The sequence below is a fragment of the Mycobacterium sp. 050272 genome, assembly GCF_039023525.1.
Classification (GTDB): Bacteria; Actinomycetota; Actinomycetes; order Mycobacteriales; family Mycobacteriaceae; genus Mycobacterium.
On sequence record NZ_JBCHKV010000002.1, the window covers coordinates 171,364 to 227,285 of the forward strand.

Annotated in this window: 57 protein-coding genes and 1 riboswitch (2 of these 58 only partly in view); of the genes, 26 read left to right on the forward strand and 31 right to left on the reverse strand. The window is 65.3% G+C overall.

Features of this window, described 5'->3' with window-relative positions:
• A protein-coding gene (locus AAHS21_RS05560) for an SDR family oxidoreductase (RefSeq protein WP_342926710.1) crosses the window boundary here: on the forward strand, positions 1–593 show its 3' portion. It extends 250 nt beyond the left edge of the window; only the last 593 of its 843 coding nucleotides appear in the window; its start codon lies beyond the left edge, outside the window; its stop codon occupies positions 591–593.
• On the opposite strand, the gene AAHS21_RS05565 is transcribed toward AAHS21_RS05560, so the two are convergent.
• The 3 genes from AAHS21_RS05565 to AAHS21_RS05575 all read right to left on the reverse strand — a co-directional run bounded on the left by AAHS21_RS05565 (position 590) and on the right by AAHS21_RS05575 (position 4,573).
• Positions 590–1,795: a cytochrome P450 gene (locus AAHS21_RS05565; RefSeq protein ID WP_342926711.1), complete on the reverse strand. Its 1,206-nt coding sequence runs from the start codon at positions 1,793–1,795 to the stop codon at positions 590–592. The genes AAHS21_RS05560 and AAHS21_RS05565 overlap by 4 nt on opposite strands.
• 22 nt (positions 1,796–1,817) lie before the next feature.
• Positions 1,818–3,446 carry a GMC family oxidoreductase gene (locus tag AAHS21_RS05570; RefSeq protein ID WP_342926712.1) on the reverse strand — a complete coding sequence of 543 codons (1,629 nt, stop codon included), beginning with the start codon at positions 3,444–3,446 and terminating at the stop codon, positions 1,818–1,820.
• Between the two features lie 116 nt (positions 3,447–3,562).
• Positions 3,563–4,573, reverse strand: coding sequence for an AraC family transcriptional regulator (locus AAHS21_RS05575; RefSeq protein ID WP_342926713.1), 1,011 nt, complete (start codon positions 4,571–4,573; stop codon positions 3,563–3,565).
• 474 nt (positions 4,574–5,047) lie between these two features.
• On the opposite strand from AAHS21_RS05575, the gene AAHS21_RS05580 reads away from it, so the two are divergent.
• The 3 genes from AAHS21_RS05580 to metE all read left to right on the forward strand — a co-directional run bounded on the left by AAHS21_RS05580 (position 5,048) and on the right by metE (position 9,807).
• Positions 5,048–6,346: a TrpB-like pyridoxal phosphate-dependent enzyme gene (locus AAHS21_RS05580; RefSeq protein WP_342926714.1), complete on the forward strand. Its 1,299-nt coding sequence runs from the start codon at positions 5,048–5,050 to the stop codon at positions 6,344–6,346.
• 148 nt (positions 6,347–6,494) lie between these two features.
• Positions 6,495–7,139 (forward strand): SDR family oxidoreductase, encoded by a 645-nt coding sequence (locus tag AAHS21_RS05585; RefSeq protein WP_342926715.1) that lies wholly within the window; start codon positions 6,495–6,497, stop codon positions 7,137–7,139.
• 47 nt (positions 7,140–7,186) lie between these two features.
• A riboswitch (cobalamin riboswitch) is annotated at positions 7,187–7,380 on the forward strand.
• A gap of 147 nt (positions 7,381–7,527) precedes the next feature.
• On the forward strand, positions 7,528–9,807 hold the full coding sequence (metE, locus tag AAHS21_RS05590) for a 5-methyltetrahydropteroyltriglutamate--homocysteine S-methyltransferase (RefSeq protein WP_342926716.1): 2,280 nt from the start codon (positions 7,528–7,530) through the stop codon (positions 9,805–9,807).
• Positions 9,808–9,859: 52 nt separating this feature from the next.
• Here the strand turns inward: metE and AAHS21_RS05595 are convergent, their stop codons facing one another.
• Positions 9,860–11,659, reverse strand: coding sequence for a DUF3556 domain-containing protein (locus AAHS21_RS05595; RefSeq protein ID WP_342926717.1), 1,800 nt, complete (start codon positions 11,657–11,659; stop codon positions 9,860–9,862).
• A 121-nt stretch (positions 11,660–11,780) separates the two neighbouring features.
• Between AAHS21_RS05595 and AAHS21_RS05600 the strand changes: the two genes are divergently transcribed.
• Entirely contained in the window at positions 11,781–12,002 is a 222-nt protein-coding gene (locus tag AAHS21_RS05600) for a hypothetical protein (protein ID WP_342926718.1), read from the forward strand.
• A gap of 4 nt (positions 12,003–12,006) precedes the next feature.
• On the opposite strand, the gene AAHS21_RS05605 is transcribed toward AAHS21_RS05600, so the two are convergent.
• From AAHS21_RS05605 to prpD, 3 genes are read right to left on the reverse strand one after another with little or no spacing between them, the layout of a single operon-like run.
• Positions 12,007–13,134 (reverse strand): bifunctional 2-methylcitrate synthase/citrate synthase, encoded by a 1,128-nt coding sequence (locus AAHS21_RS05605; RefSeq protein WP_342926719.1) that lies wholly within the window; start codon positions 13,132–13,134, stop codon positions 12,007–12,009.
• Entirely contained in the window at positions 13,131–14,045 is a 915-nt protein-coding gene (gene prpB / locus AAHS21_RS05610) for a methylisocitrate lyase (RefSeq protein WP_342926720.1), read from the reverse strand. The genes AAHS21_RS05605 and prpB overlap by 4 nt, the downstream gene beginning before the upstream one ends.
• Complete coding sequence (gene prpD, locus AAHS21_RS05615; RefSeq protein WP_342926721.1) at positions 14,042–15,547, reverse strand: 2-methylcitrate dehydratase PrpD; 1,506 nt, start codon at positions 15,545–15,547, stop codon at positions 14,042–14,044. Before prpD ends, prpB begins: the two co-directional genes overlap by 4 nt.
• 119 nt (positions 15,548–15,666) lie before the next feature.
• On the opposite strand from prpD, the gene AAHS21_RS05620 reads away from it, so the two are divergent.
• From AAHS21_RS05620 to AAHS21_RS05630, 3 genes are all read left to right on the forward strand, one after another.
• The gene (locus tag AAHS21_RS05620) at positions 15,667–17,085 is read left to right on the forward strand and encodes a short-chain fatty acyl-CoA regulator family protein (protein WP_342926722.1); all 1,419 of its coding nucleotides are present in this window, start codon (positions 15,667–15,669) and stop codon (positions 17,083–17,085) included.
• An 87-nt stretch (positions 17,086–17,172) separates the two neighbouring features.
• Positions 17,173–18,540 (forward strand): FAD-dependent oxidoreductase, encoded by a 1,368-nt coding sequence (locus tag AAHS21_RS05625; RefSeq protein ID WP_342926723.1) that lies wholly within the window; start codon positions 17,173–17,175, stop codon positions 18,538–18,540.
• A 159-nt stretch (positions 18,541–18,699) separates the two neighbouring features.
• On the forward strand, positions 18,700–19,677 hold the full coding sequence (locus tag AAHS21_RS05630) for a GGDEF domain-containing protein (protein ID WP_342927089.1): 978 nt from the start codon (positions 18,700–18,702) through the stop codon (positions 19,675–19,677).
• Here the strand turns inward: AAHS21_RS05630 and AAHS21_RS05635 are convergent.
• Positions 19,674–20,186, reverse strand: coding sequence for a DoxX family protein (locus AAHS21_RS05635; RefSeq protein WP_342926724.1), 513 nt, complete (start codon positions 20,184–20,186; stop codon positions 19,674–19,676). The genes AAHS21_RS05630 and AAHS21_RS05635 overlap by 4 nt on opposite strands.
• Before the next feature lie 171 nt (positions 20,187–20,357).
• Here AAHS21_RS05635 and AAHS21_RS05640 point away from each other — a divergent pair, with 171 nt between their 5' ends.
• Together AAHS21_RS05640 and AAHS21_RS05645 are read left to right on the forward strand one after the other, a co-directional pair.
• Positions 20,358–21,959: a pyruvate, phosphate dikinase gene (locus tag AAHS21_RS05640; RefSeq protein ID WP_342927090.1), complete on the forward strand. Its 1,602-nt coding sequence runs from the start codon at positions 20,358–20,360 to the stop codon at positions 21,957–21,959.
• Positions 21,956–22,561 carry a MarR family transcriptional regulator gene (locus tag AAHS21_RS05645; RefSeq protein ID WP_342926725.1) on the forward strand — a complete coding sequence of 202 codons (606 nt, stop codon included), beginning with the start codon at positions 21,956–21,958 and terminating at the stop codon, positions 22,559–22,561. Before AAHS21_RS05640 ends, AAHS21_RS05645 begins: the two co-directional genes overlap by 4 nt.
• Positions 22,562–22,564: 3 nt before the next feature.
• Here the strand turns inward: AAHS21_RS05645 and AAHS21_RS05650 are convergent, their stop codons facing one another.
• The 5 genes from AAHS21_RS05650 to AAHS21_RS05670 all read right to left on the reverse strand — a co-directional run bounded on the left by AAHS21_RS05650 (position 22,565) and on the right by AAHS21_RS05670 (position 26,889).
• A complete protein-coding gene (locus tag AAHS21_RS05650; protein WP_342926726.1) occupies positions 22,565–23,818 on the reverse strand; it encodes a DUF1298 domain-containing protein in 1,254 nt (417 codons plus the stop codon).
• Between the two features lie 4 nt (positions 23,819–23,822).
• A complete protein-coding gene (locus tag AAHS21_RS05655) occupies positions 23,823–24,725 on the reverse strand; it encodes an alpha/beta fold hydrolase (protein ID WP_342926727.1) in 903 nt (300 codons plus the stop codon).
• 173 nt (positions 24,726–24,898) lie between these two features.
• On the reverse strand, positions 24,899–25,693 hold the full coding sequence (locus AAHS21_RS05660; protein WP_342926728.1) for a sigma 54 modulation/S30EA ribosomal C-terminal domain-containing protein: 795 nt from the start codon (positions 25,691–25,693) through the stop codon (positions 24,899–24,901).
• Between the two features lie 105 nt (positions 25,694–25,798).
• Positions 25,799–26,233, reverse strand: a complete 435-nt coding sequence (locus AAHS21_RS05665; RefSeq protein WP_342927091.1) for an Hsp20/alpha crystallin family protein — start codon at positions 26,231–26,233, stop codon at positions 25,799–25,801.
• A gap of 152 nt (positions 26,234–26,385) precedes the next feature.
• A complete protein-coding gene (locus AAHS21_RS05670; RefSeq protein ID WP_342926729.1) occupies positions 26,386–26,889 on the reverse strand; it encodes a VOC family protein in 504 nt (167 codons plus the stop codon).
• A 99-nt stretch (positions 26,890–26,988) separates the two neighbouring features.
• Here AAHS21_RS05670 and AAHS21_RS05675 point away from each other — a divergent pair, with 99 nt between their 5' ends.
• On the forward strand, positions 26,989–27,858 hold the full coding sequence (locus AAHS21_RS05675) for an alpha/beta hydrolase (protein ID WP_342926730.1): 870 nt from the start codon (positions 26,989–26,991) through the stop codon (positions 27,856–27,858).
• A gap of 33 nt (positions 27,859–27,891) precedes the next feature.
• Here AAHS21_RS05675 and gnd read toward each other — a convergent pair whose 3' ends face one another.
• Positions 27,892–28,920, reverse strand: a complete 1,029-nt coding sequence (gene gnd, locus AAHS21_RS05680; RefSeq protein ID WP_342926731.1) for a phosphogluconate dehydrogenase (NAD(+)-dependent, decarboxylating) — start codon at positions 28,918–28,920, stop codon at positions 27,892–27,894.
• Positions 28,921–28,931: 11 nt separating this feature from the next.
• Positions 28,932–30,341 (reverse strand): glucose-6-phosphate dehydrogenase, encoded by a 1,410-nt coding sequence (locus AAHS21_RS05685; RefSeq protein ID WP_342926732.1) that lies wholly within the window; start codon positions 30,339–30,341, stop codon positions 28,932–28,934.
• Between the two features lie 124 nt (positions 30,342–30,465).
• Here AAHS21_RS05685 and AAHS21_RS05690 point away from each other — a divergent pair, with 124 nt between their 5' ends.
• Positions 30,466–31,284: an adenylate/guanylate cyclase domain-containing protein gene (locus AAHS21_RS05690; RefSeq protein WP_342926733.1), complete on the forward strand. Its 819-nt coding sequence runs from the start codon at positions 30,466–30,468 to the stop codon at positions 31,282–31,284.
• Here AAHS21_RS05690 and AAHS21_RS05695 read toward each other — a convergent pair.
• Entirely contained in the window at positions 31,251–31,436 is a 186-nt protein-coding gene (locus tag AAHS21_RS05695; protein ID WP_342926734.1) for a hypothetical protein, read from the reverse strand. The genes AAHS21_RS05690 and AAHS21_RS05695 overlap by 34 nt on opposite strands.
• Positions 31,437–31,585: 149 nt before the next feature.
• On the opposite strand from AAHS21_RS05695, the gene AAHS21_RS05700 reads away from it, so the two are divergent.
• Positions 31,586–32,266, forward strand: coding sequence for a guanylate cyclase (locus AAHS21_RS05700; RefSeq protein ID WP_342926735.1), 681 nt, complete (start codon positions 31,586–31,588; stop codon positions 32,264–32,266).
• Here the strand turns inward: AAHS21_RS05700 and AAHS21_RS05705 are convergent.
• The 5 genes from AAHS21_RS05705 to AAHS21_RS05725 all read right to left on the reverse strand — a co-directional run bounded on the left by AAHS21_RS05705 (position 32,263) and on the right by AAHS21_RS05725 (position 35,136).
• Entirely contained in the window at positions 32,263–32,586 is a 324-nt protein-coding gene (locus tag AAHS21_RS05705; protein ID WP_342926736.1) for a putative quinol monooxygenase, read from the reverse strand. The genes AAHS21_RS05700 and AAHS21_RS05705 overlap by 4 nt on opposite strands.
• A 374-nt stretch (positions 32,587–32,960) precedes the next feature.
• On the reverse strand, positions 32,961–33,503 hold the full coding sequence (locus AAHS21_RS05710) for a peptidoglycan endopeptidase (RefSeq protein ID WP_342926737.1): 543 nt from the start codon (positions 33,501–33,503) through the stop codon (positions 32,961–32,963).
• A 160-nt stretch (positions 33,504–33,663) separates the two neighbouring features.
• A complete protein-coding gene (locus AAHS21_RS05715) occupies positions 33,664–34,179 on the reverse strand; it encodes a nitroreductase/quinone reductase family protein (RefSeq protein WP_342926738.1) in 516 nt (171 codons plus the stop codon).
• A 13-nt stretch (positions 34,180–34,192) separates the two neighbouring features.
• Entirely contained in the window at positions 34,193–34,753 is a 561-nt protein-coding gene (locus AAHS21_RS05720; RefSeq protein WP_342927092.1) for a VOC family protein, read from the reverse strand.
• A gap of 20 nt (positions 34,754–34,773) precedes the next feature.
• Complete coding sequence (locus AAHS21_RS05725) at positions 34,774–35,136, reverse strand: hypothetical protein (RefSeq protein WP_342926739.1); 363 nt, start codon at positions 35,134–35,136, stop codon at positions 34,774–34,776.
• Between the two features lie 273 nt (positions 35,137–35,409).
• Here AAHS21_RS05725 and arr point away from each other — a divergent pair, with 273 nt between their 5' ends.
• Positions 35,410–35,820 carry an NAD(+)--rifampin ADP-ribosyltransferase gene (gene arr / locus AAHS21_RS05730; RefSeq protein ID WP_342926740.1) on the forward strand — a complete coding sequence of 137 codons (411 nt, stop codon included), beginning with the start codon at positions 35,410–35,412 and terminating at the stop codon, positions 35,818–35,820.
• Positions 35,821–35,860: 40 nt separating this feature from the next.
• On the opposite strand, the gene AAHS21_RS05735 is transcribed toward arr, so the two are convergent.
• Positions 35,861–36,259, reverse strand: coding sequence for a VOC family protein (locus AAHS21_RS05735; RefSeq protein WP_342926741.1), 399 nt, complete (start codon positions 36,257–36,259; stop codon positions 35,861–35,863).
• Positions 36,260–37,032: 773 nt separating this feature from the next.
• Here AAHS21_RS05735 and AAHS21_RS05740 point away from each other — a divergent pair.
• Positions 37,033–37,515, forward strand: coding sequence for an SRPBCC family protein (locus AAHS21_RS05740; protein WP_342926742.1), 483 nt, complete (start codon positions 37,033–37,035; stop codon positions 37,513–37,515).
• Positions 37,516–37,639: 124 nt separating this feature from the next.
• Here AAHS21_RS05740 and AAHS21_RS05745 read toward each other — a convergent pair whose 3' ends face one another.
• The 5 genes from AAHS21_RS05745 to AAHS21_RS05765 all read right to left on the reverse strand — a co-directional run bounded on the left by AAHS21_RS05745 (position 37,640) and on the right by AAHS21_RS05765 (position 40,522).
• A complete protein-coding gene (locus AAHS21_RS05745) occupies positions 37,640–38,464 on the reverse strand; it encodes a MerR family transcriptional regulator (protein WP_342926743.1) in 825 nt (274 codons plus the stop codon).
• Between the two features lie 54 nt (positions 38,465–38,518).
• Complete coding sequence (locus AAHS21_RS05750) at positions 38,519–38,884, reverse strand: nuclear transport factor 2 family protein (protein ID WP_342926744.1); 366 nt, start codon at positions 38,882–38,884, stop codon at positions 38,519–38,521.
• Positions 38,885–39,051: 167 nt separating this feature from the next.
• Positions 39,052–39,303, reverse strand: a complete 252-nt coding sequence (locus AAHS21_RS05755) for a type II toxin-antitoxin system RelE/ParE family toxin (RefSeq protein ID WP_342927093.1) — start codon at positions 39,301–39,303, stop codon at positions 39,052–39,054.
• Between the two features lie 8 nt (positions 39,304–39,311).
• Entirely contained in the window at positions 39,312–39,587 is a 276-nt protein-coding gene (locus AAHS21_RS05760; protein ID WP_342926745.1) for a type II toxin-antitoxin system Phd/YefM family antitoxin, read from the reverse strand.
• A 251-nt stretch (positions 39,588–39,838) separates the two neighbouring features.
• Positions 39,839–40,522, reverse strand: a complete 684-nt coding sequence (locus AAHS21_RS05765; RefSeq protein WP_342926746.1) for a TetR family transcriptional regulator — start codon at positions 40,520–40,522, stop codon at positions 39,839–39,841.
• Between the two features lie 299 nt (positions 40,523–40,821).
• Between AAHS21_RS05765 and AAHS21_RS05770 the strand changes: the two genes are divergently transcribed.
• On the forward strand, positions 40,822–42,021 hold the full coding sequence (locus tag AAHS21_RS05770; protein WP_342926747.1) for a cytochrome P450: 1,200 nt from the start codon (positions 40,822–40,824) through the stop codon (positions 42,019–42,021).
• 228 nt (positions 42,022–42,249) lie between these two features.
• Here AAHS21_RS05770 and ychF read toward each other — a convergent pair whose 3' ends face one another.
• Positions 42,250–43,323, reverse strand: a complete 1,074-nt coding sequence (ychF, locus tag AAHS21_RS05775; protein ID WP_342926748.1) for a redox-regulated ATPase YchF — start codon at positions 43,321–43,323, stop codon at positions 42,250–42,252.
• A gap of 133 nt (positions 43,324–43,456) precedes the next feature.
• On the opposite strand from ychF, the gene AAHS21_RS05780 reads away from it, so the two are divergent.
• Positions 43,457–44,635, forward strand: coding sequence for a DUF6542 domain-containing protein (locus AAHS21_RS05780; RefSeq protein WP_342926749.1), 1,179 nt, complete (start codon positions 43,457–43,459; stop codon positions 44,633–44,635).
• Positions 44,636–44,657: 22 nt separating this feature from the next.
• Here the strand turns inward: AAHS21_RS05780 and AAHS21_RS05785 are convergent, their stop codons facing one another.
• Positions 44,658–45,656 (reverse strand): 4-hydroxy-3-methylbut-2-enyl diphosphate reductase, encoded by a 999-nt coding sequence (locus AAHS21_RS05785; protein ID WP_342926750.1) that lies wholly within the window; start codon positions 45,654–45,656, stop codon positions 44,658–44,660.
• An 89-nt stretch (positions 45,657–45,745) separates the two neighbouring features.
• On the opposite strand from AAHS21_RS05785, the gene AAHS21_RS05790 reads away from it, so the two are divergent.
• From AAHS21_RS05790 to AAHS21_RS05815, 6 genes are all read left to right on the forward strand, one after another.
• Positions 45,746–46,354: a lipid droplet-associated protein gene (locus AAHS21_RS05790; protein ID WP_342926751.1), complete on the forward strand. Its 609-nt coding sequence runs from the start codon at positions 45,746–45,748 to the stop codon at positions 46,352–46,354.
• Positions 46,351–47,610 carry an exodeoxyribonuclease VII large subunit gene (gene xseA / locus AAHS21_RS05795; RefSeq protein ID WP_342926752.1) on the forward strand — a complete coding sequence of 420 codons (1,260 nt, stop codon included), beginning with the start codon at positions 46,351–46,353 and terminating at the stop codon, positions 47,608–47,610. The genes AAHS21_RS05790 and xseA overlap by 4 nt, the downstream gene beginning before the upstream one ends.
• Positions 47,600–47,860 (forward strand): exodeoxyribonuclease VII small subunit, encoded by a 261-nt coding sequence (locus AAHS21_RS05800; protein WP_342926753.1) that lies wholly within the window; start codon positions 47,600–47,602, stop codon positions 47,858–47,860. The genes xseA and AAHS21_RS05800 overlap by 11 nt, the downstream gene beginning before the upstream one ends.
• Positions 47,861–47,921: 61 nt before the next feature.
• Complete coding sequence (locus AAHS21_RS05805) at positions 47,922–49,016, forward strand: NAD-dependent epimerase/dehydratase family protein (protein ID WP_342927094.1); 1,095 nt, start codon at positions 47,922–47,924, stop codon at positions 49,014–49,016.
• 124 nt (positions 49,017–49,140) lie between these two features.
• Complete coding sequence (locus AAHS21_RS05810; protein ID WP_342926754.1) at positions 49,141–50,385, forward strand: HNH endonuclease signature motif containing protein; 1,245 nt, start codon at positions 49,141–49,143, stop codon at positions 50,383–50,385.
• Positions 50,386–50,597: 212 nt separating this feature from the next.
• The gene (locus AAHS21_RS05815) at positions 50,598–51,749 is read left to right on the forward strand and encodes an AI-2E family transporter (protein WP_342926755.1); all 1,152 of its coding nucleotides are present in this window, start codon (positions 50,598–50,600) and stop codon (positions 51,747–51,749) included.
• Here the strand turns inward: AAHS21_RS05815 and AAHS21_RS05820 are convergent.
• Both AAHS21_RS05820 and AAHS21_RS05825 read right to left on the reverse strand, forming a co-directional pair.
• Positions 51,730–52,527 carry a dienelactone hydrolase family protein gene (locus AAHS21_RS05820; protein WP_096289779.1) on the reverse strand — a complete coding sequence of 266 codons (798 nt, stop codon included), beginning with the start codon at positions 52,525–52,527 and terminating at the stop codon, positions 51,730–51,732. The genes AAHS21_RS05815 and AAHS21_RS05820 overlap by 20 nt on opposite strands.
• An 11-nt stretch (positions 52,528–52,538) precedes the next feature.
• Positions 52,539–53,207 (reverse strand): DUF4245 domain-containing protein, encoded by a 669-nt coding sequence (locus AAHS21_RS05825; protein ID WP_342927095.1) that lies wholly within the window; start codon positions 53,205–53,207, stop codon positions 52,539–52,541.
• 83 nt (positions 53,208–53,290) lie between these two features.
• Between AAHS21_RS05825 and glpX the strand changes: the two genes are divergently transcribed.
• The 3 genes in view from glpX to AAHS21_RS05840 are tightly spaced (at most 37 nt apart) and all read left to right on the forward strand, a layout consistent with a single transcriptional unit that may run on beyond the window.
• Complete coding sequence (glpX, locus tag AAHS21_RS05830) at positions 53,291–54,376, forward strand: class II fructose-bisphosphatase (protein WP_342926756.1); 1,086 nt, start codon at positions 53,291–53,293, stop codon at positions 54,374–54,376.
• 37 nt (positions 54,377–54,413) lie between these two features.
• Positions 54,414–55,817: a class II fumarate hydratase gene (locus AAHS21_RS05835; protein ID WP_342926757.1), complete on the forward strand. Its 1,404-nt coding sequence runs from the start codon at positions 54,414–54,416 to the stop codon at positions 55,815–55,817.
• 18 nt (positions 55,818–55,835) lie between these two features.
• Positions 55,836–55,922, forward strand: partial view of a hypothetical protein gene (locus tag AAHS21_RS05840; protein ID WP_342926758.1) — the 5' portion only. It continues 951 nt past the right edge of the window; only the first 87 of its 1,038 coding nucleotides appear in the window; it begins with the start codon at positions 55,836–55,838; its stop codon lies off the right edge, out of view.

The window sequence follows — 55,922 nt, forward strand, 5'->3', positions numbered from 1 at the left end:
TCGCCGACGGCACGATCGAGCTGATGAAGATCAACTTCATCGGCCATCGCCACCTGATCGACCGCCTGCTGGAAAAGGACCAACTTCCCAACGGTTCGGCCATCTGCTTCATCTCCTCAGTCGCCGGCATGGGCTGGGAGAACGACCTGGACATGATGCTGGAATTCCTCGAGACCCCGGACTTCGCGGCGGCCGAGGCGTGGTGCCAGGCGCACGAGGCCGAAGGGATCAACCACTACGGAACCAGCAAGAAGGTGATCAACACCTACGTGGCCACCCAGGGCTACCCGCTGGCGAAGAAGGGAATTCGCATCAACGCGATCTGTCCCGGGCCGACCGACACGCCACTGGCCCAGGCCAACGCGGACCTGTGGCTGTCCTTCGCCCAGGACTACCGCGACGAGACCGGCTCCAAGGTGCACACGCCCGAGCAGATGGGCGACGTGATGGCGTTCCTCAACAGCGAGGCCGCCTGCGGCGTCAGCGGTATCACCCTGCTGGTCGACTCCGGACACACGATGGCCTCGATGACCGGCGCCTACGCCCCGGGCAAGCCGATCATCGACATCATCATGGGCAAGATCAAGCTCTAGCTCGCATCGACACCGATGAGGAGGCGCTGCGGGCTGCGGCCCAGGACGCGGCGCCACGCAATGTGGGCGGGGTCCTGGCCCAAGTGCAGGGCGGGCCGTGCGGCAAGCGCGGCGCGCACGCACTCCTCCACCGCTACCTTCGCCAGCGAGGTACCCAGGCAGTAGTGCGCTCCGGCCCCGAAACTCATGAGCCGGGGCGTCCCCGGCCGGGTGAACCGCTCGGGATCGAAGTGGTCCGGCGCCGGCCATGCCGAGGCGTCCCGACACGCCGAGGCGATGCAGAGCAGAACCGTCGAGCCGGCCCGGATGGTCGTGCCGTGCAGGTCAATCGGCGCGACGGCAGTGCGCGGGATGAGGGGGATGCTGGGCTCGAGGCGCATGGTCTCGGCCACCGCGCTCGCCAGCCGGGCGTCATCGGCCACCACCCCGGCAAGCCGGTCGCGGTGCTGCAGTGCAACCAGGAGGCTGCACGGTATCTGACTGCCCGTCGTGTCATGGCCGGCAACAAGAAGATTCGCGATCATCGCCACGGTCTCGTCGCGCGTGAGCCGCTCGCCATCGGCCTCCGCAGCGAGCAATCCGGTGATGAGATCGGGACCGGGATCTTCGGTTCGGCGACGCGCCAAAGCATCGACGTAATCGCGCATTTCGACGATCGCGCGCGTCGCCTCCGCGATCTGATCGGGAGTCATCACATAGAACACCGGGCTGAGGGCGTCGGCCCACCGCGAGAATGCGTCGACGTCGACGTCCGGGACGCCGAGGAGAGGGCAAATCAACCGGGTTGCCAATCCGGCGAAAGCAGCCACCAGATCCCCGCCGTCCCGGGTCGCCGACGCGATGGCGACGGCGGCCATCTCGGCGGCGGTCGACCTCAGCGCCCCGACGGAGCGGGGGGTGAAGGCGCGGGAAACGAGCGACCGAAGACGACGGTGATAGTCGCCGTCGTTGGTGAACATCAACTGGCTGTACCAGTCGCGCAATGGACCGTCGCTGATGCCCATGGCGTCAAACAGGGCCAGCCCGGTCCCGTTCAGCCGCTCGTCGCGGGCCAGCGCTTCGACATCGGGTTGCCGCAACACCACGGTGGCGCCGGTGATCTCGTCGGTGGCCAGCGGTCCGCGTCGCGCGGCCTCGCCGAGTACGTCGTGCATCCGTGCGGTGAAGCTACCGGTCAGGTTCACCAACGATTTCGTTCCCATTCCCGGATTTCCTCCAGTCGACTCACAGGGCGTATTGGTGGCGCAGAATCTGCCCGGCGCGCTCACCGATGATGACGCAGGGCGCCATAGTGTTGCCGGTGGTGACCCGCGGCATGACGGACCCATCGGCGATGCGAAGACCCTCTACCCCATAGACTTTCAGCGATCCGTCGACCACCGACATGCTGTCGTGGCCCATCTTCGCCGCGCACGTCTGGTGGTGGTAGGTGGTGACCTCGTTGCGTAGGAAAGTCACCAGATCGGCGTGGTCGAGCTTGCCCGGCATGACTTCTCGCTTGCTGAAACGACGAAGGGCCGGTGCATTGCCGATTTCACGACACAGTTCGATGCACGCGATTGCGGCCTTGAGGTCGTCTGGGTGCGACATAAGACCGTCATGGATCTTCACGGGGTCGGAGGGCTTTGGCCCGGTAAGAGTGATGTGCCCGCGGCTCTTCGGCCGCACCACCGCGCCATACATGGCCCAGCCCGCCTCGGGCACGCCGAACCTCTGCGCGTTCTCCGCGCTCGAGAACGGGAACTCCAGCTGATAAGCCTGCAGGTCCGGGGCATCCAAAGTCGGATCGCTTTTGCAGAAAAACGTCACTTCACCGCCGCTGTTGCGCCAGGGCAGGGGTTCGCGATATTCCCAGACGCACGAGAAGCCGGGGTGGTCCTGCAGGTTTCGACCGACGCCGGGCAAATGCTGCACCACCCCGATGCCGTGTGACCGCAGGTGAGTCCGATCGCCGATACCCGATTGCATGAGCACCTTCGGGGTGTGGATCGCGCCGAGCGACAGCACGACCTCGGATCCCGCTCCGGCACAGTGCAACTCGTGGTCGTGCAGGAATTCCACTCCGGTTGCCCGCGACCCGTCGAACGTCACGCGAGTCACCATCGCGCCCGTCAGCACGGTCAGGTTGGGCCGGTCCATCAACGGGAACAGGTAAGAGCGGAAGACCGATTCGCGGCGTCCATTGCGGATGCGCAGATCGACGATCGACGCGCCACCGGCGGCCTCCATCAGGGTGCCGTTCGGGCTTGCGAACGCTGGAATGCCAAGCGATTTACCGGCTTCGAGCCCCGCGTGCGCGATCGGGCTCGGTTCGGCGGCAGGTCCGACGTAAACGGGTCCGCCGACCCCACGATGCCCAGGGTCGGGAGCCCCATGCCAGTCCTCGATGGCCCGGTAGATCGCGAGCACCGAATCATAGCTCCACCGTTGGTCTTTGGCTTCGGAAGCGAAGTAATCCCAGTCGCTTTTGTGACCGCGTGCCCACACCATGACGTTGATGCTCGAGCCCCCGCCGAGGACCTTGGCCATCGCGTACGGGATCGCTCGTCCGTTCAGGTGGCAATTACGCTCGGTGGTGAAGTTCCAGTCGCGCTCGCTGCCGAGGTTCGCGAGCCACATTCCCGGTTCGCTGATCTCGGGTCCTTCGTCGGGGCCGCCGGCCTCGAGCACCAGCACGCTCACGTTCGGGTTTTCGGCGAGGCGCCGGGCCACCACCGAGCCGCTCGATCCCGATCCGCACACGATGAAGTCGTATTGCGGCTTCAACTCCGCACCAAGCCGTCGCTGGTTGCGGCGGACCCGTTCGGCGAATTCCACTGTGGGACGACCGATCTCCAGGGAGGTTGATGTCATCTAACTTCTCGCTTCCAGGGCTGGGCGGCGTCTCGGATGGCCGGCCGCGGATACTTCAGGGTGACGCCGCCGGCACCGCTCGAGCGACCTCCTGAGCTCTGGAGTGCGGTTTTCGGCTATCGGTCCGCGTTGCCCGGACAACCTTTGCGATTACGCGTACCGCGCAGGGTCTGCAGCGGCGGCTCTCCGTACATCGCCTGGTAAGCGGCCGCGAAACGGCCGAGGTGCCCGAATCCCCAGCGATGCGCGATGACGGCGACGCCGGCGTTGGCAGAGTGGGCCGATCGCAGCTCACCGTGCGCGCGACGGAGCCTGACCACGCGCAGGTATGCCATGGGCGACATCCCTACGTGCCGGCGAAAACCTTCCTGCAATGCGCGGACGCTGACGTGGCACTCGAGCGCCAACCGCGACGTCGTCAGAGCTGATTGCGGGGTGCTCTCGATGATGTCCATCGCCGCGCGAACGGCCGTCGGCCGGACGGGTCGGACGGGCGATGAAAGAGCCTCACGATGGGGATGGTCGGCCACCAGCAGCAGGCCGTGCACCAGGCTTTCCACCAGCGGGTCCAACACGGCCGGATGCCACATCGGGCTGTCTGAACGGGCCAGCTCCCGATTGAGCCAATGCACCTGGGTCACCCAGCTCCGGACGGCATGGTCGGCCAGAGGCAGCGTGACGGCGAAGGGAACGGACGATGCTGCCGGGTTCCCCAAAAGCGTTTCGAGGGCCGCATCGACAACGAGTTGGTCGATCTTGACCCCCAGGTGCCGGCTGGCCGCGGGCCACCGCGTCACGCTCATCTCGGCGTCGGGGCCGTAGATCGTCGCCGTGGCGGGAGTCGAAACCCACCGTTGTCCGCGGTATTGCGACTCAAGCCGGCCGTCGACCGGGAGGTGTACGTAGTAACTGTCGCGACCGGCCGAGAAACGAAGCGACACGTCGGTGTCATAGCTCAGATCGGCCAGCGTGACCGGCCCGGCGTGTATCAAGCGCTGGCTGAAGCCGAACCGGTCGGCGGGGCCGAGCAGCGCGAGCTTGTGCGAGTGAAAAGCCGATTCGCAAAGGTGAATCGCGTGCTCGGGCGATCGGGTGCGAAACCAGTTGTCCGTAGGCGTGCCGGGCATGTCGTGACACCTTTCATTTTTTTCACCGACCAGCAGAGGCTTGAAGCCGACCCGCGCGACTGGCTACCACCCTCAGGTCCATGGCGACCGCATGCCGTGTCCTCACCGACGAAGCCATTACCGGTATCGGGCAGTGAACTGAGGTCACACATGGTGTACGTCGAGAACGCTGATCCGGTTCGACTCGCCTTCCGTGTTGATAACCGGAGAACTCTCCGCGATCTTTGCTTCACCCCCCAAACCCGCGGTGACAGCGCCGATTGTCGCAGCGAGCAGTATCGACAAAATCGACGAGGCGATAGCGTCCCTTGACGTCAAATCAAACGATGCCGAATTGCAGGCGCTGGAGGCACTCGGATACCCCAACTGTCCATCGCCGGATAATGTTTCGCGCAAGCGGGCGCCGGGGAGCCAACGCTTGCCCGGACATGCCGGTGTGCGATACCTCAAGCGTTTCACCGGATAGGAGTCGCCTTGCGCTATGTACTGAAGCCCGACGATATCCCGGCGGCATGGTTCAACGCAGCGTCTAGCCTCCCCTCGCCACTGCAGCCACCGCGGCACCCGGTCCTCGATCGAGGGGCCGAGGGCGACGATCTACGCGCCCTCTTTCCCCAGGCTCTGATCGAACAGGAGATGTCCGCCGCGCCCTGGGTCGACGTGCCGGGCCAAGTGCTTGACGTCTTAAGACGCTGGCGTCCAACGCCTTTGGTGCGAGCGGTACGTCTCGAACAACTCCTGGGCACGCCGGCCCGGATTTACTTCAAGGACGAGTCGGTGTCACCGGCTGGTTCACACAAGGCCAATACCGCTGTCGCCCAGGTGTATTACAATAAAGCCGAAGGTGTTCGTCGAATCACCACCGAGACCGGTGCTGGACAATGGGGCAGCGCGGTGTCGATGGCCTGCCAATTGTTCGACCTGAAGTGCCATGTCTTCATGGTGGCCGCATCGCACCGGCAGAAGCCGTACCGCCGCATCTTGATGGAGACGTGGGGCGCCGAGGTGATTGCAAGTCCGTCCAGCACCACCGAGGCGGGACAGTCAGTCCTGCACAACGATCCCGACAGTCCCGGTTCACTCGGGATCGCCATCAGCGAAGCAGTCGAAGAGGCACTGGGCAGGCCGGATACCCACTATGCGCTCGGCTCTGTGTTGAATCATGTCCTGCTTCATCAGACGGTGATCGGACTGGAAGCCAAAGAACAACTGCGGCTTGCGGGCGAGGGCGCTCCCGATGTCGTCATCGGCGCATGCGGCGGCGGATCGAACTTCGCGGGTCTGGCGCTGCCGTTTCTGCAATCGCGCACCGCGGCTGGGAGCCGGCCTCGTCTGGTAGCCGTCGAACCGCAGTCCTGCCCGTCACTGACAGCAGGCCTGCTGCGATACGAGTCCGGTGACGCCGCAGGCCTGACCCCGCGGATGTGGATGTACACGATCGGACGCGACTTCGTCCCGCCGGCGACGCACGCCGGCGGACTGCGCTATCACGGCGTGGCGCCGATTGTGTCAAACCTCCTGCAAAACAGGTGGATCGAGGCCGTAGCGTACTCACAGCGATCCGTGCTGGAGGCCGCCATCCGATTCGCACGCAGCGAGGGCGTCATCCCCGCGCCGGAGACCGCGCACGCAATCCGAGGCGTAATGGACGAGGCGCTGGCCGCCCGCCGGACGCAGCGGGAAACCGTGATCTTGTTCAACTACTCGGGTCACGGCCTCCTCGACCTGGCGGCCTACGACGATTATTTCCATGACCGGCTGTCCGACGGCTAATTGCCCAGAGTCGTAACGGAGATCGACTCCACTTATGCTCGGTACCGCAGCGACGATGTGCCTGACGACGAATTTATGGAGCTCGGTATCGACGGACTGCGAAGTAGCTGACAGAGCTGCCCGACGAGTCGCGCGTACGGTCGACGACATGGCACGCATCATCGTCTTCGGCGGACACGGCAAGGTGGCACTGCAGCTGGCTCGCATCCTGAGCGAACGAGGCGCGCAAGTGACCTCCGTCTTCCGCAATCCCGACCACTGCGACGATGTAGCCACCACCGGCGCCGAACCGGTGGTGGCCGACATCGAGCAGCTGGACACCAACGCGCTGGCCGAGCTGCTGCCCGGACACGACGCGGTCGTCTTCTCGGCCGGCGCGGGCGGCGGCAATCCGGCGCGCACCTATGCCGTCGACCGGGACGCCGCGATCCGGGTGATCGATGCCGCCGGCCAGGCGGGCGTCAAGCGGTTCGTGATGGTGTCCTACTTCGGTGCCGGTCCGGATCATGGTGTGCCGCAAGATGATCCGTTCTTCGCCTATGCCCAGGCCAAGGCCGCCGCGGACGCCCATCTGCGAGCTAGCAAGCTGGACTGGACGGTGCTCGGTCCCGGCCGCCTCACGCTGGACGACGCGACCGGGCGCATCGCTGTCGGCGAAGAGGGCAAGGGTGAGGTATCGCGTGCCGATGTCGCGCTCGTCGTGGCCACCGCGCTTTCCGACGATTCGACGATCCGGCGGACCATCGAATTCAACAACGGAGACGTCCCGGTCGCCGAGGCATTGGCGGGCTGACTAAACTCCTTCTCGCAACTGGTTTGCGTGCGCCGCAAGGCGCGGGCATCGAGCGAAGCAACGTTAGCAACGCTTCGTGAGAGGGAACCCGGTGAGAATCCGGGACTGTCCCGCAACGGTATGCAGGAACGACCGCCGTCACCTATGCACTGGTCTCACGACTGGGAAGCGACGGCCACTAGGAGCACCGCCAGGTGCGCGCCTGCGAGTCCGGAGACCTGCCAGCTGTGTCGGGCGCGCCGCGTCCGGCGGCTCATCGCCTCGTGGAATGGGCGTTAGGCTGCAGCCGTTGGTGGTTAGTGCTTCACGAAAAAGAGGTGCTAATCGCTGTTGGAGTGGCTGTACGTCCGCCGGCGATGACCACCACGCCGATTGAAGGACGAATATCGTGATCTGCCAACCATTCACCGCAACCGTCGTCGGTTCTGCGCGCATCGGCCCGAAACGCGAACTCAAGCGCGCGACCGAGGGCTATTGGAAAGGCCGAACCAGCCGCGCGGAACTCGAAGAAGTCGCCGCCACCCTGCGCCGCGACACCTGGACGGGCCTGGTCGATGCCGGATTGGACTCGGTGCCGGTGAACACCTTCTCCTACTACGACCAGATGCTGGACACCGCGGTCATGCTGGGCGCGTTGCCGGCCCGGGCCGCACAGGTTCCCGACGACCTGGACCGCTACTTCGCCGCCGCGCGGGGCAACGCCGACGTCGCGCCGTTGGAGATGACCAAGTGGTTCGACACCAACTACCACTACATCGTTCCCGAGATCGAACCCGCGACGAAGTTCAAGCTCAACCCGGACAAGGTGCTCTCCGAGCTGAAAGAGGCTCTCGAGCAAGGGATTCCGGCCCGCCCGGTCGTCATCGGTCCGATCACGTTTCTGTTGCTGAGCAAGGGCGTCAACGGTGGCGGCGCGCCGATCGAGCGCCTGCAGGAGCTGGTGGGAATCTACTCCGAGCTGCTGAGCCTGCTCGCCGACCCGTCTGTTGGAGGCGCGCAGTGGGTACAGATCGATGAGCCGGCGCTGGTCACCGACATCTGCGCCGACGCCCCCGCGCTGGCCGAAGCCGTCTACAACGCCCTGGGCAAGGTGAGCAACCGGCCCGCCATCTACGTCGCCACCTACTTCGGTGACCCCGGCGCTTCACTGGGCGCGCTGGCCCGCACGCCCGTCGAGGCGATCGGCGTCGACCTGGTGTACGGCGCCGACACGGCGATCGCGGGGGCGCCCGGCTTAGCCGACAAGACCCTGGTGGCCGGCATCGTCGACGGACGCAACATCTGGCGGACTGACTTGCAGGCGGCGCTGAGCAAGCTGACGAGCCTGCTGGGTTCGGCCGCCCACGTCGCGGTGTCGACCTCGTGCTCCACGCTGCACGTGCCGTACTCGCTGGCGCCGGAGACCGGCCTGGACGACGCGCTGCGCAGCTGGCTGGCGTTCGGTGAGGAGAAGGTGGCCGAGGTGGTGGCGCTGTCCCGTGCGCTGCACGAGGGCCGCGAAGCCGTCGCCGCGCAGATCGAGGCATCCAACGCCGCCGTCGCCTCCCGCAAGCAGGATCCGCGGCTGCACAACGACCGGGTCCGGGCCCGCATCGAAGAGATCGTCGCGACCGGTTCTCACCGCGGCGACGCCGCACAACGTCGGGTCAGCCAGGACGAGCGGCTGCACCTGCCGCCGCTGCCGACCACCACAATCGGGTCGTTTCCGCAGACCGTCGAGATCCGCAAGGCGCGCGCCGCACTCGTCGCCGGTGAGATCGACGAGGCCGAGTACGACCGGCGGATGAAACAGGAGATTTCCGACGTCATCACGCTGCAGGAGCAGCTCGGCCTCGACGTGTTGGTGCACGGTGAGCCCGAGCGCAACGACATGGTGCAGTACTTCGCCGAACAGCTGGACGGCTTCTTCGCCACCAAGAACGGCTGGGTGCAGTCCTACGGCAGCCGCTGCGTGCGGCCCCCGGTGCTCTACGGCGACGTCGTCCGCCGGCAGCCGATGACGGTGGAGTGGGCGAAATACGCGCAGTCCCTGACCGACAAGCCGGTCAAGGGCATGCTGACCGGCCCGGTGACGATCCTGGCGTGGTCGTTCGTCCGCGACGACCAGCCGCTGGCCGACACCGCCAATCAGGTGGCACTGGCGATCCGCGACGAGACGGTGGATCTGGAGTCCGCCGGCATCGCGGTCATCCAGGTCGACGAGCCCGCGCTGCGTGAGCTGCTGCCGCTGCGCCGGGCCGATCAGGAGGACTACTTGCGTTGGGCCGTCGGCTCTTTCCGGTTGGCAACCTCCGGCGTCGCCGACTCGACCCAGATCCACACCCACCTGTGCTACTCGGAGTTCGGCGAGGTGATCGGCGCGATCGCCGACCTGGATGCCGATGTCACGTCCATCGAGGCAGCGCGCTCGCATATGGAGGTACTCGACGATCTCAACGCGGTCGGCTTCGCCAACAGCGTGGGCCCCGGCGTCTACGACATCCACTCGCCGCGGGTGCCGAGCTCCGGCGAAATGGCTGAGTCGCTGCGGGCCGCGCTGCAGGCTCTGCCCGCGCAGCGGCTGTGGGTCAACCCCGACTGCGGCCTCAAGACGCGCAACACCGACGAGGTCACCGCGTCGCTGCGCAACATGGTTGCCGCCGCGCGGGAGGTGCGTGCAGGAGTCTAATTTGCGCCGATAGCGCCGAGCGTCACGCCAGCGTGGCGCTCGGGCTTCGGCGTCACTCTGGCGTGACGCTCGGCGGGGCCTCCGGCTCGAGCTCCCCGCGCTCCTCGGCCTGGGGCTGCGGCTCGACCGGCTCTTCGGACAGCACCTGGACCGGCACCTGGTCGTCCCAGGGCTGCCGGGTGACCATGTCCGCGACTTTGACTATGCCGCGCTCGAATTCGCCCGTCGCGGCGTCCACCAGCCGGTAGGCCTGCGTCTGCTTATGGATCGGCTGGGCGTCGAGTAGCACGACGCGCACCTCACCGGGCAGGAATCCGCAGCGCTGCTGCATCGCGGCGATCAGCTGTTCGTTGTGCATATGGCCGTCGCCGAAATTCCATCCGACGGCGGTGCTGCAGATCCGCTCCCCGTCGGTGATCACGTAGTCGTCTTCGTTCTGACCGGCCATCGCCCGGTGCGCCAGGGTGAACAATGCCCGGCCGTGAGTGTTCATGGCGCGGAACGCATATCCGAGATACATCGGGATCTGCGCACGTTCCTTGCCGTACACCTTCTCGAGCTGGGCTGCGGGCATGCTGGCGATCGAGACGATGTTGTGGTTGATCTTTTTGTCCGCCGATGCCTTGATGCACCACAGCGTGGTGTCCCAGTTGCCGGCGTAATAGCGCATGCCGGGCAGGAACGAGATCTTGCGCGGAAATAGGTTGCCCGCGATCACGATCGAGGCGATGAACGCGATGAAAACCCCAACCAGGACAGGGTTTTTCAGGTCGGTCAGTCCGGTGTGAGTGTGGCCGACGAACAGCGCGAAGACGCCGAAGATCATGAACACGTTCCACTCCAGCGGCACGCCCATCGGGATCGCCGACAAGATGCCGAAGTGGAAGATCACCATGATCGCCGCGGGGACCGCGGTCCACCAGCCGCCGTGCCCGACGAATAACGCGATGGGCACGCACATCTCGACGAAGGTGCTCACGTGGGCGAAAACGCGCGACAACCGTCCGGGCCGCAGATCGTCGGGGAACTTCTCGAAGAACATCCGTTTGATGAATCTGGGCCGGAACACCGGGTTGTTGGACATCATCGTCGACATCACGAACGGAAAGTGCTTGTTCAGCTTGGATGTGGCGGCGCCGATCCAGATCACCATGAACACCAGCTTGGCGGCGATGATCATGTCGACACCGCCGAACAGGAACGTCACCGACAGCGTCGCGTATACCTCACCGCGGGCGGCCAGGAAGATCACCTTGTCGCGCAGTCCCAGGATCCCGAGAAGCACCAGGATCAGCACGATCCGCCACGGGCGAATCACCCCGATCTGGGTGCCCAACTCCGGAATCGGGCCGGTGCCGTCGGCGAACAACGTCAGGAAAGTCACCAGCAAGAACAGGCCGTACAGCGCGTTGTCGACCAGCGTGCGGGCGGTGCCCTTGGTCCCGGGGATGCGCTGGGGCCATGGGGGCAGCCGGATGGTGTCGGGCCGCAGCCAATACAGGATCGACCCCAGGGGCGGGTTGAACCGGTTGTTCAGCGGCCCGAAGCCGCAGCCCAGCCCGATCACCTCGAACAGCATCGTGTACAGCACGACCTTCTCGAACACGATCGGCTCGGCGTACCACGACATGACGTCGGTGAACGCCAACCCGCGAGTGGTCGGCACCGCCAACAACCAAGCGAACAGGATGTAAAGCAAGATCTTGCCGACGTAGAACAGATGCAGAACGACCGGCGTTCCGAAACCGACCTCGGCCCAATGTCGGGCCATCGGGCGGATCTTTTCGCTGCGGGACAGCTTGCTCCACTCGTCGATGTCGACCTGCGGCAGTTCGGGTTGGAGAAATCCCATGGTTGTCCACCCTAGAACCTGTTCTAGCCGACCGTGTTGCGGATCGCGGATGACATCCTTTGCCCGCGGGTTTTCCGGCGGTTAGCGTGATGGCTTGGCACCTGCTTAGGAGATGTCCATCATGAGCAGACTTCGGTCACTGATATCGGCCGCGGCGCTGGCGAGCGTGCTGGCCGCCGCGCTCGGCGTCGGCATCGCTTACGGTCAGGCCCCCGCACCCGGTGATTCGTGCACGGTGTTGCACTCCACCACGCAGGACGCCAACGGCCGGACGATGTGGTGCAACCCGACCATGACCGGCGACCACAGCCTGGTCTGGCAGTATGGCGGGCCGACGGACTAGGCGCTCACCGTTGCGCCAGTGTCCGCTGCTCGCGTCCCGAGTACGCGCTCAAAGGGCGGATCAGCGAGTTCGACGCGGCCTGCTCCATGATGTGAGCGGTCCACCCGGTGATCCTGCTCATCACGAAGATCGGCGTGAAGCACGCGATGTCGAATCCCATCAGGTAGTACGCCGGGCCGGTCGGGAAGTCGAGATTGGGCAAGATGGCGGTGGCGTCGAACATCTCGGCTTCCAGGATGTCGTATATGTCCAGCCAGCGCTGTCCACCAGAGTGCGGGCGCGTCGCCGCGACGCGGTGCAACGCCTCCTTCATCGTCGGCACCCGGGAGTCACCGTTCTTGTAGACCCGGTGCCCGAATCCCATGACCTTCTCCTTGCGGGCCAGCTTGCCGCGCAACCACTCTCGCGCATTGCCCGGCTCGCCGATCTCGATCATGTCGCGCATCACCGCCTCGTTGGCCCCACCGTGCAGCGCACCCTTGAGCGCACCGATGGCCCCGGTGACCGCGCTGTAGATGTCCGACTGCGTCGACGTCACCACCCGCGCGGCAAACGTCGAGGCGTTGAAACCGTGTTCGGCGTAGAGGATCATCGACTGCTCGAAGGCCTGCACGACCGCGGGCTCGGGCACCTCGCCGAAGCACATCTGCAGGAAGTTCTCGGCGTAGCCCAGCGCGCTGTGCGGCGGGATCGGCGCCAACCCGCGCCGGCGCCGCATGTCCACCGCGACGATGGTCGGCAACACCGCGAGCATGCGCAGCGCCTTGGCCCGGTTCGCCGAGTCGTCGTCCTCCTCGGGGTCCTCGGCACCCAAAAAGCTGATGGCGGTGCGTACCACGTCCATCGGATGGCAATTGTCGGGCAGCTTGGTCAGCAGCGACAGCATCGAGCGGTCGAGCCGGCGGCTGGCGCGCTCGCGCTGGCTGAACAGCGCCAGCTCCGCGTGGGTGGGCAGCTCGCCGCGCCAGAGCAGGAATGCGACTTGCTCGAAACTGCAGTGGGCGGCCAAATCCTGGACCGGATATCCGCGATAGGTCAGCGAATTGGTCTCCGACACCACTTTCGAGATGGCGGTGGTGTCCACCACCACGCCGGCGAGGCCCTTCTTGATGTCAGCGGTCGGCGCGGTCATGGCTGCTTCCCTTCAAGACTGAAATTGTAAGTGTCGGTGTCGAATTCGTTGTAGTCCTCATAGCGCAGCAGCGAGTACAGCCGGCTGCGGTGTTGCATGCGATCCAGCAGATCGAATTGCGTTCCCGAAGAACTGATTTCACGCAGGCCCACTTCGACGGCGAACATCGCCAGCCGCAATGTGGTGACCGGGTAGATGACGACGTTGTAGCCGAGGTCGGCCAGTTGGCGCGCGCTCAGCAGCGGCGACTTGCGGAATTCGGTCATGTTGGCCAGCAACGGAACATCGACCGCGGCGCGGAACGCCTCGAACTGCGACACCTCGGTCAGCGCTTCGGTGAAGATCATGTCCGCGCCGGCGTCGGCGTAAGCACGAGCACGGTCGATCGCGGCGCGCAGACCCTCAATGCCGGCGGCATCGGTGCGAGCGCAGATGACGAAGTTGGGGTCGCACCGCGCGGATACCGCTGCGCGCAAGCGCTTTACCATGTCCGCGGGCGAGACGACGGCCTTGCCGTCCAGATGGCCGCAACGCTTCGGGTTGACCTGATCCTCGAGGTGACATCCGGCCAGTCCGGCGTCTTCCAGGACTGTCACCGTGCGCGCGGCGTTCAGCGGAGCGCCGAATCCGGTGTCCGCGTCGATCAGCGTCGGCAGGTTGACGGCGGCGGCGATCTGTGCGCCCCGGCCCGCGACTTCGGTCAGCGTCGTCAGGCCGATGTCCGGCAACCCGAGATCGGCCGCCAGCGCGGCACCGGAGGCGTACACACCTTCGAAGCCCGCCTCGGCGACCGCCTTGGCCACCAGCGGCGAGAAGGCGCCCGGAAGTCGCTGCAGCCGGCCACTTTCCAGGCCCGCGCGCAATGCGACGCGTTTGTCGACGGCACTGGACGGCGAGCCGGCCACCCTCATCGGAAGATCCCCGACGCAATCACCGGCGCCTTGTCCAGCACCCGCGGGTCCACTACCACATTCAGCGCCCCCAGCGCGCCGCCCTTAAGATCGGCCAGCGAGTCGACGGCGGACAAGAACCGTTGCTGCTCAGCGGGTTCCACGACGTCGTCGGCGAGCTCGGTGAACTTGCGGACATACTGCTCGCGCGCGAACGGCCGGGCGCCCAGCGGATGGGCATCGGCCACCGCCAATTCATCGCAGATCACCTCCCCGCTCTTCAGCGTCACCTCCGCGCGAGCCCCAAAAGCCTTCTCGGCCGGGTCGTTCGAGTGGTAGCGACGTGTCCACTGCGGATCCTCGACGGTGGAAATCTTGTGCCACAGTTCGACGGTGTCGGGCCGGTGGGCCCGCTCCGGAGCATACGAGCGCTCGTGGTGCCAACTGCCGTCCTGCAGCGCGACCGCGAAGATGTAGGGCAGCGAATGATCCAGTGTCTCCCGGGAGGCGTCCGGATCGAACTTCTGCGGGTCACCCGAGCCGGTACCGATCACATAGTGGGTGTGGTGGCTGGTGTGCAGCACGATCGTCGCGACCTGCTCGAGATCGCCGACTCGGTCACGCAGCCGGCGCGCCAGGTCGATCGGCGCCTGGCTCTGGTACTCCGCGGAGTGCTCCTTGGTGTAGCTGTCCAGAATCGCGCGCTTGGCTTCACCCGGTGCCGGCAGCGGCACCTGGTAGGTGTGGCCGGGACCGCCCAGCAGCCAGGCGATCACGCCGTCCTCGCCTTCCCAGATGGGCGCCGGGGCGCCCTCCCCACGCATCGCGCGGTCGACGGCCTCGATGGCGACCTTTCCGGCGAACGCCGGCGCGAACGCTTTCCAACTGGAGATCAGGCCCTTGCGCGATTGACGGGTGGCCGTGCTCAGGTGCAGCGCTTGCCCGACCGCCTGATAGATGGTCTCGGTGTCCAGCCGCAGCATCGTCCCGATCCCCGCGGCCACCGCCGGACCCAGATGCGCGACGTGGTCGATCTTGTGCTCGTGCAAGCAGATTCCCTTGACCAGGTCGATCTGGATCTCGTAGGCGGTGGCCACACCGCGGATCAGGTCGGCACCCCGCACATCGAGCTGCTGAGCCACGGCAACGAGCGGCGCAATGTTGTCGCCGGGATGGGAGTAGTCCGCGGCCAAGAACGTGTCGTGGAAGTCCAGCTCGCGCACCGCGACGGCGTTGGCCCAGGCCGCCCACTCGGTGGAATAGGCGCCCGGTACGCCGAAGACCCGCGCCCCACGCTGCACCGGATGCGCCAGCGCCTGGGCCCGCGCGGTGGTCACCGGCCGGCGGATCACCGAGGCGGCGCTGACGCCGGCGTTGTCGATGATGCGGTTGATGATCATCTCCGCGGTCTCCGCGGGCACCGCGACCGGGTCCGCCGCGACCTCGGCAATCTTGAAAGCCAGGTGCTCGCGGCGGGGGAAGTCGTCGGCGCTACGCCGGGTTCGCACGTCGTGGATGCGCATAAATCGCACAGTACGCAGCCGAAGAAACGCGGTAAATCCCCTAAAAGAGCGTAATTTTGCGTCCCGGCCCAGGCGATTTTGCGAATTCTGCGAAAGGCGGTGCGCGTACCCTGTTGTAGGTGGCGAAGACGTTCGCGGGTGCGCGGCTACGCCGGTTGCGCGAGGAGCAGGGACTGACTCAGGTCGCGCTGGCGCGTGCCCTCGGATTGTCGACCAGTTACGTCAACCAGCTGGAAAACGACCAGCGCCCGATCACGGTCTCGGTGCTGCTGACGCTTACCGAGCGATTCGACTTGCCGAATCAGTACTTCGCGCCCGAGTCCGATGCCCGGCTGGTCGCGGACCTGCGCGAGATCTTCGCCGAGGGGCCCGCGACGTCCGGCCAAATCGAGGAGCTCGTCGCCCGCATGCCGGAGGTCGGCCAGGCGCTGGTCAATCTGCAGCGACGTCTGCACGACGCGACAACCGACCTGGAGGCGCTGCACAGCCGGGCCAGCGCCGAGACATCCGCGGTACCCTCGCAGCCGATGCCCTTCGAAGAAGTCCGGGACTTCTTCTACGACCGCAAGAACTACATCGGGGATCTCGACGTCGCGGCCGAGCGCCTGTTCAACCAAAACCTTTTGCAGACAGGCGGACTCGACGGCCAGCTGGCGGAGTTCGTTCGCGACCAGCTCGGCGTGACCGTGGTCATCGACGATGGTCAGGTCTTGACGCCCAACTCGAAACGCCTGTTCCGCCCCGAGTCGAAGACCTTGTATCTGGCCCGGTGGCTGCATCCGGGCCAACGCGCCTTCCAGTTGGCAACCCAGATTGCATTGCTCACCCAGTCCGAGCTGATCACACAGCTCATCGACACCGACGACCAGCTCAGCGACGATGCGCGGGGGGTGGCGCGCATCGGGCTGGCCAACTACTTCGCCGGCGCATTGTTGTTGCCGTACCAGCGATTCCTCGCGGCCGCCGAGGCCATGCGTTACGACATCGACCAGCTGGCAAGACGTTTCGAGGTGGGGTTCGAAACCGTCTGTCACCGGCTGTCCACGCTGCAACGTCCGAGCGCCCGGGGTGTCCCGTTCATCTTCGTCCGGACCGACAGTGCGGGAAACATCTCAAAACGTCAGTCCGCCACCGCTTTTCACTTCTCACGCGTGGGCGGCAACTGCCCGCTGTGGGTGGTTCACCACGCCTTTTCGCGTCCCGGCCAGTTCATGACTCAGATCGCACAAATGCCCGATGGGCGCACCTATTTCTGGCTCGCCAGGACCACGTCGACGGAACCCAGCCGCTATCTCGGCCCGGACAAGACTTTCGCGATCGGGCTCGGTTGCGATGTGGCGCACGCCGAGAAACTGATCTACTCCGTCGGTATCGATCTCACCGGCGCCGGGGCGATCGTGCCGATCGGCGCGGGCTGCAAGATCTGTGACCGGCCCGCCTGCCCGCAACGGGCGTTCCCCTACCTCGGGCACCCGGTACATGTCGACCCGCACTCCAGCACCGATCTGCCCTATCCGCCGATAATCCCGACGCCGTGAACATGAATTCCGCGCGAACCGGCCGCTGACGTGATCCGGCCGGTGTAGTTTGCTGCTCAGCGGGGGCTCGGCAACCGAGGAGCGGTCATGGCGGACGTCGATTATTGCGTGGTCGGGGCCGGTTTCGCGGGTTTGACCGCAGCGCTGCGGCTCAAGCAGGCCGGACACTCGGTGGCCTTGCTGGAAGCCCGCGACCGCGTCGGCGGCCGCACCTTCACGGTCACCCGCGACGACGGCGTGTGGGTCGACCGCGGCGGGGCGTGGATCGGACCCGGCCACGACCGCATCTACGCGTTGATGGACGAATTCGGGGTGCCGGAATACAAGCAGCACAACGACGGCGACGCGATCATGATCGTGGACGGAAAGAAGCATCGCTACGGCGGCACCATCCCGTGGACCATGAGCCCCTGGGCGATCGCCAACCTTGGCATCGGCCTGGCCTCCATCGATGAGATGTGCAAACAGATTCCGCGTGAAGCCCCATGGGAAGCCAAGAAAGCCCAGGAGTGGGACCGCATCAGCGTCGGCGAATGGATCCATAAGCACACCGCGTCCAAGCAGGCCCAGGAGATGCTGGACATGGCGCTGGGCGGCACCTACACCTCGGCGGGCTCGGAGACGTCGCTGTTGTGGTTGCTGACGCAGATGGGATCCTCCGGCGGCGGCGCCACTTTCGTCATATCCGGGAAGGGCGGCGCCCAGGATGCCCGCCCGGTCGGCGGAATGGGCGCCATCTACCGGCCCATGGTGGCCGAATTGGGTGACGCGCTGCGCCTTTCGCAGCCGGTCCGGCAGATCGCGCAAGACGCCGACGGCGTGACGATCACCGCGACCGATATGACGGTGCGGGCGCGCCGCGTGATTGTCGCGATCCCCCTGGCGATCGCCAACTCGATCGATTACGAGCCCCAGCTTCCGGTGGATCGCGCATTCCTGCACCAGCGCATGCCCAGCGGCGCGGTGATCAAGACATCGATCTTCTACGACGAGCCGTTCTGGCGCACCGAGGGATTGTCGGGTCAGTCGTCGTCCCCGGGATCGCCGGCGACCCTGACGATCGACGCCTGCACCGACACCGCGGACCCGGGCATCATGTGCATCATCACCGAGGGACCCGCGGCACGAAAGCTGACCGCCCTCGACGAGGCCGAACAGAAAGAGATCCTGATCGGCGAACTCGTCGATCGGTTCGGCAGCAAGGCCAAGGAGCACCGGGAATTTCACTTACAGAACTGGAGCCTCGAGCGCTATTCCGGCGGCGGGATGATCAGCCACGCCCCCACCGGCGTGCTGACCGAATTCGGCTACACCCTGCGCGAGTCCTGCGGCCGGATCCACTGGGCCGGGACCGAGAGCTCGGCGGTCATGTGCGGCTGGATCGACGGCGCGATCCGGTCCGGTGAACGCGCCGCGGCCGAAGTGGCGGCCGCCGAAACCGCCGCGGTCGCCTAGCGCACCGGGCCGACCTGGCCATCCCGGACGTGCACGCCCGCAACGGCAGTGCCAGAATTAGCCGATTGTTAGCATCACGGGGGCTTGACCAGGAGAGTTGACGGGATGGGTGTTAACGTCCCAGGCCCTTTCGGTCGTCGATCCGCTCGGCGATATCGGCTGCGGCTACCTGCCAGCGCCGGCAGCGGCTTCTACGCCCGAGAACAAGTTCGGCTGCTGCGAATCTTCTTGGGCGGCACGACTTTTCTTTACGCCTATGGCGTGGCGTTCACCCTCTTTCCCATCCGCAAGGGCCTGACCTACGCGAACCCGACCGGGGGCATCATCGCGATCGTCCTCGGCGTCGCCGCATTGATCTGGTTGGGCGTGCGTCCCGACCGAGCCGCGCCGGCCACCGCCGTTGCGATCGCGGCCACCCCGATCGTGATGGCCTTCCACGTCGCGATCATCGCCGAGTTCGTCTGCCTGATCGCGCCGATCTTCCTGGCGATGTACCTGCGCGCCTTCCACTCGCCGCGCCGCGGGGCCATGCTGGTCGCCCTGCTGACCGGGGCGTGCGTCCTGGCTCTCGCGGTCGCGCCGGCCCGCAAGCTGGTGATCGACTACTTCGTCTTCGTGATCGCGATCGTCGGTGCCGCCGAGTCGTTCGGGTTGCTGATGCGAGCCCTGGTCGCCGCGGCGTGCACCGATCCCCTGACCCGTCTGCTCAACCGGGCGGGCTGGGAGATCGCCACCGCCGACCTGCTGGACCGGTCCCGTTCGGCAGCCATCACCGTCACCGTCATCGTGCTCGATATCGACAACTTCAAGACGATCAATGACACCCACGGGCACCTGGCCGGCGACGAGCATCTGGTCAGCCGCGCGCAGTGCTGGCGAAAACTGGCGCCCGGCAATGCCGTTCTGGCCAGGCTCGGCGGCGACGAATTCGCGGTGTGTATCGCCGACGACGTCAACCTGGCGCGGGGCAATTCCGATCGATTTCTCGCCGACGTCCGCCTGCACACCCCGGGCACCAGCATCGGCACCGCATCGCACAGTGGTGTGGGCGCCGACATCACCGCGCTCTACGCAGCCGCCGACGCCGCGCTCTACGACGCCAAGCGCAAGAAGCTTCCGGGCGCGCTCGGGATCTAACCGGCTTGCTTGGCCGGCGGACGGTAGAAGATCAGCAACAGGCCGAGGCCGCCCGCCAGCCCGAGCCCGACCGAGATCAGCAGGCCGTTCCAGCCGATCAGCGGGTTGTTGATCCCGAAGATCACCCAATCCAGGCTGAGCCGGCCGGGGCCCAGCGTGGCCACTCCGACCGCGCTGAGCGCCAGGACCAGGTTGTACTCCCAGCCCTCCTTGACGATGAAGAACCCATTGTGGCGATGGACGGTCCAGGCCGCCACCAGCATCAGTGCGACGAAGCCGGCCGCCGGGATCGGCGTCAGCAGCCCGGCCGCCAGCCCCAGTCCGGCGGCGATTTCGGTGGTGGCGGCCACTGTGGCGTGGAATTTGCCCGGCTTCATGCCGATGCTCTCGAACCAGCGCGCGGTGCCCGGGATGCGGCCGCCGCCGAAGAACTTGTTGTAGCCATGCGCGGCCAATGTCACGCCCAGGACCAGCCGCAGGATCAGTAATCCGACGTCGTAGGGAGTCATACGTGCAAACCTAGATCATCGGCCGGATCGGATAACAGCAGCGGTGAGCGGCTGTGGCGGTCGATCCGTGTGGGAACATAGCGGGCGTTCGGAGCGTATGCCGAAACCAGCCGAGCCAGGAGGGGGTGCACCACGGCGCGTATCGCACGAGGCAACAGCACTCCCGAACGCATCGGGCATGCGGCCACCTCCACCGACCACACCGTGGTGTTGCTGAACGGCGACGCGGACCATCCGCGCAAGATCCTGGGCAACAAGGGCCACGGCATCGAGGTCATGCGCCGGCACGGCCTGCCGGTGCCTCCCGCGTTCTGCATCACCACCGAGGTGGGCCTGCGGTATCTGGCCGAGCCCGCGACGACGCTGGACGCGATCTGGGACGACGTGCTGCGCCGGATGAAGTGGCTGGAGACCGAAACCTCCCGGACGTTCGGCCGGGGCCCGCGGCCGCTGCTGGTCAGTGTTCGCTCGGGCGCCACCCTGTCGATGCCCGGCATGATGGACACGATCCTCAACGTCGGCCTCAACGACGAAGTGGTGCGGGCGCTGACGGCATCGGGGACCGAGAAGTTCGCCCACGACACCCGGCTGCGATTCACCGACATGTATCAGCGCATCGTCGGCGGAGCCGTTCCGACCGACCCGTACGCGCAGCTGCGTGCCGGCATCGAGGCGGTGTTCGCGTCGTGGAATTCGCCGCGCGCGGTTGCCTACCGCGACCACTACGGCCTCGACGATCACGGTGGCACCGCGGTGGTGGTGCAGGCCATGGTGTTCGGCAACCTCGGCGGCAATTCCGGTGCCGGAGCATGCTTCTCACGCAACCCGATCACCGGCGCCAACGAACCGTTCGGCGAGTGGCTGCCCGGCGGCCAGGGCGACGACGTTGTCTCGGGGCTGGTCGACGTCGAACCGATCACCGCGCTGCGCGACGAGCAGCCGGCGGTGTACAAGCAGTTGATGGACGTCGCCCGCACCCTGGAGCGGCTCGGGTCCGACGTGCAGGAGATCGAGTTCACCGTCGAAGAGGGCGAACTCTGGCTGCTGCAGACCCGGGCGGCCGAGCGCTCCGCGCAGGCCGCGGTGCGACTGGCGCTGCAGCTGCATCACGAGGGGCTCATCGACGCCACCGAGACATTGCGCCGGGTGACCCCGGCCCACGTCGAGGCCCTGCTGCTGCCCGCGTTGCAACCAGAAATACGTTTGGCCGCACCACTTTTGGCCAAAGGCCTGCCCGCGTGCCCGGGCGTGGTGTCGGGCAAGGCCTACACCCGGGTCGACGAGGCGCTGGAAGCCGCCGACCGGGGCGAACAGGTGATCCTGGTGCGCGACCACACCCGTCCCGAAGACGTGATGGGCATGCTGGCCGCCCACGGCATCGTCACCGAGATCGGCGGGGCCGCCAGCCATGCGGCGGTGGTCAGCCGCGAACTCGGCCGGGTGGCGGTGGTGGGCTGCGGCAACGGCGTAGCGGCGAAGCTGGCCGGCAAGCAGATCACCGTCGACGGCTACGAAGGCGAAGTGCGCGAAGGCGATCTGGCCCCGGCCTCGTGGTCGGAGAACGATACGCCCGAACTGCGCGAACTCACCGACCTGGCGCGACGGATCAGCCCGCTGCGCGCGCACGCCGGCGGCGACCATCCCAGGCTGGCTGACACCTCCGACGCCGCGGTGCGTGCCGCCCTGGACAGCGGCCAGACCGACGTGCTTTCAGACTCCCCGCTGATCGTCATGCTGGCCGCGCTGCGATTGTCGAGCCAGGCCACCGGATGACCGAATTGGCTGTGCTGCAAGCGGTCCGACTCAAGGGCCGGGTCAGCCCGGCCGACCTGAGTGCCACGCTGAACCAAGACGTCGACGATGCCGTCGAACAGCTGACCGCCTCGGGTTTCCTGGTCGGTGATGCGATGTTGCGAATCAGCGCGAGCGGCCGCGACCGGCTGGACACGCTGCTCGCGCAGGAGCGCGCAGGCATCGACGAGGCGGCGGTGACCGCCGCCTATGACGACTTCCGAAGCGTGAACGCCGATTTCAAAGCCCTCGTCACCGACTGGCAGCTCAAGGGCGGCCCCGCCGGAAAACCGAACGCGCACGACGACGCCGAGTACGACGCGGCGGTGTTGGCCCGCTTGGACGGCATACACGCCCGGGTGCTGGTGATCATCGAAGCGGTCGCGGCCCAGGTGCCCCGATTGACTGCCTATTCGGTGAAACTGGTTGCGGCACTGGACAAAGTCAAGGCGGGCGACAACACCTGGCTGACCCGGCCGCTGATCGACTCCTACCACACCGTGTGGTTCGAATGGCACGAGGAGCTGATCGGCGCGGCCGGGCTGACCCGCGACCAAGCAGCGAAATCCGGTGACGCGCAGTAACCTCTACAGCGCGGCGTCCAGCAACTCCAGATAGGCCTCGACGTCGGCATCTCCGAATCGAAAGACCGACTCCGCCGCGTGGACGCTGATCGCGACGGTCTCGCCGATGCCGTGCACTCCGTGCGTCAGACCCATCGACGGCGACAGTCCCGGATAGCCGGCCGTCAGCACCACCCGCGCATCCCCGAACCGCAGATCGGCGGGCCCGCGGTTGACACTGGACACCACGGTGTTGCCCAGCACCTGCGCGGATCGGGCATCGGCATCGAATCGTGAGATGCCCCAACGCAGTAGCGGAGCGGGTGCCGTCGCGAACGCCCGGTCGCCCGCCCGTGTCGCCGGATGTTCGAATCGGCGCCGGCCGTTGGCCAGATCGGTGGCGATCCGATCGCACCGTGCATCCAGCTCCAGCTGCGGATAGAGCCCGACAAGGACGTTGCCGAAATGGTTATTCGCCTGTGGTACACCGGATTTGGCCATCGGAACCTCCGCGCCCAACGTATCGGTCGCCTCGGGAAGCAACCGCGACAGGGCGGTCGACACCGCGGCGAGCACCGCGACGGTGACGCTGGGCCCGCGCAGCTGCGAGCGATGGCGCACCAGTGTGCGCATCGAACGGACGCCGTCGGGGCGGGCATTGGTGGCAAGCGCCGGGCGAGTCCCCGCCCCCGGTGCCAGCAGACCCGCCCGCGTATCGCGGACCAGCCCGCGGTGGCTCCACGCCGCCTGGGCGGCTCGCCACGCGAAAATCCCCGGCGACGGCCGTCGCACCCCAAGCACCGGCACCGCCCGGCCGAACAGCCAGGCGGCTAGCGCCGCTCCGCGAACGCCGTCGGCCAGCGCATGCGGTATCTGCAGGACCGCCACCGTGCCCGGGCCTTCGACACCGGCAACGCCGAGCACCGGCGTGAACACGTGGACCCGCCAGGGCATCCGGCGCAGGTCCAGCTGGCTGTCGGCGAAACCGGCCACCGCCGACAGGCAAGCCTGCCAACTGTGATCCGCGAGGTCGTGGTGCACCACCTGCTCGGGCGTCACCGCGGTGGGAACCCATCGTGGATAGGTCAGCGAGCACCCATCCTCGACCCGCAACATCAGCTCGGGGCACGCCCGAGCCCGGCGCCGAACCTCTTCGAGAGCACCGCCCAGGTCGGCGGGTGCGCCGTCGAATGCATAGAGCAGGAACTCGTCGCTGGGGACTTTGGCCGACATCCAGTAGAACTGCGCATCAACGGCCGCCATTCGGCGCGCAGCCACGGCGTCAGCCGGGTGAGCCGATGAACGCCAGCACCCGCTCGGCGATTTTCTCGGGCTGTTCAAGCTGCAGAAAATGCCCGGCATGGTCGATGATCGCGACATCGCTGCCGGCGGGCAGCACCTTTGCGGTCCAGTGCGCGAACGCCGGAGTCATACAACCGTCGTCGCGGCCATGCAGGTACAGCGACGGCAGGATCGGCGCCTCGGTCCACAGCTGGTTCAGTTCGGCGTACCGCTGCGGCGGCCGGGTGTTGCGCAGCGTGGCGCGGTAGGTCCCCAGCGCTGCCCGCCAGCTTTCCGGTGTTCCGATCGCGGCATCGACGTGACGCAGGTCCTCCTCGGCACCGCGATAGCCCGGCGACCACCGCCGCCACAACCGCGGCAGCACCCACGACGCGGAACGCTCAGGCAGCAAAGGCAATTGGAAGTAGAACATGTACCAGCTACGGATCAGCTGCCCCGGCAGCAGGCGCGCCAGCCGGGCGCGCTCGCTGACCTGGCCGCGGAAGGCGGCCGAGACCGGCACCGACATGATCACGGCCTTGGTGAACGGGCTGTTCGGCATCGCGGCCAGGCCGGTGGCAGCAAGTGCGCCCCAGTCGTGTCCGATCACCACGTCGCGGTCGGTGCCGCCGGCGGCCTCGCGCACCCGCAGCGCATCGTCCATGATCGCGCCCACGTGATAGCTGCCGTCATCCGGAATGGAGGAGGGCGCGTATCCCCGCATGAACGGCGCGACGACCCGCCAACCGGCCGCGGCAAGCAGCGGTGCCATCTTGCGCCAACCGTAGGCCGTGTCGGGGAAGCCGTGCAGACACAAGGCGATCGGAGCGTCGGCTGGGCCCCAGGTGAGCGCCTTGAGGTCCGCGGGCGGCCCCGGCACGTCGATCCACCGCGGCTCGGTCATCTCGGGTACGCCATCTTCACTCCCTGTTCGGCAAAATTCCGACCGGATACCTGACGGGCAATCACCCGCACCGACCAACGTATCGTGCACAAATCAGCGTGCACCAGCCGCTACTGGATATCGTTCAAATCCGCACTGTCACAATATCTTCGGATCAGGCGACAGCGTGGACGCTAACCTGCCGGACTGATCAACCCGTAATGGCCGTCGTAGCGGCGATATAAGACGCAGGCACGGCCTGGCGCCGCGTCGATGAAGAACAAAAACGGCAGGTCCAGCAGTCCGAGGCGCTCGGCTGCTTGCGCTTCGGTAAGACACGGCGGCGGCTGGGAACTGATCGTCACGGGTAGTTCGAACGGGCTCAGTTGGTCCGCCAGTGCAGGTGCCACAAGCGCTAGGCGATAGCCGGTCGTTCCACCGCGATAGAGCACCGCGACGGCACCGGTGCCTTTCTCGGTAAAAAGGTGAAAGTCGTAGTCAAGCAAGTCCATTTCGAGGACCGCCTCGTCGACCGTACAGGGTGCCATCGCGAACGACTTTCGCCGAATGATGCGGATTTCGGCCGCCGGCCGGGGGAAATAGCTCCCCCGATGCGTGGGCTCGGATTCGTGGCGCCACTCGTGCGGATCGCTGGCCAACCCTCGCTGCGCATCCCAGTGTTGGGCGGCACGTTCCAACCGGCGCCGGAGTCTGGCCTCGAGCCGATCTACGGCTTCGTGCGCGGTGACGCCGTGGGCTTGGGCGCGAATGAGCCGGCCGTCGACGTCCAGATTGGCCTGGGCGACGACGGCTCGCTCCACGGCCGGATCGCTATGCTTGGTCAGCCTGACCCGGGCATGCAGCACCGGCCTGGGGATGAGCCGCGCGAGCTTGTCGATCTTGTTGCGCGCATATTCGGCCGCACCAGGAAGCTCGCCGTGCGTTGTCACAACGAAATCCGTTAAGGCTGGGTCTGTCCCGTGACGCATGATCTCCTTGCTACGCCGCCGGTTTCATGCCTTCTAGGGTCAAAGGTCACCGCACGTCGAAACTCACCGGCGGCGGCGCTCAGACGGCTCGGGACACCACCGGGGTCAGCCTGCAGGTTGTACCGCGATGTGCTTCTCGGTAGCCGCAGTCTGTTCGGGCAGGGCCACGTCCACAGTCAAGATGCCCTTGTCGTAGCTGGCCTTGATGTCGTCTTCGTCCGCACCGGCCGGCAGGGTTATCGATCGCATGAAAGAGCCGTAGGAGAACTCCGACCGGCCGTTGGACTGAGTTTTCTCGCTGCGCTGCGCCTTGATTGTCAGCTGCCCATTGCGCACTGTGATGTCGACGTCCTTGGCTGGGTCAATACCGGGTAGTTCGGCACGCAGCAGGTAATGACCATCTTGTGTCTCATCCTCGAGCCGGATCAGGTTGCCACGACGCAAGGCCGACGGCACACCGTTGCGCAGATCCGACCAGAACTCGGACCAGTCCGGCAGCCACGAATGAGGTTGCTCAGGATGTGCAGGCAGATTGGTCATGATTCCTCCTTGGGCTTTGGTCTGCTGTTGAATTTCTTCCACAATCCCTCGTCGACGTGGCGAGCGGTAGGGACGGAAGTCCCATACGTCGGGCAATCTCGTCGGCTGCACAGCGGTCGATCGAATCTATTGAACGACAACGGAATTTGCGGTTAACGAGAGTGCGGCCCGGACGTTTGGTCGGACGCCTCGGCCGCCGCGCGCTCGAGATCGGCGACGATGATCTTGCGCATGCCATACATCGCCTGGGTCGCGGCCGTCGCACGGGCCGGATCGGGATGGCTCACCAGCTGGTAAAGCCGATTCGGGATGACCTGCCAACTCAGGCCGAAGCGGTCCTTGCACCAACCGCACTGCGATTCCTCGCCACCGTCGGTCAACCGTTCCCAGTAGTAGTCGACCTCGTTCTGGTCCTTGCACTCGATCGTGAAGGACACCGCCTCGCTGAACGTGAAGTGCGGTCCGCCGTTGATCCCGATGAAACGGGTGCCGTCCAGCACAAAAGTGCCCGACAGCACCGAGCCGGGCTCACCGGGGCCAGCGTCGGTGCTCCGGTTGAATTCCTCGATTCGAGAGTTCGGGAACACCGAGATGTAGAACGTCGCCGCCTCCTCCATGTTGTGGTCGAACCACAGCGAGGGCGTGATCGATGGCATAGGTGTCTCCTCCTTTGTCGGGCTACCGGCTTCGGTCGCCGCATGGATAGACCCCACCAATCGGCAGAAATCATCGGCGGACTATGTAACGTCAGATCGATGAGCACCGTGAGCAGCAGTCCCCAGACGGTCAAGTTCGCAGGTACGGGCGGTATTGGTCTCGTCGCCGACGAATGGAACCGGGACGTTGCACTCACGGGCCGACCGTCGATCCTGATGCTGCACGGCGGCGGCCAGAACCGGTTCTCATGGAAGAACACCGGCCAGTTTCTGGCCGACGAGGGCTACCACGTCGTCGCGCTGGACAGCCGCGGACACGGCGACAGCGACCGGGCGCCCGGCGCGGACTACGCGATCGAAACCCTGATGGCCGACGTCTTGCACGTCCTCGACGCCATCGGCCGCCCGGTGGTGCTGATCGGCGCCAGCATGGGCGGACTGACCGGCATCCTGGTCGCCGACAGCGCGGGACCGGCGAAGGTGACCGGATTGGTGCTGGTCGACGTGGTGCCGCGGTACGAGAAGACCGGCAGCGCCCGCATCCGGGATTTCATGATGACCAACCTGCACGGTTTCGGCTCCCTCGAGGAGGCGGCCGACGCGGTCTCCGCCTATCTGCCGTACCGGGAAAAGCCGCGCAGTCCCGAAGGGCTGAAGAAGAACCTGCGGCTGCGCGACGGACGCTGGTACTGGCATTGGGATCCGGCGTTCATGACCGCGCCCGGGGACGACCCGGAGCTGCGCACCGAGCACTTCGAGCAGGCCGCGGCCGATCTCACGATTCCGGTCCTGCTGATCCGCGGCAAGCTCTCCGACGTGGTCAGCCCCGAAGGCGTCCAGCATTTCCTGGCGACGGTTCCGCGTGCGGAGTTCGTCGAGTTGTCCGACGCCGGGCACACCGCGGCCGGCGACGACAATGACGCCTTCAGCGACGTCGTGGTGGAGTTCGTCAAGCGGCTGACAGGCTAGACAGGCTAGTCAGCCGCCCGCGCGACCGCCGCGTCAGCCACCCACTCCCGGCTTCTCCGCGTGTCCACCGAACTGCTTGCGCATCGCCGAGAGCGCCTTGTTGGCGAAGTCGTCGAGGCTGCGTGACGCGAAGCGGGATTGCAACGCGGTGGTGAGCACCGGCGCGGGCACGCCCTCGTCGATGGCCGCGATCGCGGTCCAGCGGCCCTCCCCGGAATCGGAGACCCGTCCGGAAAACTCCGACAGCGTGGGCGATTCGTGCAACGCGATCGCAGTCAGATCCAACAGCCAGGAACCGACGACGCTGCCCCGGCGCCACACCTCGGCGATATCGGCGATGTCGAAGTTGTATTGGTAGCACTCGGGATTGGACAGCGGCGCGGTTTCGGCATCGCCCTTTTCGATACGCGTGCCGATATCGGCATTGCGGAGAATGTTGAGCCCCTCGGCGAGCGAAGCCATCATCCCGTACTCGATGCCGTTGTGCACCATCTTCACGAAGTGCCCGGCGCCGGACGGACCACAGTGCAGGTAACCCTTCTCCGGTTGGGCGACCTCGCCGTCGCGGCCCGGCGTGCGTGGCGCCGCGTCGACCCCGGGCGCGATGGTCTTGAACAGCGGCTCGGCGTGCTCGAAGGCGTAGTCGTCACCGCCGATCATCAGGCAGTAACCACGCTCCCGGCCCCAGACTCCACCGCTGGTTCCGCAATCGATGAGGTGAATCCCTTTCTCGGCCAACAGCTTTGAGTGCTTGAGGTCGTCGCGGTAGTAGGAGTTGCCACCGTCGATCACGATATCCCCGGACTCGAGAGTGTCAGCCAGCTCCTCGATCACCGACGTGGTGATGTTGCCCGCGGGCACCATGACCCAGACGACCCGTGGGGCGGTCATCTTCTCGGCCAGCTCCGCGACCGAGAACGCCGCGGTCATCCCCTTCTCGTTGGCCAGCGTCTTGACGACTTCCTTGTCGTGGTCGTAGACGACGCCCTCGTGGCCGCCGTCGACGACACGACGGATGATGTTGGCGCCCATCCGGCCCAGGCCGATCATTCCGAGCTGCATTTCTGGTCTCCTTACTGTCCCGACTGCGTTTTTGGAGGGAACCACGGGTCTTGCCAATGGCGGTGACCGCGGACTAGCGATTGCGCGGCCTCGGGCCCCCAGGACCCGGGCTCGTAGGGGTGAATTTCGCCCGGTTTCTCGAGCAGTGGCTGGACGATGCGCCACGTCTGTTCAATGCTGTCTTCCCGCGCGAAAAGCGTGCGATCCCCGATCAGCGCGGCGTGCAGCAGCAGTTCATAGGGTCCCTCGGCTTCACCGAGGTCGGTGGCGAACAGCGAGTCCAGATGGACGTCGTGCCATTCGTCGTGAACTTGGGCGGACAGCTGCATGCGCATGCCGGGGGCGGGGTCAATGCGCAGCAAGATCTGGTTGGGCTCGGCCGCACGGCGGTGCGGGAGGAAGGCCAATTGCGGGACGCGGCGCAGAAACAGCCGCACCTCGGTGACCTTCTCCGGCAACGACTTACCGGCCCGCAGGAAGATCGGCACTCCAGACCAGCGCCAGTTGTCGATCTCGGTCCGCAGCGCGATGAAGGTCTCGGTCTGCGAATCCTTCGCCACCCCAGGGACATCGGTATAGCCGCGATACTGACCGCGTACGCAACGGTCGGGATCCAGCGCCGGCATCGCGCGGAACACCTCGGACTTCTTGTCGTTGAGGTCGTCAGCGCTGCCGCCGACCGGCGGCTCCATCGCCACCATCGCGAGGACCTGCAGCAGATGGTTCTGCACCACGTCGCGCAGCGTGCCGACCGCGTCGTAGAACCTGCCCCGGTCCTCGACGCCGAAGTTCTCGGCCATCGTGATCTGAATCTCCGAGACGCTGTCGCGGTCCCACAGCGCGGCGAGTGCCTGATTGGCGAACCGCAGGCATTCGAGTTCCACCACGGGCTGCTTGCCCAAGAAGTGGTCCACCCGCAGGATTTGCTCTTCCTCCAGCACCGCGTGCAGCCGCTCGTTGAGTTCGAGCGCCGACTCGAGGTCATGGCCGAACGGCTTTTCCACCGCGACGCGGGCACGCGCGACCAGGCCCTCCCGGGCAAGGTTCTCGACGATCGGCGCGAACAACGCGGGCGGCATCTCGAGGTAGTACAGCGGGCGGTAGTCCGAGCCGATCATCTCGGCGAGCCGGTGGTAGAGATCGCGCTCGGTGACGTCGCCGTGGATGTAGTCCAAGCGATTCGCCAGTCGATCGAACACTTCGTCCTCGATCTTCTCCCCGGCGTCGTTGATCGCCCCGCGCGCTCGCTCGACGAGTTCCTCGACGCTGATGTCGTCGCTCGCCACCCCCAGGATGGGGCAGTCCAGCAGGTTGCGACGCTCGAGGCGATACAGCGCCCGAAACGTCATCTTGCGGGCCAGATCGCCGGTAATTCCAAAGATCACCAGCAGGTTGGACGAATCACCACCGTCGTCGGCCAAGAACGAACCTCCCAAAAGTCACCGGATCGGTTCACTTGAGATTCACTACCCGGGGGTGATCGCACTCAACCCTAGACACTGCTGATAGGGCCGACAACCGGAAGCCATCGCCCGCTTTGCAAGGATGCGAGACGTGGGTGATGCACTGCATATCGCGGTCTACGTCCTGGCCGGAGTTGCCGTGCTCGAAGCCTGCGCACTCGGTGTGATGTGGAGGTTGCTGGTTCGTAGCCGGGAGGAAGCCGAGGAGTTAAGGCAACGCGCCGACGCCCGCAATTGGCTGATATCCGGTGGTCGCGAGGCCGTCAAGACGATGTGGAACACCGCCAATGTGATGCGCACGGAGGGCTTTGGCGCGGCGGTACGCAGCAATATCGAAGATCTCGCCGACTGGGCCGAGGTCGAGCGGCCCGATCTGGCCCGAGTCACTCCCGACGGGCGGGTAGTGATTCTGTTCTCCGACATCGAGGAATCCACCGCCCTCAACGAGCGGATCGGCGACCGCGCCTGGGTCAAGCTGATCAGCTCGCACGACAAGCTCGTCTCCGGGTTGGTGAAACGTCACAGCGGTCACGTGGTCAAGAGCCAAGGCGACGGCTTCATGATCGCCTTCGCCCGTGCCGAGCAGGCGGTGCGTTGTGGCATCGACCTTCAGCACGAGCTGCGCCGGGACGCAAAACGCAAGCGGCACCAGGAGATTCGCGTGCGAATCGGTATTCACATGGGCCGCTCGGTGCGCCGCGGCGACGACCTGTTCGGGCGCAATGTCGCGATGGCCGCGCGGGTCGCGGCGCAAGCCGCCGGTGGCGAGATCCTGGTGAGCCAGTCGGTGCGAGACGCGCTGCGCGACTGTGCGGACATCTGCTTCGACGAAGGCCGCGACGTCGAGCTGAAGGGCTTTTCGGGCAGTTATCGATTGTTCGCCGTGGAGCCCTCGCCCTGACTGTCGGACTCGGCCAGTCGCTGATGCAGCCGAGAGCGGATCTCGTCGGGGGTGTAGGCGCGGCGTTTGCGTTGATCACGCACCACCAGCGCACCCCCGGCAACGACACCGGCGACACCGGCCAAGCCGATCCACTTCCAAATGCTGCGCATACTTGACACGCTATTACCGCCATGGACACCCTTCGCGACAAGGTCGCCGTCGGCACCGGAGCGGCCACGCGGCTGCCACGGCGCGGCAAGCTCGCGCGCGAAGTATTTCCCAAGAACCAGACGAAGCCCCAAGTGATGAGCCGACTTACATGCTGACGCTGCAGCAAGCGCTGAACGAGACCCGAACGGGCGACCTCTGGTTGTTCCGCGGCGGTTCCAGACCCGACCGTGCCATCCAGACCCTGACGAACAGTCCGGTCAACCACGTCGGCATGACCGTGGCCATCGACGACCTGCCGCCGCTGATCTGGCATGCCGAGCTGGGTGACAAGCTCGTCGATCTGTGGACGGCTACCAACCACCGCGGTGTGCAGCTCAACGATCTGCACCAGGCTGTCCTGCAGTGGAGTGAGCGCTACCACCAACGATGCTGGCTGCGCCAGCTGACGCCGCATCCCACCCGCGAACAAGAGGACAAGCTACTGCGCGTGATCGCGCGGATGGACGGCACCGCGTTTCCGACCACCGCGCGGCTGACCGGCCGGTGGTTTCGTGGCCGGCTGCCCACCGCCTACGACTGGATGAGAGGAATCCCCTTCGTAGACCGAAAGGTTCGGGAGTCGACGCAGCGACGTAAGGAACGTCAGCGCATGGGCCTGGAAACGGCGTACTGCGCCGAGACGGTGGCGATCACGTATGAGGAAATGGGATTGCTCAACACCCAGAAGTACTCGAATTACTTTGACCCGGGCTCGTTCTGGAGCGGCGACACACTGCCACTGGCGCCGGGATACGCGCTGGGCGAAGAAATCGAAGTGGCTCTCGGCTAGCCGACCGACATCTCCCCCATCTCCGACCAGCCTGTCGCGTCGATCGTCTGACTGATGATCTTGGGCGTGGACTTCAGGGCCTGCGGCAGCTCTTGCATCGCCTGCTTGAAGTGTTCGCTGTTGACGTGGACGCCGCCGGCGTCAGCGTCGCGGAATGCCTCGACCAAGACGTACTCTGCCGGGTTCTCCAGGCTGCGCGACCACTCAAACCACAGGTTGCCCGCTTCGGCGCGGGTGGCCGCGGTGAAGGAGGCAACCAGGTCCGGCCAGCGATCGGCCCAGTCGGGCTTGGTTTCGAACTTGACGACGATGAAGATCATTGCGGTCCCCGCTTGTGCTCGCAGCTCCCAATGGGTTTACCTGCTCGCCCGTCCTGGCCAAGCAGCGCCAGGATATACGGACCGCCGGGCGTGCGCCGTGACCGCAGTGGCATTTCGGGTCCGCGTAGCTCCTGGTCACCGCAATAGCAAAAGTCCGCCTAGATGTCTTAATCGACTTCTAGGCGGACTTTGCATTGATCTGCGGCATCGCATTTGCGCCGACGCCGCACCAGCTGTGACGTAGCCCACAGCAATGTGGTTTTATCGACTACTTCACTTTTGGCAGCTTATGCCAAGCAAGTAATGCGATCAGCGGTCTCCACGTCGCAGTTCATTCTGCGAAATAGATAACGCATGCACAATCCAATTCTTTATCAACTTGGAATTCCGGGAGCGCCGGGAGGAGGCAATTCCGGAGCCGGCGGAGGCGGCATATCGGGGGCAACGACGCCAACCAGAACGGGCGGCGCGTCGGGCGGCGGGGGCGGCGCGTCCGGCGGCGGAGGCGGCGGACCGGGCAACCCCACCGGAGCGCCGTCACCGTCCGCAGGCATCGGCAGGAACATGTGGTGGGTGAATCCCGGCTGGTAAGCGCCGGCACCACCGATGTGCACCCCACCACGTTCGCCGCTGGACACTGGCGTGCCGTCCGGCAGGGTCACCGCCGTGTGGCCACCGTTCCAGCCGACGACCAACGCGTTAGGCGCCGTTCCATATTGAAAGCCCCGTGCCAATAGCGCGGCTTCTTCATTTCCAGTGTTAAATCGGTTTCCGTAAACCGGCCTGTCGGTTGCGGCATTGACAACCCACGAGACCAGCCCCGAACAATCGGTACCAGCGGGAGAATCTCCACCCACAATATAAGGCGTCCCGGATACCTGATTGATCAGCGACATCAACGATGCAAGAACAATCATGCGGAGGGACACTAGCAACAAGCTAGTTAGCGAGCCAAAATTTGTGGCGCGCGTCACGTGTCAATTAAATAATGGTCTACACCGCACGTACAGCAATTAAGTCACGAGAATGCGTATTTCGCGAAACGGGTTTACTCGGGGTCGCGGCCCTTTTCGCTTTCTACCACCTGGCGGTCGATGTCGGCTTGAGGCGGAAGACCGGAATCCGTCGTCCGAGAGCGGCGGCCTTGACGCGGTAATCGGCGTAGTTGACGCAGACGTGCGCGGCAAGCGCGTACAGGCGCTCGTAGTCGTCGGGATCGGTGACCTCCACCGCCACGAAGTCCTGGTCGCCGAACCGGCATTCGGGATGGGCCTTCAGGTTGTAATACCACGCCGGATTCCGTGGTTCCCCCAGATACGAGGCGACCACGATCGCATCGGACCCGTCGTGAAAGTACGCGAGTTGGTGCTCACGCGGCTGACCCGACTTGGCGCCCGTGCTGATCAACGGCGCTGCGGAGATCCCGCCAAGGATGGCGGGGTAACGGCCACGGGTTGCGCGATACAGCCACGGGTCGATGTGCCAGAACAGATTTCGCGCCATGAAAGCCCCGGCACGCGAGCGGCCGAAACGTTCCAGGGTCCGATACCAGCGGCCGTACTCCACAGTCGGGTCGACATAGCGCAGCGCCATGGGGCGACTCTACTCATCGGCCCGGCAGCGTTCTTCTCGCCTGGCACAACACTGCGGGCACGGTGTTCGCCAGATCCGCCCGGCTCTTGGCGAAGCAACGAATCGCGCGATAGAACGACCAAATTTGGCGAGGCGTAGGGACTTTCGGCAGCCAGGCCAGCTCCCAATGAATACCGTTGATCGGATCGTCGAAGAGCACCGCGTAGTAGCCCGGCCAGTACTGCGGGTATTCCTTGGGTTCGTCGGTGACGTGCAGATCGCGCGTGCGCAAGAAGTCGCGGTGAAAGCGGTCGACCTCTTTCCTGCTGCGGGCCCACAACGCAATGTGATTGATACCGACCGCTTGGTCGCCGTGCGTCAGCTTTGCGCCGGTACGGGCCGGCTGGATACCAATGTAGCTGTGCGGGCTGGCATTACGCGTCATGTAGTAGATCGACTGGTACTCCATGTTCAGCATGTTCAGCGTCGAGAAGCTGCTGTAGCCAAGCCAGCCGAACAATGCGTCGTAGAACGCGATCGAGTCGTCATAGTCCAGTACCGCGAACTCGACGTGACTGACACCTCGCCACCGCATCATGCCCCCCGGCAAGTCGGCTAGACCGGCGTCCATATCCCATTGTTGAAGAAGCCCCACACACCGGTAGTCGGGTTCCACATCAGGTGGGGCTGCGGTGCCCACGCTGGTGGCGGCGGAGCGGGCGGCGCCCACGGCGGCGGGGGTCCCCACGGGCCCCAGCCCGCCGGCGCTGGACCTTGCCAGTCGTGGCACTGATTCCAATCCCAGTGATAGTTGGTGCCCCAGGCCGGATCCCACTGTTGACCAGGGCACCAGTGGTTGGTTGGCATGGGAGCGGGGGCGGCCTGGGCGTTACCGCCCCCCAATCCGAAGGCGGACAAGGTCAAAGCGCCACCCGCCAACAGCCGAATCCACGGTCTCGCATGCTTGTCCGTCGCCATCTCCTAAGAATGGTCGGCGCGCAGCCGCGGCGCTAGTGTTCGCACCCATTGCACGGGATTAGCCGACCGGTGTGCGTGCGAATGGCGGACGCGACCATCTTGACCCTCCTCTTCTCGAAGCAGTGACGTCTGCACTGGGTACCTTCAACACCTGGCCGCTCTGGACTCGATGGGCCCAGACGGGCTCGCCTTCGGCGGGTTCCTGGTCCTTCGGCACGCGACGTGAATCACGCGATCAAACTGACCTGCCCACCGGCCGCGTAGCCTGAGGCGATGGGTGGGGTACTGGACGAGGGCCCGTTTTTTCACGGAACCAAGGCTGAATTGAGGGTCGGGGACCTGCTCACCGCGGGCTTTCGTTCCAACTACCGGCCCGAAATCATCATGAACCACGTCTATTTCACCGCCCTGCGCGACGGTGCCGGGCTGGCGGCCGAGCTCGCGGCCGGCGACGGCGCGCCGCGGGTGTATCTCGTCGAACCGACCGGTGAGTTCGAGAACGATCCGAATGTCACCGATAAAAAGTTCCCCGGCAATCCGACCCGCTCCTATCGCACCCGCGAACCGCTTCGGGTTATCGGAGAAGTCGACGACTGGACGCGGCTGTCTCCGGAAGCACTTCAGGCATGGCACGACCGATTGGCCGCGCTCCGGGCCGACGAGCGCGGCGAGATCATCAACTGAGACGTTCCAAAGCGGAACTCCGCCACCTTTGCCGTCGGTGTCATATCCCGAACTTGGCGCGTGCCGCGTCCGTCACCGGGGTGAACAGGTTAACGAGATTTCCGTCGGGGTCGCGGAACAACAGCGCGCGGTTTCCCCACGGCATCGTCGTCGGCTCGGTGACCACGTCGGAGAGCTGCTCGCGAAGTCGCTCGTATTCGGCGTCGACGTCGTCCACAATGAACTCGACGATTGCGGTTCGGTTGGCCGCCGGCTCGGCAGATCCCTGCCCAAACAAGGGGACGGTCTTGTCGCTACCTATGGCCAGCGCTGCGACGGGCGTCGGAATCTCCGCGAAGAGTTCGTTACCCCAGACGGCGGTGACACCGGTGACCATCTCGTAGAAGGCGACCAATCGTTTGACATCGGCGGTGATGACGCGGATCGAAACCAGTCTCATCGGGAACTCTCCTCGGCGGCGCCACCGAATAATCGGCGGACGGGCTCAGGGAGCCGATGCTAGGTGCACCCCCCGACAAGTCTTCAAACCAGAACTCGGCTAGACGTTGAATCGGAATTCGACGACGTCGCCACTCAATCGAAGTCGGAGGCCGCAGCGTGCTCAAGGGCCTGATTGAGTGCTTTTGTATCGGGCAGGATGACCTCCTCGACCACCTTTCCCATACCACCCGCCCGAAGTAGACGCCTCGGTACACGAGACGTCCCTCTTGCTCGGTGTGATAGCGCGTTGCCACACGAGTCGACCACGGCCCACCCTCCACCAGCGTTTCATCTACTACGAAGCGGAGATTGGGCAACCGACGGAGCAACTGGTCACGCAACCACTCTCGCACCGCGTCAGCACCTCTGATATCTGCCGCCAAGGGATGATCACCAAGAAAGACGAAATGCATGTCGTCGGCGAGGGGTGTCTCGTCGAACCGCTGCTCCGACAACCTCTGCCACCCCGCCGCTGCTTGCTTACGCACCAACCAGCGATAGATCATCGCCCAAGTGTATTCGGCACGCCTCCAATCGGAGTCGGGTTCGCGGTTGGTGACCGCCCTGCATACCGCTGCTTGTCGAAGCCGAGCTCGACCAAGTCTTATTGGATCCTGCGACTAGTGTTCTGACAGATGGCCTGACGTTGCTTGGAACCGAGACTCCACCACGTCGCGGTTCGTGGAATCTCCTACAAGCGCCATCTTCGCGTGCGTCGGCGTACCTTGAGCTATGCCCAACGTCACGGCATCAATAGTCATCGCCCATCCTGCCCAAGTGGTCTGGGAGTACATCATCCACCCGGACCATCTGCAGAATGTTCTGCCCGGAATCGTCTCCGTCGACGCCGGTAAAGATCCGCCGTACGTCCCTGGCGATGTCTGGCACGGAGTGAGCCGATCGTTCGGCATTACGAACCGTTGGACCGGGGTCTTCGAGAGGGTCGAGGCTCCCAGGATGATGGAATTTAGACTTACGGACTCCAGGTTCCCAGTTACCACCATCGACACCTTGGATGAGATCGAGGGCGGCACCCGCTACACCTGCCGTGTCATCGGCGAGCCCAGTTTGGGGGGACCTCTAGGCCGCTTCTTTGATGCCGTGGTCTCCAGAGCCATCAAGCGCTCGATGACGGAGCAGCAGGCCAAGCTTCCCGCTCACGTAGACGCGTGGGCGTTGCAGAAGGGACTCACTGCGGGCCCCCCGACGAGCTAGGCCTTCTTCTTCGTCCCAGACATTGCTTGAAACCGGAACTCGGCTACACACTGAACTGGGACTCGACCGAATGTCGTTGCCGATCAACGTCACAACGCTGCGACGAGGCTCTCCGTGGGTGATTTCATGCTCTGGGCGTGAGGACATCGGTGATGGGCCACGCGACTTCGGTTCTCCATTTGGTGTCGTCCGCCGTGTGCGAGTGATCGCAATGGTAATACTCCCGGATGCGCGGTCCGACCGCGAGGCCTTGGCCGGCTATGTAGCTGCCAAGCTCGGCGTAGGCGAGGTCGATGTCGGCGATTGCACCGTGATGAACCGTCACGGCAACCTCAGCGGCGGGCACGACGATGGGTTCGACGAGCCCCAGTCGTCGTGGTGCGGCGACGGGGACGAAGACGGTCGCCTGGCCTAATTCATGTCGAAACAGACTCTCGTCGTACATCCCGCCGGCAGGCCCGGTTTGATCGAGCCGACCAGTCCGCACGGCCTCGCGAACGTCGTATAGGGCTGCGCGCCACCACTTTTCGACGTCGATGGGATCGACAGCGGCGGTGATGGCGATCGCCGGAATAGTCGACTCGGTGCGCCGATACACCGGCTGCTGACTCGCCGCGCTGTTCAGCAGAGCACGAAGCGAAGTGACCGCAGCCATTGTCTGAGCCAGCTCGGCTTCGAGACGATCGATATGGGTTGCGATCAAGGATTCGCGTTCACCAGCGTCCTGAGCGACAAGAACGTCTCGGACGTCAGCGACCGGCATCCGTAAGTCCCGTAGTCGTCGGATCAGTTGAGCGGTCGGCAGTTGATCGAGGGAGTAGTAGCGGTAGCCGGTCTCGGAATCGACGTGTACCGGTTCGAGTAGTCCGACGTGGTGGTAATGGTGCAGCGTTTTGACACTGAGATGGGTCATTGTCGCGAACTGCCCAACGGAAATGGTGATACTCATGGCGGCTCCGGGTCAGGGGCCGCTCCCTGGCAGGAAGCGACCCCCTTGGTCAGGTCAATACTGTGGTTCTGTGTTCTTGATGACGAAGAGGCTGACGATCTTGCCGTCGTGCAGCCGGAAGTAGTTGGTCATGACCAACGGATCGGGTAAACCGGTCTTGTCATAGTCACCGTCGTAGCGGCACCGAACGCACAACATCCCGGCGTTGTCGACAATCTCGACGGGTTCCACCGTGACTCGGTCGCCGACAAACTCCTTGGCGATGAACGCGCGGATGTGGTCACTGCCCCAGAACTCCCGCGAGAAGTCGTTGACGAGTGCGTCTTCGGCGAACGTCTCCATGATCGCGTCCACGTCGAAGCTGTTGATCGCGGCGATGTGCGCCGCGATCACGGGGTCCAGTGTGAGTTGTGTAGTCATTGCTTCCTCCTTGGCATTGTGACGTCGAATTGCCGTGCAACACCAGGGTGGGCCCTCCCGTTACGGGAGGGTCAAGCCGTTGATCGAACGGCCGTGCCTTCTTCGGGGACGCAGGACCTCGTGAGACCCTCTATCTACACGTTGAACCGGAATTCGACCACGTCGCTTCACCGATAAACGTCACGCCGGTGCGCGATGTGGATGACTCTGACGACCACTCGGTCCTCGTAAACCCGATAGATGACCCGGAACTCGCCGCGCCGAGCCGAGTACCGACCCTCGAGCTGATCACGAAGCGGCTTACCCACTCGGTAGGGGTTTTCGGCCAGCGGCCCTCGAATGAACTCCCAACACGCGACGGCTACCGACTCAGGCAGAAGCTCGGTCAGCGCCCGTTTCGCAGTCGCGGTCAATTCAATTCGATACCTCAACGCGGGAGCCGGCCGGTGGCGCGCATCTCCTCCGTCACCTCGTCCAGGCTGAATACATCGTCGTCCCGCTCAGCAGCTCGGATATCGCGCATCACGTCCGAATCACCAAGAATGGCCAGCGTTTCCATGATCGAGTCGTAGTCCTCGGCGCTCAGGATCACCGCGGCACGACGCCCCTGACGAGTCACTTCGATACGTTGGTGGGTGCGCACCGCCTCATCGACGAGTTTGGAGAGGTTTGCCCGGACCTCTGCGAGCGGTAACGTCGTCATGTACAGAATTCTAGCGTGATACGCCGGCCCCGGATATCCGTCGAGGGTTGTACTGCTTCAATCGTCGGCGTGACAGACGGAGCGCCGAACGTTTGGATAACACCCTGCTGCGATGGGTTCTTCGAAGACGGACACTCCGCCGAGAGCGTCGACCTGGCGTCGTCCCATCGCGCCTATCAGCACTGGGACTTGGCCGCGAAATTAGCACAAGCAGTGGCCCCAAACAGCCCGGGTGGCTGGATGCGCTCTGATCACGCCAATTTGACTGATTCGCGAGCGCTGGAAGTCAGTTGGCTGGCATGCGTGAGAGCGGTTAGTGCATCGATGTCGCGGGTCAGCTGGCGGTAGAGGACGGCCGGTCCGAGCCATCTGCCCACGAGACTGCGGAGTGCCACTGGGTTGAGTGGCGTTTCGGGAGGATCGAGCAGAACCGACTGGAGTGTGCGCACAGCCAGTTCGATGAGGTCGTCCATCGCAGCGTGGTCGAAGCCATGGGCGGCCCAGTCGACGTCATATCGTCGGAACATTTCTCGTCCGAGGCCAAATGCCGCACCGGCGGTGAACGAGGCCGACGTACCACCCGGTAACCGTGCCGCTAGGACGCGCGCCATCAGCGGGTCGTCGGCGAACTCCTCGGCCGCGAATGCTACGCCCTCGACGACGGCAGCCGCCGGATTTGTCCACCCACGCAGGTGATCGGCTAAACGATCGAGAAAGCCGTTAGCCGAACGCATCTGGCTGCCGACCACAAGCGCTTCGGCCCCAGGAAAGTAACGGTAGATGGTCTGGCGGCTCACTCCCAGAACGCGGGCCAAGTCGCTGACGCGGATGGCCGATCCGCCTGCGGCAACCAAGGAGTCGACCGCGTCCAGAATCCTGTTGACGGCTTCCTCATCGGAGGCCGGCGTGTGGCCCGACCAGCCATGGCTACGCAAGGGTAAGGCCCATCATCGTCCTCCAGTTCGATATGACATGACAATCTGTAGCTCGAAGTATTGCGAACTCGAGCCGAATTCAACGATATCTTGTCGCTTCAGATGTGTCAGTTCGTACGAAATCTCAAGAACGAGTGCGCGACTGCCGCGCAGGAGTTCCCCGTCACCACACCACGCGAATCCGCAACAGTCTACGAAGACGCAACAGTTTGCGCTGATTTGTCTTGTCAGACGACATGAAGTCTGCTGTGATACGTCAAGGAATCGCGGCAGGTTCCACTGCACCGGGAGGACGGGTCATGACCGTAACTGAGGTCCACGACATTCGGTACGACCCCTACGATGTGGAACTTCTGGCCGATCCCTACCCAGTGTTCCGGCGGCTACGCGAGGAGTCGCCGCTGTACTACAACGAGCAATACGATTTCTATGCGCTCAGTCGTTTCCAGGACGTGAGTCGTGCGCTTGTCGACACCGGCACCTTCAGTTCAGCCCGCGGAATGATCCTCGAAGTGATCAAGGCCAACATCGAGATACCGCCCGGCATCATCGTTTTCGAAGACCCACCGGTTCATGACATCCATCGTAAATTGCTCGCGCGGATGTTCACCCCCCGCAAGATCGCCGAACTCGAGGACAAGATTCGCGCGTTTTGCGCGCAATGTCTCGACCCGCTCGTCGGCACTGGACGTTTCGATTTCATCGCCGATCTCGGCGCTCACATGCCGATGAGAGTCATCGGAATGCTGGTCGGCATTCCCGAAGACGACCAAGAACAAGTCCGGGAACGCTCGAATGCCGCGTTGCTCACCGAGGCCGGCCAACCCATGGCCCTGGCCTCCGAAGGCGTCCACTACGACGAGGTGTTCGCCGCCTATCTCGACTGGCGCGCCGAACACCCCTCCGACGACATCACAACTGAACTCCTCAACGTCGAATTCGACGACGAGACAGGAGTCCGCCGAACCCTGACCCGCGACGAAATCCTGCTCTACATCAGCCTCGTCGCCTCCGCAGGCAACGAGACCACCACCCGACTCCTCGGCTGGGCCGGAAAAGTTCTCGCCGACCATCCCGACCAGCGGCGCGAAATCGCGGCCGATCATCGATTGATCCCACAGACGATCGAGGAACTGCTGCGCTACGAACCTCCCGTGCCGCACCTGGCCCGCTACGTCACCCGTGATACCGATTGGTACGGGCACACGGTGCCCGAAGGCAGCGTCGTGATGCCGCTGATTGCATCAGCGTGCCGCGACCATCGCCAATTCCCGCCCGACGGAGACCGATTCGACATCCATCGCCAGCCGCGTCAGCACCTGGCATTCAGCGTCGGCGCTCACTTCTGCCTAGGAGCGGCACTCGCCAGGCTGGAGGCACGAATCGCGCTCGAGGAAATCCTCAAGCGCTTCCCCGAGTGGGACATCGACACCGACAAAGCACATCTATCGTCAGCATCGGCCGTCCGAGGCTGGGAATCGATGCCCGCGTTCATCTAGCTCAGACGCATCGGTAACGATTCCGGGCCCCGTCGCGACACGATGGGCCAATTGGGTGATCGCGATGCGGCCCTCGAATCGCGCCGGCCAACACCGTCTACGTGGGGGGACAGGTCGCATCAGCGACCCCTTGACTTGTTGACCTCGTCCGGCCCACTTCTTGGTCAGCCTTCCAGATCATTTCCGGCCACAAGACGACAGCTCGCGCCGATAATTGGCGATCTGTCCTCACACGTTGAACCGGAATTCGACCACGTCGCCGTCGGCCATCACGTAGTCCTTGCCCTCCATCCGGACCTTGCCGGCCGCCTTGGCCGCCGCCATCGATCCGGCCTCGATCAGGTCGTCGTATGACACGATTTCGGCCTTGATGAAGCCCTTCTCGAAGTCGGTGTGGATCACCCCGGCCGCCTTGGGCGCGGTATCGCCCTGATGAATCACCCACGCGCGCGCCTCTTTTGGACCCGCCGTCAGATAGGTCTGCAGCTTCAGAGTGTGAAAACCCGCCCGCGCCAACGCATCTAGTCCGCGCTCGGTCTGCCCGATGGACTCCAGCAGCTCGGCGGCCGACTCGTCGTCGAGCTCCTGGAGTTCGGCCTCGATCTTCGCGTCGAGGAACACCGCGTCGGCAGGTGCGACCATCGCGCGCAGCTCGGCCTTGCGGTCCTCGTCGGTGAGCACCGACTCGTCGGCGTTGAACACGTACAGAAACGGCTTGGTGGTCATCAGGTTGAGCTCGCGCAGCGCTGACACGTCGACACCGGCCGCAAACAGCGTCTTGCCCGAGTCCAGCACGGCCTGGGCAGCGAGGGCCGCCTCGTGCACGGGCTTGCGCTCCTTGTTGTTGCGGGCTTCCTTCTCCAGTCGCGGAACGGCCTTCTCCAAGGTCTGCATGTCGGCGAGGATCAGCTCGGTCTCGATCACCTCGATGTCGGAGCGCGGATCGACCTTGCCGTCGACGTGCACGACGTCGTCGTCGGCGAACACCCGCACCACCTGGCAGATTGCGTCGCACTCGCGAATGTTGGCCAGGAATTTGTTGCCGAGCCCGGCCCCCTCGGACGCGCCTTTCACGATTCCCGCGATGTCGACGAACGTCACAGGCGCCGGCACGATCTTCTCGGAATCGAACATCTCGGCCAGCTTGTCCAGGCGCGGATCGGGCAGCGCCACGACGCCCTCGTTCGGTTCGATCGTCGCGAACGGGTAGTTGGCGGCGACCACGTTGTTGCGGGTCAGCGCATTAAACAGCGTCGACTTGCCCACGTTGGGCAGGCCGACGATTCCCAGGCTCAGGCTCACGGGGAACCAAGTTTAGGGCTCCGCGCCGCGCGCGGGTGCCGCGGCTCATTTCGTGCGCGACGCCCGTGGCACGCCCGGCATCCCTAACAAGGTATTTACGGGCGTTTTGGCTCATTGCCGGTACGGTCTACATGTGTCAGCGCAGCGGGGAACCTCGGCAGTAGAAGCTGCCCATCGCTCGATCTACCCGGGCATTCCGGGAGTGCCGTCGTGGATAGCCCTGCTCATCGCCGTTACCGCGACCGCCATCGGGTATGGCATCGACTCCGGACTCGGCCACAAGGAGCTGACCGGCATCTTCGCTGGCCTCTATATAGCGGGCTGCGTGGTGGCCGTGCTGGCCGTACGCCAGGAAGGCTTGTTCACCGCGGTCATCCAGCCGCCGCTGATCCTGTTCTGCGCGGTACCGGGCGCCTACTGGCTGTTCCACGGCGGCAAAATCGGCAGCCTCAAAGACCTGCTGATCAACTGCGGCTATCCGCTCATCGAGCGTTTCCCCTTGATGCTGGGCGCCGCCGGTGGCGTCTTGCTGATCGGACTGGTCCGGTGGTACCTGGGGATGTCGCGGCGGCCGGCCACTGGTGACGCGACGGAAGACACCGCGACGGCGACCGTTGCCGAGAAGTCGCCCTTCCTGCGGGCCGTCAGCGCGAAACTGAACTCGCTGCTGGGCGTCGCGTCGTCGGACGACGACGAGGCCGACGAAGAACAGCCCGTCGCTTCGCAGCGCCGCTCCACGAAAGCCTCGGCCAGAAGCCGCACGGAGCGCAGCGGCCGCCCCGCGGCAAGTTCCGCCCGAAGCCGGTCGCGGCACGCCCGCCCGTCGCCGGAGGAGGAGTACGACCCGGCGGCCGAGCGACCCCGCCGGCGGCGCCAGACCCCGCCGCGCGACTACGACCCCGCCGACCCGCCGAGCCGGTCCTCGCGGCGCCGTCCGCGACCGCAGGGCGATCCCGACCAGCGCGGCGAACCGCAACGGGAAGGCCGTCGGGACCCGCGCAGCCGCCGCAATCCCTACGAGCGCCCGACTGCGCGCAGCAGTCGCTACGAGGACTACGACAGGTACGAACCGTCGGAGCCGTTGCGCCGATACCCGTCCTACCAGCCGTACGAGTCCTATCAACCCGCGTCGGAGCCCCGGCGCCGTCACGCCACGGCGAGCGGGACCAATGGCTCAAACCCGTCACACCACCCGATCTCGCAGGTCCGTTACCGCGGGTCTGGTTCGTCGGACGAGCGGCGCGGTCGCTCACGGGCGAATGGTCGTCCCCAGGAGCGTCCTCCGGCCGAATCCTGGGAGTACGACGCCTAGTCCGTACCGCGAGCTGCAAAGGTCAGAGCATCGAGCGGATCTCGCGGGGCAGCGCGAAGACCAGCGTCTCCTGGGCCGTCGTCACCGGCTGCACCACGTCAAAGCCGGCCTCGGCGAGGCGCTCCAGCACGCCGCGCACCAGCACCTCGGGAACCGACGCTCCGGAGGTGACCCCCACCGTCGTGACGCCCTCCAGCCAGGCCGGGTCGATGTCGTCGGCCCAGTCGACCAGGTAAGCGGCCGTCGCCCCGCCGCCCAGCGCCACTTCCACCAGCCGCACCGAGTTCGACGAATTACGGGACCCGACGACGATCACCAGCTCGCATTCCGGCGCCATCGCCTTGACCGCGACCTGACGGTTCTGGGTCGCATAGCAGATGTCGTCGCTGGGCGGATCCTGCAGCTTCGGAAAGCGTTGCCGCAACCGCTCGACGATCTCCATGGTCTCGTCCACCGACAGCGTGGTCTGCGACAGCCACACCACCTTGTTCTCGTCGCGGATCGTCACGTTGTCGACCGACGCCACCCCGTCGACCAGCTGCACATGGTCGGGCGCCTCGCCGGCGGTGCCGACGACCTCCTCGTGGCCCTCATGGCCGATCAGCAGGATGTCGTAGTCGTTGCGGGCGAAGCGCCGGGCCTCGTTGTGCACCTTGGTAACCAACGGGCAGGTGGCGTCGATGGTGTGCAGGTTGCGTTCGGCGGCCGCGGCGTGCACGGTCGGCGCCACCCCGTGGGCGGAGAACACCACGATGGCGCCCTCGGGGACCTGATCGGTCTCCTCGACGAACACCGCGCCGGCCTTTTCCAGGGTGTCGACGACGTGGCGGTTGTGCACGATCTCGTGGCGGACATAGACCGGGGCACCGTGCTTCTGCAACGCACGCTCGACCGTTTCGACGGCCCGATCCACACCCGCGCAGTAGCCACGGGGCTCGGCCAGCAACACGCGCTTACGGGCCGGATCGGCGGCTACCGAGCTGGACGCACCGGGAATCCCCATGTCGACAGTCGGTGGCATGTGCTCCAGGGTACGTTCCGCCGACACGGCGTCGCCAGCGCGCGGCGCTGGGCTTGGAGTTAGCCGTTGCTTAAGGCAATCTTGGACCCATGGCTTCTGCACCGTACGGAGTTCGGCTACTGGTCGGCGCGGCGACAGTCGCCGTCGAAGAGACCATCAGACTGCCGAAGACCATCCTGATGTACCCGATGACATTGGCCAGTGAGGTCGCTCACATCGTGATGCGGTTTCAGCAGAATCTCGCGGAGCTGGTGATCAAGGGGGATTCCACCCTGGAATCCATATTTCCCCCCAAAGACGAAAAGCCGGAATGGGCAACGTTCGACGAGGACACCGAAGCCGCCTTGGACAACTCGGGCGGAAGTTTCGCCGAATTGCCCGACGGCGCCGGCGGCGATCGCCGGGCCGAAGGGCGGTTCGCGCTGTACTCGGTGGCCGAGGCGCACGAAGACGCCAGCGCGCTGGTCAAGCCCACCGGGCAGGCGAAGAAGTCAACGGCTGACACGGAAGTTCCGGAGCCGTCGGTGGCAGCCGAACTCGACTATCAGGCGCTGACACTGGCCCAGCTGCGGGCCCGGGTGCAGTCGCTGAGCGTGGACGACCTCGAAGCTCTGCTGACCTACGAGCAAGCCACCAAGGCCCGGGCACCGTTTCAGACGTTGCTGGCCAACAGGATCACCCGCGCGTCCGCGAAGTGACCCGGTCGGCGAATTCGGAGGCGAACTCGGCGGAGAACCCGTTCCCGGTTCGCGCCGTCGCGATCCGGGTTGCGGGCTGGATCGACAAGCTCGGAACCGTATGGGTTGAAGGACAATTGGCCCAGGTCAACATTCGGGCCGACTCCAAGACCGTGTTCATGGTGCTGCGCGACCCGGCCGCCGACATGTCGCTGACCGTGACGTGTCCGCGGGACCTGGTAACCAACGCACCGGTGAAGTTGGTCGAGGGCACCCAGGTGGTGGTCTGCGGAAAGCCCTCGTTCTACACGGGGCGTGGCACATTCTCGTTGCGGCTGACCGAGATTCGCGCCGTCGGCGTCGGCGAGCTACTGGCCCGCATCGAACGGTTGCGCCGGCTACTGGACGCCGAGGGCCTGTTCGACCCGAGACTAAAACGCCCAATCCCTTTCCTGCCGAACATGATTGGGTTGATAACCGGCCGAGCCAGTGCCGCCGAGCGCGACGTGACGACGGTGGCCGGAACCCGCTGGCCCGCAGTGCGTTTCGCGGTGCGCAACACCGCCGTGCAGGGGCCCAACGCGGTCGCCCAGATCGTCGAAGCGCTGCTAGAACTCGATCGGCACGTCGAAGTCGACGTGATCGTACTGGCCCGCGGCGGCGGCAGCGTCGAGGACCTGCTGCCGTTCTCCGACGAGACCCTGTGCCGCGCGATCGCGGCCTGCCGTACGCCGGTGATCAGCGCCGTCGGCCATGAGCCCGACAACCCGCTCTGCGACCTGGTCGCCGATCTACGTGCGGCCACCCCGACGGACGCGGCCAAGAGGGTGGTCCCGGACACCGCCGCGGAGCAGCGAGGGATTGCCGACCTGCGCCGGCGCAGCGCCCAGGCCCTGCGCAATTGGGTGTCGCGCGAACAGCGCGCGCTGGCTCAGTTGCGCAGCCGCCCGGTGCTGGCCGAGCCGCTGGCGGCGCTGACCGCTCGCACCGAGGAGATCCACCGCGCCCGCTCGGCGGTACGCCGCGACATCACCCGGTTGGTCGCCGCCGAATCCGATCGCGTCGGCCACCTGGCCGCGCGGCTGGCCACGCTGGGCCCGGCCGCGACCCTGGCCCGTGGGTACGCGGTGGTGCAGGCCGTTCCGGTAGACGGCTCCCCGGACGCCATGCACGTGCTGCGCTCGGTCGACGAGGCACCGGCCGGCACCAGGCTGCGGGTGCGCGTTTCCGACGGCGCCGTAGCGGCGGTGAGTGAGGGACTGACCGATGGTCGATGACAAAGGCGACGGTGTGGACCAGGCAGAGGCCGAATTGGTTACGCCCATTAGTCAACTTGGCTATGAATCTTGCCGCGACGAGCTAATCGAAGTCGTGCGCCTTCTCGAGCAGGGCGGGCTGGACCTCGATGAGTCGCTGAAGCTGTGGGAAAGAGGCGAACAGCTGGCTAAACGATGCGAAGAGCACTTAGCTGGCGCCCGCAAGCGAGTGGAGCAGGCCCTGGCGGCCGGACAGAGCGACGAGACATAGATCGAACCGTCTATGCAAAGTGAATTGACCGGTATTTGCAAAACTGTAACGTGTTTCAGTTATCCTGTCCGGCATGGGTGACCCTTCACTGACAACCGAACTTGGCCGCGTCCTGGTCACCGGCGGCTCCGGGTTTGTCGGCGCCAACCTGGTGACCACCTTGCTCGACCGCGGATACTCGGTACGTTCCTTCGACCGCGCGCCCTCGCCACTTCCCCCGCACTCGCACCTGGAAGTGCTGCAGGGCGACATCACCGACAAGAATGTCTGCGCGCAGGCCGTCGACGGCATCGACACGATTTTCCACACCGCGGCGATCATCGAGCTGATGGGCGGCTCGTCGGTGACCGACGAATACCGTCAGCGCAGCTTTGCGATCAACGTCGGCGGCACGCAGAACCTGGTGGAAGCAGGGCGCGCCGCGGGCGTGCAGCGGTTCGTCTACACGTCGTCCAACAGCGTCGTGATGGGCGGCCAGCCCATCGTCGGCGGTGACGAAACCCTGCCCTACACCACGCGGTTCAACGACCTCTACACCGAGACCAAGGTCGTCGCCGAGCGATTCGTGTTGTCCCAGAACGGCGTTGACGGCATGCTCACGTGCGCGATCCGACCCAGTGGCATCTGGGGCCGCGGCGACCAGACGATGTTCCGCAAGCTATTTGAGAGCGTGATCGCCGGCCACGTCAAGGTGCTGATCGGTCGCAAGTCGGCACGACTGGATAACTCCTACGTGCACAACCTGATTCACGGCTTCATTCTGGCCGCTCAGCATCTGGTGCCCGGTGGCACCGCGCCCGGTCAGGCGTACTTCATCAACGATGACGACCCGATCAACATGTTTGAGTTCGCCCGGCCGGTAGTGGAAGCGTGCGGGCAGCCCTGGCCGCGAATTCGGGTCAACGGCCCCATTGTCCGGGCGGCGATGACCGGCTGGCAGCGGTTGCATTTCCGGTTCGGAATTCCCGCGCCACTACTGGAGCCGTTGGCCGTCGAGCGGCTCTACCTGGACAACTTCTTCTCGGTCGCCAAGGCGTCTCGCGACCTCGGCTACCAGCCGCTGTTCACCACCGAGAAGGCACTGGATGAGTGCCTGCCCTACTACGTCGAGATGTTCGGCCAGATGAAGAGGCAGGCCGAGGCGGCCAAACGCTAGCTTTCGGCGGCCGCTCACCTGGCCCGGCGGCAAAGACTGTGTGCGAATTCGTGACTGTGGATAAGGGCGCGGGGCGCGGTACGCGCGGCCGATATTTGTCGTACCCCGGTGCAAGGATGTTGTTATGTCTTCGACCACTTCGTCTCCGGCGGCGATGATCCCGGTCGATCGTCTTGGGGTGTTGTTTGAGGAGTTGGCGGAGTTGGCGGGTCAGCGCAATGCCCTTGATGGGCGGATCGTGCAGATCGCCGCGGAGATCGAGCGTGACGAGTTGTGCGGGGCGACGGGGGCGCGGTCGGTGGCGGCGTTGCTGGGCTGGAAGCTCGCCCTGTCCTCGGCCAATGCCCACACGATCACCACCGTCGCGCGCCGGCTCGAGGAGTTTCCGCGCTGCGCGGCGGGCATGGCCGAGGGTCGGCTGTCGCTGGATCAGGTCGGGGTGATCGCCGCACGGGCGGGTGCGGGATCCGATGAGCACTATGCGGCGCTGGCCGCGGTCGCCACGGTTAGCCAGTTGCGTACCGCGGTCAAGCTGGAACCGCGACCCGACCCCGAGCCCGAACGCCCCGAACCGGCGCCCTCGATCACCCAGACTTCCGATGAACATTTCAGCTGCTACCGGATCCGGCTTCCGCACCTGGATGCCGCGAAATTCGATGCCGCCCTGGCGTCGCATCGTGAGGCGCTGTTCGCCGAGTGGAAGCGTGATCACGGCGACAGCACCGCCGCGGACCGGCCCCCGCTGCCGAACGCCATCGACGCGTTGATGCGCCTGGTGGAGGCCGGCTGGGACGCCGAAGCGGCCCGCCGCCCGCACGGGCAGCACACCACCGTGGTCGTGCACCTCGACGTCAAAGAGCGGGCCGCCGCGCTGCATCTGGGTCCGCTGCTGTCCGACGCCGAACGCCACTACCTGACCTGTGATGCCACCTGCGAAGTCTGGTTCCAACGCGACGGCGAGGTCCTCGGCGCCGGGCGCACCACCCGGGTCATCAACCGCCGGCTGCGTCGGGCCCTTGAGCACCGCGACCGAACGTGCGCAGTTCCCGGCTGTGGGGCCACCCGGGGTTTGCACGCCCACCACATCGTGCACTGGGAAGACGGCGGCCCCACCGAACTAGCCAACCTGGTGCTGCTCTGCCCCTACCACCACCGCTCCCACCACCGCGGCCTAATCACCATCACCGGACCCGCCGACCACCTCACCATCACCGACGAGGACGGCCGGCCACTGAGCGCAGGATCGCTCGCACGCCCACCCACCCAACCCCCACCCGACGTCCCACCGTGCCCCGGACCCACCGGCGAACGCGCCGACTGGTGGTGGTACGACCCCTTCCAACCCCAACCACCACCGACCTCCAACTAGGTCGGCCGTAAGTCTGGTGATCAAACCGGTTGAGGCAGGCAGCAATTCGTTCCGGCCCGTGCAACACCTCGCCGGTATGCGCACTAACCTGAACCAGTGGGTGGCGTTACCAGCAGTCCGGAAAGCCCGGCCGTAATGGCCAAAGCCGCCGCCACACAGGCAGCCAAGGCTAAGGTTCAGCTCAACGGCGACGTGGAGGGCGGCGGGTTGGCATGAACACCGAATTCACGCTCACTCAAAAGCGTGCGCTGGCGGTAATCACATTGATCGCGCTGCTGTTCGGCGCGTACTTCCTGCGCGACTATTTCGTGCTGATCGTGGTGGCCGCAGTCGGCGCGTATTTGTTCACGCCACTGTTCAATTGGTTCAACAAGCGTTTCGGCACCGGCCTGTCGGCAACCTTCACGTTGTTGTCGGCGCTCGCGATGGTAATCGTGCCGGTTGGTCTGTTCATCGTGCTGGCCGTCGTCCAGGTCTCCCGGATGATCGACAGCATTTCCGGGTGGGTCAAGACCACCGACCTCAGCGGGCTCGGTGACAAAGTCCTGCACATCGTCAACGATCTGGCGGCTCGAGTTCCGTTCCTGCACATCACGATTAATGCGGAGATGCTGCGAAAGGCGATGGTCACCGGCGCGCAGAATATCGGGCAGGGACTGCTGCACGCCTTACAGGGTGCTGCGGGAAGCGCCTTCGGCGCCATTACGAACGGGATCATCTTTCTCTACCTTTTTCTCGCGCTGCTGGTGCATCGAGAAAGGTTGCGCTCGTTGATCGGTCAGCTCAACCCGCTGGGCGAGGAAGTCACGGATCTGTACCTGAAGAAGACCGGTGCGATGGTGCGCGGCACCGTGTTCGGCCAGTTCGTCATCGCGTTGTGCCAAGGTGTCGCGGGTGCCGGGTCGATCTACATCGCCGGATTCCACCACGGCTTCTTCATTTTCGCGATTCTGCTCACCGCGCTGTCGATCATCCCGCTAGGCGGTGGCATCGTGACGATCCCGTTCGGTATCGGAATGATCTTCTACGGCAACATCGTCGGCGGGGCGTTCGTGATTTTGTGGCATCTGGTGGTGGTCACCAACATCGACAACTTCTTGCGCCCCGTTCTGGTGCCGCGCGATGCCCGGTTGAATCCGGCGCTGATGCTGCTGTCAGTGTTCGCCGGCATCGCCATGTTCGGACCCTGGGGCATCGTCATCGGCCCGGTGCTGATGATCCTGATCGTGACGACACTCGACGTCTACCTGGCGGTCTATCAGGGCGTCGAGCTGGTGAACCCGGACGACGACCCACCCGCGCGCCGCGGCTGGCTGCCACGCCGCACGGGCAACAAGCCGGGAGTTAAGTCAGCCGCTCAGTGAGGAATTCGACGACCCGCTTGCGGGCCTCGTACGCCGGATGGCCGTCGACTTCGCGAACCTCGGACGTCAGCACCGAATGCGCCGACTTTGCGAAGCCGTGTGCGTTGCCGGGGCTCGAGTCGATCTCAATCACCTCGAACGCGTCGCCGAGGCGCTGCTTGAGCGCCGCGAACCGTTCGGCGGGCACCACCGGATCCTCGCTGAAACGCAGGCCCATGGCGCACAGACCTTCATCGGCCGCACGACGGGCGACGACCGCCAGCTCCGACTCACTCAGGCCCGGATCGCTGCGCCGCGTCCGGCCGAGTGGAAACGGCACCGACGGTTGGCTGAGCACCGGCGCCAGCACGCTGTCGTCGACGGCGGCGGCCAGCGCGAAGCCTCCGGTGAAACACTCGCCGATCACGCCGACGCCCTTGCTTGCGGTCGACGCCTTGAGATCACGGGCCAGCGCACGCAGAAACTGCGACACCGGCCGCTCCTTGTTCGTCGCAAAGGCCGCGAATTCCTTTGCCACACAAGTCCGCGCGATGACCTCCACGATGGACCCGGTCGTCTTGGCTCTGCCCGGCACCCCGAACAGCGACGGGATGGCGACGGTGAATCCGTTGTCCACCAAGTGATTGCCCAGGCCCAGCACCCCGGGATGGATCCCGGGTATCTCGGGAATCAACACCACCCCGGGCCCGGCACCCTTGCGGTAGACGTCATGGGTGTAGCCGCCACCGGTGAACGGTGCCACCACCCATCCGGACAAATCCGCTTCGGGTGCGTTCACGCGCGTCGCTCCTATCGGCTGGTCGGCAGGGGCGACTGCGACTGCGTCGCCGCCGCCAGCGTACGGAACTGATCGGTGTTTCCGGCACCCGTGATCGCGATCTGGGTGGTTCCGCCCGGGCTGGTCAGCCTGGTGGTCCAGACCGGCTCGGCGTCGGCACCGCTGTCACCGGAACCGCGATAGACGACCCAGTTCGTGCCCCCGACGTCGACCGTTCCCGTCGGATACGCCGACGGATGGATCGAGCCGACCAGCTTGTCCTCGTCGGCGTTGCTCTGCGTCAGGCTCAGATACATTCCGGTGGGACCGATGTACCCCACCGTCGAGGTGGCCGCGGCCAGGCGCTGACCATTGGACATGCGCCCGTTCTCGATGCCGCCGCGGCCGCCGGAGTTGGGCTGCCAGCCCTCGGGCAGCCGCGGCATCCGGATCGGAAAGCCCAGCGTCTGAGCATCCGCACGCAGGGCAGACGCTGCGTCGTACGACGGAATCGCGCCCTTGTTCGGCCCGGTCGGCTGGAACGAACACATCCCGACCAGGCCGGCCAGCAGGATGCATCCGATCACCAACGGCACCAGCGACCAGAACATGTCGCGGCCGTCCTGTAACAACCGGGGTTTGGCCGGCCTGGCCGCCGGCACCGGCTCACCGGCCTTCTCGGCGTCGGGCTGCTCGTCGATCACCCCACGAGTATCCCAGCCCGCCGTGGGCAGCCACAGCCCAGATCCAGCGGACCGATCAGCTTCTGGGAGAATCAGCAACCATGACAGCATCGGGCGGATCCGGTTCGTCTTCGACCGCTACCGCGGGCTCCGACCCGCAGGTACGGGCACGTCGCGAGGCCCCAGACCGCAACCTGGCCCTGGAACTGGTCCGGGTCACTGAGGCCGGCGCGATGGCCGCCGGCCGCTGGGTCGGCCGTGGCGACAAGGAGGGCGGCGACGGTGCGGCCGTCGACGCGATCCGTGAACTGGTCAACTCGGTGTCCATGCGCGGGGTCGTCGTCATCGGAGAAGGCGAAAAAGACGAAGCGCCGATGCTCTACAACGGCGAGGAGGTCGGCAACGGCGACGGACCGGACTGCGACTTCGCCGTGGACCCGGTGGATGGCACCACGCTGATGAGCAAGGGCATGCCCAACGCCATCTCGGTGCTGGCGGTGGCCGACCGCGGAGCGATGTTCGACCCGTCGGCGGTGTTCTATATGAACAAGATCGCCGTCGGGCCCGAAGCCGCCCACGTGCTGGACATCACCGCGCCGATCGCCGACAACATCCGCGCGGTCGCCAAGGTCAAGGATCTTTCGGTGCGGGACATGACGGTGTGCATCCTGGACCGGCCGCGGCACAGTCAGCTCATCGAAGACGCCCGCTCCACCGGTGCCCGCATCCGGCTGATCACCGACGGCGACGTCGCCGGGGCCATCTCGGCGTGTCGGCCCCAATCGGGAACCGACATGCTGGCCGGCATCGGCGGCACCCCGGAAGGGATCATCGCCGCCGCGGCGATCCGCTGCATGGGCGGAGCCATCCAGGCGCAACTGGCGCCACGCGACGACGCCGAACGCCGCAAGGCGCTCGACGCCGGCTACGACCTGGACCAGATCCTGACCACCGAGGATCTGGTGTCCGGCGAGAACGTATTCTTCTGCGCCACCGGGGTCACCGACGGCGATCTGCTCAAGGGTGTCCGGTACTACCCCGGCGGTTGCACCACCCAATCGATCGTGATGCGGTCCAAATCGGGAACCGTCCGCATGATCGAGGCCTACCACCGGCTTTCGAAGCTCAACGAATACTCCGCGATCGACTTCACCGGCGACAGCACCGCTGCCTACCCCCTGCCGTAACCGCGATTAGCACACCCCAACGAAGAGGAACTAATTCATGGCCGAAAGCGCCGAATATCGCATCGAGCACGACACCATGGGCGAGGTACGTGTACCCGCAAAAGCGTTGTGGCGAGCGCAAACCCAGCGCGCTGTGGAGAACTTTCCGATTTCGGGCCGGGGCCTCGAGCGCACTCAGATCCGCGCGTTGGGCCTGCTGAAGGGCGCCTGCGCTCAGGTCAACTGCGACCTCGGGCTGCTGGCGCCGGAGAAGGCCGATGCGATCATCGCCGCGGCGGCCGAGATCGCCGATGGCAAACACGACGACCAGTTCCCGATCGACGTCTTCCAGACGGGCTCGGGCACCAGCTCCAACATGAACACCAATGAAGTGATCGCGTCCATCGCGGCCGCCAACGGCGTCACGGTGCACCCCAACGACGACGTCAACATGTCGCAGTCGTCCAACGACACCTTCCCAACCGCCACCCATATCGCGGCGACCGAAGCCGCCGTGCGCCACCTGATCCCGGCGCTCGAAATACTGCACGACGCGCTCGCGACCAAGGCACGCGAGTGGCACACCGTGGTCAAGTCGGGCCGCACCCACCTGATGGACGCCGTCCCGGTCACCCTCGGCCAGGAATTCAGCGGCTACGCCCGGCAGATCGAGGCGGGGATCGAGCGGGTGCGCGCCACGCTGCCGCGCCTCGGCGAGCTGGCCATCGGCGGAACCGCGGTGGGTACCGGGCTCAACGCTCCCGACGGCTTCGGCGCCAAGGTGGTTGAGGCGCTGGTCGCGTCGACGGGTCTGGCCGAATTGCGCACGGCGACAAACTCTTTCGAGGCTCAGGCGGCGCGCGACGGACTGGTGGAGGCGTCCGGTGCGCTGCGCACCATCGCCGTGTCACTGACCAAGATCGCCAACGACATCCGCTGGATGGGGTCCGGGCCACTGACCGGTTTGGGCGAGATACAGCTGCCGGATCTGCAGCCGGGCAGCTCGATCATGCCGGGCAAGGTCAATCCGGTTCTGCCAGAGGCGGTTACGCAGGTGGCCGCCCAGGTGATCGGCAACGACGCCGCCGTCGCGGTGGGCGGTTTGTCGGGTGCGTTCGAACTCAACGTCTACATCCCGATGATGGCCCGCAACATCTTGGAATCGTTCAAGCTGCTGAGCAACGTGTCGAGGTTGTTCGCCGAGCGCTGCATCGTCGGCCTGAAGGCCAATGAAGGGCATCTGCGCGAGTTGGCGGAGTCGTCGCCGTCGATCGTGACCCCCTTGAACTCGGCCATCGGCTACGAGGAAGCCGCCGCCGTGGCCAAGCAAGCGCTCAAGGAGCGCAAGACGATCCGTCAGACCGTCATCGACCGCGGCCTGATCGGCGACAAGCTGTCGATCGACGAACTGGACCGCCGGCTAGACGTGCTGGCGATGGCCAAGGTCAAACCGGCGAAATAAAGTGGGGGTGGTTCTGCAATGACGGTTCCTCCAGGCGGTCCCTACGGGCAGGATCCGTACGGCGCGAATCCGTATGGGCAGGGCCCATATTGGGGCGGCCCACCG

Coding starts and splice junctions, on each gene's coding strand:
- AAHS21_RS05690 (WP_342926733.1), top strand. CDS start 30,466: ATGCGAGACGTGGGTGATGCACTGCATATCGCGGTCTACGTCCTGGCC.
- AAHS21_RS05575 (WP_342926713.1), bottom strand. CDS start 4,573: ATGCCCGGCACGCCTACGGACAACTGGTTTCGCACCCGATCGCCCGAG.
- AAHS21_RS05745 (WP_342926743.1), bottom strand. CDS start 38,464: ATGAGTATCACCATTTCCGTTGGGCAGTTCGCGACAATGACCCATCTC.
- AAHS21_RS05605 (WP_342926719.1), bottom strand. CDS start 13,134: ATGACCGCGCCGACCGCTGACATCAAGAAGGGCCTCGCCGGCGTGGTG.
- AAHS21_RS05600 (WP_342926718.1), top strand. CDS start 11,781: ATGAGCAGACTTCGGTCACTGATATCGGCCGCGGCGCTGGCGAGCGTG.
- AAHS21_RS05790 (WP_342926751.1), top strand. CDS start 45,746: ATGGCTTCTGCACCGTACGGAGTTCGGCTACTGGTCGGCGCGGCGACA.
- AAHS21_RS05715 (WP_342926738.1), bottom strand. CDS start 34,179: ATGGCGCTGCGCTATGTCGACCCGACTGTGGAGTACGGCCGCTGGTAT.
- AAHS21_RS05735 (WP_342926741.1), bottom strand. CDS start 36,259: ATGAGACTGGTTTCGATCCGCGTCATCACCGCCGATGTCAAACGATTG.
- AAHS21_RS05700 (WP_342926735.1), top strand. CDS start 31,586: ATGCTGACGCTGCAGCAAGCGCTGAACGAGACCCGAACGGGCGACCTC.
- AAHS21_RS05675 (WP_342926730.1), top strand. CDS start 26,989: ATGAGCACCGTGAGCAGCAGTCCCCAGACGGTCAAGTTCGCAGGTACG.
- AAHS21_RS05625 (WP_342926723.1), top strand. CDS start 17,173: ATGGCGGACGTCGATTATTGCGTGGTCGGGGCCGGTTTCGCGGGTTTG.
- AAHS21_RS05665 (WP_342927091.1), bottom strand. CDS start 26,233: ATGACCAATCTGCCTGCACATCCTGAGCAACCTCATTCGTGGCTGCCG.
- AAHS21_RS05695 (WP_342926734.1), bottom strand. CDS start 31,436: ATGCGCAGCATTTGGAAGTGGATCGGCTTGGCCGGTGTCGCCGGTGTC.
- AAHS21_RS05635 (WP_342926724.1), bottom strand. CDS start 20,186: ATGACTCCCTACGACGTCGGATTACTGATCCTGCGGCTGGTCCTGGGC.
- prpB (WP_342926720.1), bottom strand. CDS start 14,045: ATGAGGGTGGCCGGCTCGCCGTCCAGTGCCGTCGACAAACGCGTCGCA.
- AAHS21_RS05835 (WP_342926757.1), top strand. CDS start 54,414: ATGGCCGAAAGCGCCGAATATCGCATCGAGCACGACACCATGGGCGAG.
- gnd (WP_342926731.1), bottom strand. CDS start 28,920: ATGCAGCTCGGAATGATCGGCCTGGGCCGGATGGGCGCCAACATCATC.
- AAHS21_RS05760 (WP_342926745.1), bottom strand. CDS start 39,587: ATGACGACGTTACCGCTCGCAGAGGTCCGGGCAAACCTCTCCAAACTC.
- arr (WP_342926740.1), top strand. CDS start 35,410: ATGGGTGGGGTACTGGACGAGGGCCCGTTTTTTCACGGAACCAAGGCT.
- AAHS21_RS05645 (WP_342926725.1), top strand. CDS start 21,956: ATGACCGAATTGGCTGTGCTGCAAGCGGTCCGACTCAAGGGCCGGGTC.
- AAHS21_RS05570 (WP_342926712.1), bottom strand. CDS start 3,446: ATGACATCAACCTCCCTGGAGATCGGTCGTCCCACAGTGGAATTCGCC.
- AAHS21_RS05725 (WP_342926739.1), bottom strand. CDS start 35,136: ATGGCGACGGACAAGCATGCGAGACCGTGGATTCGGCTGTTGGCGGGT.
- AAHS21_RS05740 (WP_342926742.1), top strand. CDS start 37,033: ATGCCCAACGTCACGGCATCAATAGTCATCGCCCATCCTGCCCAAGTG.
- AAHS21_RS05800 (WP_342926753.1), top strand. CDS start 47,600: ATGGTCGATGACAAAGGCGACGGTGTGGACCAGGCAGAGGCCGAATTG.
- AAHS21_RS05595 (WP_342926717.1), bottom strand. CDS start 11,659: ATGGGATTTCTCCAACCCGAACTGCCGCAGGTCGACATCGACGAGTGG.
- prpD (WP_342926721.1), bottom strand. CDS start 15,547: ATGCGCATCCACGACGTGCGAACCCGGCGTAGCGCCGACGACTTCCCC.
- AAHS21_RS05660 (WP_342926728.1), bottom strand. CDS start 25,693: ATGCGTCACGGGACAGACCCAGCCTTAACGGATTTCGTTGTGACAACG.
- AAHS21_RS05705 (WP_342926736.1), bottom strand. CDS start 32,586: ATGATCTTCATCGTCGTCAAGTTCGAAACCAAGCCCGACTGGGCCGAT.
- AAHS21_RS05655 (WP_342926727.1), bottom strand. CDS start 24,725: ATGACCGAGCCGCGGTGGATCGACGTGCCGGGGCCGCCCGCGGACCTC.
- glpX (WP_342926756.1), top strand. CDS start 53,291: ATGACAGCATCGGGCGGATCCGGTTCGTCTTCGACCGCTACCGCGGGC.
- AAHS21_RS05770 (WP_342926747.1), top strand. CDS start 40,822: ATGACCGTAACTGAGGTCCACGACATTCGGTACGACCCCTACGATGTG.
- AAHS21_RS05585 (WP_342926715.1), top strand. CDS start 6,495: ATGGCACGCATCATCGTCTTCGGCGGACACGGCAAGGTGGCACTGCAG.
- AAHS21_RS05565 (WP_342926711.1), bottom strand. CDS start 1,795: ATGGGAACGAAATCGTTGGTGAACCTGACCGGTAGCTTCACCGCACGG.
- AAHS21_RS05670 (WP_342926729.1), bottom strand. CDS start 26,889: ATGCCATCGATCACGCCCTCGCTGTGGTTCGACCACAACATGGAGGAG.
- AAHS21_RS05750 (WP_342926744.1), bottom strand. CDS start 38,884: ATGACTACACAACTCACACTGGACCCCGTGATCGCGGCGCACATCGCC.
- AAHS21_RS05785 (WP_342926750.1), bottom strand. CDS start 45,656: ATGCCACCGACTGTCGACATGGGGATTCCCGGTGCGTCCAGCTCGGTA.
- AAHS21_RS05710 (WP_342926737.1), bottom strand. CDS start 33,503: ATGATTGTTCTTGCATCGTTGATGTCGCTGATCAATCAGGTATCCGGG.
- AAHS21_RS05815 (WP_342926755.1), top strand. CDS start 50,598: ATGAACACCGAATTCACGCTCACTCAAAAGCGTGCGCTGGCGGTAATC.
- AAHS21_RS05810 (WP_342926754.1), top strand. CDS start 49,141: ATGTCTTCGACCACTTCGTCTCCGGCGGCGATGATCCCGGTCGATCGT.
- AAHS21_RS05720 (WP_342927092.1), bottom strand. CDS start 34,753: ATGCGGTGGCGAGGTGTCAGTCACGTCGAGTTCGCGGTACTGGACTAT.